Here is a 55851-nt window from a genome sequence, read left to right on the forward strand (position 1 = left end):
GGCCGTCAGGAGGGCGGTGACGCTGAGACCGAGTCTCCAGCGGGTGCGTGACATGGATACTCCGCGGCTCTCACTAGATCGTTCGAGATATCGGACATTGGTCAGCACTTCGAACGGCAAGATAGGGAGGGGGTGAGAGCGCGTCAATGGGTCGCGCAGCAAGTCGTGCGCCGGCCGGTGGGCCGGAGCGGGAAAGCGAGTGGAAATGGGCGAGTTGTGGCCGGTACCCGATGTGCTGGCGTACCTCGCGGGCCGGTGGCGCACCGAGCGGTCGGTGCGGGATCTGGCGAGTGGCGCGGAGGGCCGTTTCGAGGGGACGACGGCGTTCGACGCGCTCGACGGCGGCGGGCTGCTCAGCCGGGAGTCGGGTGCCTTCACCTGGCAGGGCGTGACCCGGCCCGCCGAGCGGACGCTGCGCTACGAGGCGGGGAGCGGGCCGGGCCGGGCCGACGTGCGGTTCGCGGACGGCCGCCCCTTCCACGGCCTGGACCTGACCTCCGGACACCATGTGGCGGACCACCCGTGCGCCGCCGACCTCTACCGCGGCGAGTTCACCGTCCGGGGCCCGAGCCACTGGCGGACCGTGTGGCGGGTGGGCGGCCCGGCCAAGGACCTGCTGCTCACAACGGATTACCTTCGCGATACGCCGGAGGCGTAGCGCCCTGGGTCCGTGCCCCGTCGAAGCGGAGGCTCCAGCGGCCCGCGCGGCCCGTCACGGTGGTCGCCGACAGCGTGCGGACGTCCAGGTTCCAGTACGTCGCGGGCGGCGCCTTCAGCACGTAGACCAGCGCGGCCCGGATCACGGAGGGCTCGGCCACGGCGACGATGCGGTCGCCGTCCTCGCCTGGACGGGTGTCGAGCCAGCCGCCGACCCTGGTGATGAAGCCCAGCAGCGACTCCCCGCCGTGCGGGGTCGACCGCGGATCGGCGAGCCAGGCGTCCACGGCGGCCGGTTCGCGGGCCATGGCCTCACCGAGGGTCAGGCCGCGCCACCGGCCCATGTCGCATTCGCGCAGGGCGAGTTGGACCAGGGGCGCGCAGCCGAGGGCGTCTCCGGTGGCGCGGCTGCGGGGGGTGGGTGAGCAGTAGCGCAACTCGGCGGCGGCGAGCGGCAGCAGGTCGCCCGCGGCGCGCAGTACCTCGTCCCATCCGGCCTGGTCCAGCGGCCGGTCGTCGTCGAAGCGCTCCGCGAGCAGCGGTGAGCTGCGCGCAGCCGCGACGAACGTGACCCGAAGCGCCATGCGGTGATGGTGGAGCGCAAAGGTATCCAGGTCAAGGGGTGTTACCTGTGGGCTACCCACGGTGCGCCCCGGCTCACCGACCGAAGGCGGGCGCGGGGCGGGGCGTCAGCCGCCCCACACCTCCAGGCAGGCGGTGCGCAGACGTCGTACGCCTTCGGTGATCTCCCCGACGCCCGCGACCGCCGCGAAGCTCAGCCGGAAATGGGCGGCGGGGGGTTCGGCGCTGAAGTAGGGACGGCCCGGGGTGATGGCGACGCCGGCGCGCAGGGCGGCCGCGGTCAGGGCGACCTCGTCGGCGCCCTCCGGCAGGCGCGGCCACAGGTGATAGCCGCCGGAGGGGATGTGGGCCAGGGAGATCTCGGGGAGCCGCAGCCGCAGCGCGGACGTCATCGCGTCCCGGCGTGCCTTCAACTCGGCTGATACCGCGCGCAGATGGCGCGGCCAGGCGGGCGAGCCGACGAGTTCCAGCGCCGCCTCCTGGAGGGGCCGGGGCACGAAGAAGGTGTCGACGACCTGGATGGCCCGCAGGCGCTCGAGCACCGGCCCGCGCGCGGCCAGCGCACTCACCCGGAAGCTGGGCGAGGTGGCCTTGGTCAGCGAGCAGACGTGGACGACGACGCCGTCCGGGTCGTCGGCGGCGAGCGGCGCCGGCAGCGGGCCCGCGTCCTCGTGCACGAGCCGCCGCACGAAGTCGTCCTCCACGACGAAGGCACCGGCCGCCCGGGCGATGCGCAGCACCTCGCCGCGCCGCTCGGGGGCGAGCACGGCACCGGTCGGGTTCTGGAAGAGGGGCTGGCAGACGAAGACGCGGGCGCCGGTCGCCCGGAAGGCGTCGGCGAGCAGGGCGGGCCGTACGCCGTCGGCGTCCACGGGGACGGGCACCGGGCGCAGGCCGGCCGCCCGCGCGATGGCCAGCATGCCGGGGTAGGTCGGGGACTCGACGAGGACCGGGGTACCGGGCGGGGCGAGGGCGCGCAGGGCGGTGGTCAGCGCGGACTGGCCGCCCGCCGTGATCAGTACCTCCGCCGCCGTGATGGCGCCGCCGATGCCGCGCGCGAACCACTCCCGCAGTTCCGGCAGCCCCTCCATCGGCGGCCGCCCCCACGCACCGGGGCGCCGCCCGGCGCGGGCCAGGGCCGCCGCCATCGCCCGCTCCGGCTGCAACGACGTGTGCAGGTAGCCGCCGTTGAACTCCACGACCCCGGGCGGCGGCGCGGCCAGCGAGACCAGCACCCCGGAGGCGTCCACCGAGCGCGGTACGAGATCGGCGGCGCCGTCGGCACTGAGCGCGACCTCCTGCCAGGAGGTGTCCCCGGCGGACGCGGCCGAGGGGCGGGGCCGGGCACGGAAGGCGCCGGCGCCGGGCCGGGTGACCACCAGCCCCTCGGCGGCGAGCTGCGCCAGGGCGCGGGAGACGGTCACCGGGCTCACCCGGAACCGGTCGACGAGGGCCCGGCTGGACGGGAGCTTTCCGCCGGGAGAGTAGCGGTCGAGCTCCCGCCGCAACACACTCACCAGTTCAGCGACGCTGCTACGCTCATGCATGAGAGCACAGAGTAGCGCTACCGCACCCTCGGGGATAGCAGTCGGCGAAGCCGGCCCGGCCACGGGCGGCAGGTCCTTCGGCACCCTTCAGGCCGCCCTCGGTGTCGTCGCCTTCTCCCTCACCTTCCCCGCCACCGCCTGGGGCCTGGAGGGCTTCGGCCCCTGGTCCCTGATCGCCGTGCGCAGCATCCTGGCCGCCGTGATCGCGGGGGCCTGTCTGCTGGTGGTGGGGGTGGCGCCGCCCGAGCGGCGGCACTGGGCGGGCCTCGCGGTGGTCGGTGCCGGCGTGGTGCTGGGCTTCCCCCTGCTGACCACGCTGGCGCTGCAGACGTCGACCACCGCGCACGCCGCCGTCGTGGTCGGCCTGCTCCCGCTGACCACCGCGCTGCTGTCGGCCCTGCGCATCGGCACCCGCCCCTCGCGCACCTTCTGGATCGCGGCCCTGGCGGGTGCGGCGGCCGTGATCGCGTTCACGGTGCAGCAGAGCGGCGGCGCCCTGACCTCGGCGGACGCCTACCTCTTCGCGGCACTGCTGGTGTGCGCGGCCGGCTACACGGAGGGCGGCCGGCTGGCCCGGGTGATGCCGGGCTGGCAGGTCATCGGCTGGGCGCTGGTGCTGTGCCTGCCGCTGACGGTGCCGATGGCCGCCGTGGCGCTGTCCTTCGAGCCGGTGCACCTGACCGGGCACAGTGTGACCGGGCTGCTATGGGTGGCGGTCGGTTCGCAGTTCCTCGGCCTGGTCGTCTGGTACCGGGGCATGGCCGCCATCGGCATCCCCAAGGCCAGCCAGTTGCAGCTGGCGCAGCCGCTGCTCACACTGGTGTGGTCGGTACTTCTCCTGGGCGAGCACCTGACGGTGGCCGCTCCGCTGACGGCCGCGGCGGTACTGGTGTGCATCGCGGTCACCCAGCGGGCCCGGGGTTGAGCGGCGGCACACAGGTGAGGAGGCCCCACGGATGCACGCAGCCAAGGGCGACCAGCTGGTCCAGCACGGACGGGTGGTCGGTGAACACGACAAGGTCGCGGAGATCGTCGAAGTCATGGGTGAGCGGGGCACTCCCCCGTACCGGGTCCGGTTCGAGGACGGGCACGAAGCTGTGTGCTCGCCCGGCCCCGACTCGGAGATCCGGCACGGTCGGACGCGGCGGTAGTCCGGTGGCCGTCGCCCCATGAGGGAGCGGTTCAGCGCGGGACGGTGGCCGGCTGCGAGTAGTGGTCGGCGGCCACCCGCGCCATCGCGCCGCCGGGGTCCTCGGCGACGTCCTTCGCGGAGAAGAAGACGTGTCCGCGGACCTCGGGGTGGCGCGCGGCCAGCGTGAGGTGGCGGGACAGCTCGGCGGGGTCCTGCCAGGCGGCGGGCTGCGCCGGGTCCCCCGCCTTGTACAGCGCCTCCCCCACGTACAGGTGGGTGCGGCTGCCCCTGGCCACCTCGGCCCACCAGGGCAGCAGCTTCGCGTAGTCGGCGGCCTCCAGGCCGATGTTCCAGTACAGCTGGGGCACGACGTAGTCGAGCCAGCCCTCGCGCACCCACTTGCGGGTGTCCGCGTACAGGTCGTCGTACGTCTGCACGCCCGCCCGGGTGTCCGAGCCGCGCTCGTCGGTGGCCGCGTTGCGCCACACACCGAACGGGCTGACGCCGAACCGGGCGGCCGGCCGGACCTTCTTGACGCGCTCCGCGGTCTCGCGCACCAGCCGGTCGACGTTGTCCCGCCGCCAGGCGGCCTTCGTGGCGAAGCCGGTGCCGAACGTGCCGTAGGTGCCGCCGTCGTCGAAGCTCCGGCCCGCCACCGGATAGGGGTAGAAGTAGTCGTCGAAGTGGACCCCGTCCACCGCGTACTTCGCGACCGCGTCCATCATCGCGTCCTGCACGAAGGCCCGGACCTCGGGCAGCCCGGGGTTGTAGTAGAGCTGCCCGCCGTACGGCACCACCCAGCCGGGGTTCTTGCGCGCCGGGTGCGAGGAGACCAGGCGGGCCGGGTCGTCGTGCGCGGCGACGCGGTACGGGTTGAACCAGGCGTGCAGCTCCAGGCCGCGGGCGTGGGCCTCCTTCACCGCCGTGCCCAGCGGGTCCCAGCCCGGGTCGCGGCCCTGACTGCCGGACAGGTACTGCGACCACGGCTCGTACGCCGAGGGCCACAGCGCGTCGGCCGACGGCCGCACCTGGAGGAACACCGTGTTGAGGCGGTGCCGGACCGCGTTGTCGAGGTGCTCGATCAGCTCCGCGCGCTGCTCGGACGCCCGCAGCCCCGCGCGGGTGGGCCAGTCGCGGTTGGCCACGGTGGCCAGCCACATGCCCCGCATCCCGGCGGCGGCACTGCGCGCGGGCGGCGGCTTCGCGGGTCCTGGGGCCGCCGACGCCCGGGGCGCCGTCGTGAACGCCGACAACGCCGCCACCGTGAAGGCACGGCGCGAGACACGGCCCATGGGAAGTCCTCCTGAACGCTGCGGATCCGCACGGTCACGGATCGTGTACGGGCCCACAGCATGCCCGACCCGGGGGACGGATCCGTGACCATTCGGAGGTAACGTGCTCGATCGGAGCAGACGCCGGGGACCCCGGCGCACCTGCCGCAAGCCGTGAAGTCAGCGAAAGGGACGATGTGACCGGCATCTCGGGAGATATCGCACGCGTCGGCGTGGTGGGCTGCGGTCAGATGGGGGCGGGCATCGCCGAGGTGTGCGCCCGCTCCGGTCTGGAGGTGATGGTCGCCGAGACCACGGGCGAGGCTCTGGAGATCGGCCGTACCCGGCTGTACAACTCGCTGACCAAGGCCGCCGAGCGCGGCAAGATCACCGAGGAGGAGCGGGACGCGACGCAGGCGCGCCTCAGCTTCACCACCGACCTCGGCGAGTTCGCCGACCGTGATCTGGTGATCGAGGCCGTCGTCGAGAACGAGCAGGTCAAGACCGAGATCTTCCAGGTGCTCGACCAGGTCGTGACCCGCCCGGACGCGATCCTGGCCTCCAACACCTCCTCGATCCCGCTGGTGAAGCTGGCGGTCGCCACCTCGCGGCCCGACCACGTCATCGGCGTCCACTTCTTCAACCCGGCCCCGGTGCAGCAGCTGGTCGAGCTGATCCCGGCGCTCACCACCTCCGAGGGCACGCTCAGCCGGGCGCAGCTGTTCACCGAGAAGGTGCTCGGCAAGCACGCCATCCGCGCCCAGGACCGCTCCGGCTTCGTGGTGAACGCGCTGCTGATCCCCTACCTGCTCTCCGCGATCCGGATGTTCGAGTCGGGCATCGCCAGCCGCGAGGACATCGACAACGGCATGGAGATGGGCTGCGCCCACCCGATGGGGCCGCTGAAGCTGACCGACCTGATCGGCCTGGACACGGTCGCCTCGGTGGCGTACTCGATGTACGAGGAGTACAAGGAACCGCTGTACGCCGCTCCCCCGCTGCTCCAGCGCATGGTCGACGCGGGCCGCCTGGGCCGCAAGAGCGGCTCGGGGTTCTACTCCTACGGCTGATCACGCCCGAGCCTGAGGTGGTGCAGCAGGAGGAGCGCGGCCGCCATGTTGGCGGCCGGGACCTCCCCGCGGGCGACGAGGTCGGGGACGAGTTTGAGGGGGACCCATTCCCTGCGGTCCGACTCGAAGTCGTCCACGGGGTGTCCGACGTAGGTGCCCTCGTCGCTCCAGTAGACGTGGTGCCGGGCGTCGGTGAGTCCGTTGGACGGCTCGACGCTCATGAGGTGGTGCAGGGGTCCGGGCCGCCAGCCGGTCTCCTCCTCCAGCTCCCTGGCGGCCGCCACCGCGACGTCCTCGCCGTCCTCGACGACGCCGGCCGCGAGTTCCCAGCCCCAGCTGTCGGTGATGAAACGGTGCCGCCACAGCAGGAGGACCTCGCCCGCCTCGTTGACGACCGTGGCCACGGCCACGGGGCGCATGCGTATCAGGAAGTGGTCGAGATGTCGGCCGTCCGGTAGCTCGACATCGGCGAGATTGACGCTGAACCAGCGATTTGAGTACACATTTTGTTCGCTCTGTTTCGTCCACTGCACGGTTCTGCCACCTTCCTTGAGTAGGTGGCAATATCGCAGCAGCGACGTCCCGGCAGCAGGCGCACGGCGGCCGCTCACGGTGCAGTGGTGGGCGCGGGGCTCAGAGGGACGGGCGGGTCACAGTGGTACGCGCAGGGCCCCGTCGATGAGTTCGGCGGCCTCGGCCGTGCCCGCACACCCGTTGCTCACCAGGTGCTCGCGCACCGCGCGCAGTCTGTCGCGCAGGCGCTGGGACTCCATGCCCCGGGCCTGCTCGGCCATCCGCACGGCGGTGGCCACCGCCTTGTCGGCATGGCCCTGGCGCAGTTCGATCGTGCTGAGCATGGCGAGTCGGTGCACGCGGCCCCGGTCGTGCGCCGGGTTGTCGACGGCCGCGGCGGCGTGCTCCCCGGCCGCCGCGAGTTCACCGAGGCTGAGCAGGGCTTCGGCGACCTGGACGTTGACCAGGCCGGGCTGGACATAGCCGGTCTCGTCGGGCTCGTACCCGCGCCGGATCCGCTCGGCGGCCTGCTCCGCCCGCCGGATGCAGGACAGGGCGCCGGTGCCGTCACCGAGGTGCGCGTACGCCTTGGCCTGCATCGCGTACAGGTCGGAGGCGAGCGCCGGGGTGATGTGCCGTCCCGCGGCGCGCAGCGCGGCCTCGGCGAAGGCGACGGCCTGCCGGTACTCCCGCATGAACAGTGCCTGGTTGACCAGCAGCGCGATGACGTAGGCGCCGAGCCCCCGGTCGCCGCTGGCCTTCGCGAGCCGGAGCGCCTGGTGGAAGTAGCGCTGTGCGAGGCCGTGCGCGTCGGAGTCGTAGGCGCAGATCCCGGCGACGGCCACCAGGCCCCCGGTGGCCCGGTGCAGCTGCCGTCCGGTGGCATCGGTGTAGCTGCCGCGCAGCATCGGGGCGGCCTCGGAGTTGAGGAAGCCGACGATGCGGGCGCGGGTCGCCATGCCGCCGGCCTTGCGGTACATCTGCTCGTAGTGGGCGCGCGCGCAGCGGATCATCTCCAGGTCCGCCGCGGTGACCCGGTGCCGGCCGCCGCGGGAGACGTCCACGTCCTCGGGCGGGTTCTCCCACTCCCACACCGGCATCACGGCGGGCGTGCCGGTGAGCGCGGGGGCGCCGAGGATGTGCGGGCGCTGCTGCTGGTCGGAGCGCCACAGGGCGGTCGCCCGCTCCACGAACCCGGACAGCGAGCCGGTGTGCGGTGCGGCGGGTTCGCCGGGCACGCCGAGGCCGATGTCGTCGAGGGTGACGGGGCGGTGCAGCCGGGACGCGAGGACCTCGCAGATCAGGTCGGGCACCTGGCCGCGTGGCCGCTGCCCCTTCAACCACCGCGCGACGGCGGTGTGTTCGTACCTCAGTGCGAGCCCACGGGCCCGCCCCGCCTGGTTGACGTGCGCCGCCAGTCCCGCGTGCGAGATCCCGGCCTCGTCCAGGATCGCGTCGAGCAGGGTGTTGGGCTGCATGGGTGCCCCCCGGTGAATCGGTGCCGACAGCGTAGTGTGTCGGCCTTCACACGGGGTGTGAACGGAGTACGCGCATCCGCAGCGTGTGCGCACTGTCGCGGAGAGTTCCGGACCGGTTGACTGAGCTGCCTCGAAAGAGGCCGGCCGGGCCGCCGGCTCCCCCTCGTACAGTGCGGCGGCCCGTGTTCACACCGTCCGCCCAGCTGCCTGCCCGACACTCCGTGGCGGGCGGACGGTCGCCGGCCGGGCGATGACGTACCCAGGGGCGCGGTGAACTGCGCGACCAGCCACCAACTGTCCGCGGCCGCCGATCGGCACAAGCCCCACGCCCCTGGGCGAACCGTCAGCTCCGGAGCGCCGCTCCCACCCGCTCGCCCGCGAGGGCGACCGCGGCGTCGCGGGCGGCCGACGCCTCGTCGACCGTCAGCGTCCGGTCCCCCGCGCGAAAGCGCAGCGCGTACGCCAGGGACCTGCGCCCCTCACCGAGCTGCTCGGCGTTGTCGTAGACGTCGAACAGCCGGATGGACTCCAGCAGTTCACCCGCGCCCTCGCGCAGCGCGGCCTCGACGTCGGCCGCCGGGACGAACGCGTCGACCACCAGGGCGACATCCTGCGTGGCGACCGGGAACGTGGAGATGCCCGGCGCCTGCGGGGTGTCGTCGCCGACCCGCTCCACGGCGTCGAGGTCCAGCTCCATCGCGCAGGTGCGCGCGGGCAGACCCAGCGTCTTCAGGACCCGCGGGTGCAGCTCACCCGCGTGCCCGACGACCTTGTCCTCGCCGTCCACGGTGACCGTCAGCTCGGCGCAGCGGCCCGGGTGCCAGGGGCCGTACTGGCCCTTGCGGGTGGCCAGTTCGGCACCGGCCTCGCGGGCGACGGTCCGGGCGGCCTCGACCGCGTCGGCCCAGTCGCCCGGACGGCCCTTGCCCCACCAGCCGGCCTGCTCGCGGGCGCCGGCCAGGACCACCGCGACGTGCCGGGGCTGGTCGGGCAGCGCGGCGTCCAGCGCGGCGAGGTCGTCCGCGTCGGGACGCCGGTCCACGGGCAGGTTCGCGGCGACCCGCTGCTCGTCACGCGGGAGGAAGACCAGGCCGGTCTCGAAGAGCGCCAGGTCGTGCGCGCCCCGGCCGTCGTTGCGGCGCAGCGCACCGAGCAGCCCCGGCAGCAGCGAGGTCCGCAGCGCGGGCTCCTCGTCGCTGAGCGGGTTGACCAGCTTGACGACACGGCGGGCCGGGTCGTCGGCGTCGAGACCGAGCTGGTCGAAGACCTGCTCGCCGACGAACGGGTAGTTCAGCGCCTCGACGTAACCGGCCCCGGCCAGTGCCCGGCCGACCCGGCGGTGCAGCCGCTGGCGGGGGGTCAGGCCGCGGCCCGCCGGGGGGCGGGGCAGCGTGGAGGGCAGGTTCTCGTAGCCCTCCAGGCGGATGACCTCTTCGGCCAGGTCGTTCGGGTCGGTGAGGTCGGGCCGCCAGGACGGCACGGTGACGAGCAGTTCGTCCTGGCCGTAGACGTCGCAGCCGACCTCCTGGAGGCGGCGTACCACGGTCTCGCGGCCGTAGGCGACGCCCGCGACCTTGTCCGGGTGGTCGGCCGGGACGCTGATCGTGTGCGGTGCGGACGGGGCGCTGATCTCGGTGACGCCGGCCTCGGCGGTGCCGCCCGCGAGCAGCACGAGCAGGTCGACGGTCCGCTGCGCGGCAGCGGCGGCGGCCTGCGGGTCGACGCCGCGCTCGAAGCGGCGGGAGGCCTCCGAGGACAGCTTGTGGCGGCGGGCGGTGCGCGCGATGGCCACCTGGTTGAAGTGGGCGGCCTCGATCACCACGTCGGTGGTCGCGGTCCCCCCGTTCTCGGCGGCACCGTGATCCGCGATCTCGGTGTTCGCGCCGCCCATGACGCCGGCGAGCCCGATCGGGCCCCGGTCGTCCGTGATGACCAGGTCCTCGGCGTGCAGCTTGCGCTCGGTCCCGTCGAGGGTGACGATCTTCTCGCCCTCCTCGGCCCGGCGCACGCCGATGGTGCCCTGGACCAGTCCGCGGTCGTAGGCGTGCAGCGGCTGGCCCAGCTCCATCATCACGTAGTTGGTGACGTCGACGGCGAGCGAGATCGAGCGCATGCCGACCTTCTGGAGCCGGCGCTGGAGCCAGATCGGGGAGCGCGCCTCGGCGCTGAGGCCGGTCACCGTGCGGGCGGTGAAGCGGTCGCAGCCGGTGGGGTCGGCGATCTTCACCGGGTAGCCGTACGCGTTCGGGCCCGGCACGTCGAGCAGGGCCGGGTCGCGCAGCGGCAGGCCGTAGGCGATGGCGGCCTCGCGGGCGACGCCGCGGATGGACAGGCAGTCGCCGCGGTTGGCGGTGACGGCGATGTCCAGGACCTCGTCGACCAGCTCGAGCAGCTCGATGGCGTCCTTGCCGACCTCGGTCTCCGGCGGCAGCACGATGATGCCGTGCGTGCCGTCGTCGCCCATGCCCAGCTCGTCGCCGGAGCAGATCATGCCGTGGGACGTCTTGCCGTAGGTCTTGCGGGCGCTGATCGAGAAGCCGCCGGGCAGGGTGGCGCCGGGGAGGACCACGACGACCTTGTCGCCGACGGCGAAGTTCCGGGCGCCGCAGACGATCTCCTGCGGCTCACCCGTGCCGTTGGCCTGTCCGACGTCGACGGTGCAGAAGCGGATCGGCTTCTTGAAGCCCTCCAGTTCCTCGATGGTCAGCACCCGGCCGACGACGAGGGGGCCCTTGAGGTCGGCGCCCAGGTGCTCGACGGTCTCGACCTCGAGTCCTGCCGAAATCAGCTTGGCCTGCACGTCGCGGCCGGTCTCGGTGGCCGGCAGGTCGACGTACTCCCGCAGCCAGGAAAGCGGGACCCGCATCAGATCTCCATCCCGAACGGCCGGGTGAACCGGACGTCACCCTCGACCATGTCTCGCATGTCCTCGACGTTGTGGCGGAACATCAGCATCCGCTCGATGCCGAACCCGAAGGCGAAGCCGCTGTACTTCTCCGGGTCGATGCCGCAGGCGGTCAGCACCCGCGGGTTGACCATGCCGCAGCCGCCCAGCTCGATCCAGCCCTCGCTGGAGCAGGTGCGACAGGGGCGGTCGGGGTTGCCGACGGACGCGCCCTTGCAGACGTAGCAGAGCATGTCCATCTCGGCGGACGGCTCGGTGAAGGGGAAGAAGTTCGGCCGCAGCCGGGTCTTCATCTCCGCGCCGAACAGCGACTGGACCATGTGGTCCAGGGTGCCCTTGAGGTCGGCCATGGTCAGGCCCTCGTCCACGGCGAGCAGCTCGACCTGGTGGAAGACGGGGGTGTGCGTGGCGTCCAGCTCGTCGGTGCGGTACACCCGGCCGGGGCAGATCACGTAGACCGGCAGCTCGCGGGAGAGCGCGGAGCGGATCTGCACGGGCGAGGTGTGGGTGCGCAGCACGACGCCCGACTCGGTGCCGCCCTTCGGGCCCTCTACGAAGAAGGTGTCGGCCTCGCCGCGGGCGGGGTGGTCCGGGCCGATGTTGAGGGCGTCGAAGTTGAACCACTCCGCCTCGGCCTCGGGGCCCTCGGCGACCTCGTAGCCCATGGCCACGAAGATGTCCTCGATGCGCTCGGAGAGCGTGGTGAGGGGGTGGCGGGCGCCGGCCGGTACGCGGTCGTAGGGCAGTGTGACGTCCACGGCCTCCTCGACCAGGACGCGCGCGTCGCGCTCGGCCTCCAGCTCCTCCTGTCGGGCGGCCAGCGCCTTGTTCACCGCGCCGCGGGCCATGCCGACGCGCTTGCCGGCCTCGGCCTTGGCCTGCGGGGGCAGGGCGCCGATCTCGCGGTTGGCCAGCGCCAACGGGGAGGTGCCGCCGGTGTGGGCGACCTTGGCCTCCTGGAGCCCGTCGAGGGAGTCCGCGGCGGCGAAGGCGGCGAGCGCCTCGTCCCGCATGCGCTCGATCTCTTCCGGTTTCAACGCCTCGACCTCGACAGGGTCGTACGACTTATTCGGTGCCGACATCTCTTCCCGTGCTTCCGATTGTCCCCCAGCTATCGCTGGGAGGTGCCCCATGCTGATGGTCCCCGTCACCGGCTCGTGGACGAAGCGTCCGTGCGACGCGGCGCCTCCGTGACGAATCGTCTCCGTCTGGGCGTCTTCGTCTGGGCGTCTTCGTCTGCGGGACACAAAGGTGCCAGAGGCCGAGTCTAACGGGGTGGAGGAAGGTGAATGCGCCCGCGGTGCTCAGGCCAGGTAGGCCGGGGCCGCCACGGGCAACGTAAATCGGAACTCGGCGCCGCCGCCGGGGGCGCGGCCGACCGTGATGGTGCCGCCGTGGGCCTCGACGATGCCCTTGACGATGTAGAGCCCGAGGCCGGTGCCACCGCGCTTGCTGCCCCGCCAGAAGCGGGTGAAGACGCGGTTCATGGACTCCTCCGGGATGCCGGCCCCTTCGTCGCTCACCGTGACCGACGTGGCTGTGTCCTCCCCTTCGCGGGGGGACGCCGCGGGCGTGACGTCAATGGTGACGGTTCCCTCGCCGTGCCGCACGGCATTTTCCAGCAGGTTGCTCAGCACCTGGTCGACCTTGTCGGGGTCGGCCCACAGATCGGGCAGCGGCTGGGCGATGCGGAGCAGGAAACGGTCGGCCTCCTGGCCGGCGGCGACGTAGGCCTGGATGTGGCGGCCGACGGCGGCGCCGATGTCGACGGGCTGGCGGCGCACCTCCAGGCGGCCCGAGTCGATCCGGGAGATGTCCAGCAGCTCGGCGATGAGGCGGGTGACCCGGTCGGCGTCCGCGTCGACCGTCTCCAGCATCAGCCGCTTCTGGTCGTCGGTGAACCGCTCCCACTTGGCCAGCAGCGTGGCCGTGAAGCCCTTGACGGAGGTGAGGGGCGAGCGCAGTTCGTGCGCGACGGTGGCGATCAGCTCGGCGTGGCTGCGCTCGGTACGGCGGCGGGCCTCGGTGTCGCGCAGGGTGACGACGACGCGGTGGACGGGGCCGGTGGGCCGCGTACGGACGTAGCGGGCGGCGACGAGGACCTCCCGGCCGCCGGGGAGCAGGAGGTTGCGCTCGGGCTGGCCGACGCGGATGGCGAGCCCGCCGTACGGATCGGTCAGCTGCCACCAGCGCCGGCTCTCCAGGTCCTCCAGGGGCAGGGCCTGCTCCAGGGGCTGTCCGAGGGCCTGGGCGGCGGGGGTCGCGGTGATGCGGGCCGCGGCGGCGTTGAAGCAGACGACGCGTCCGTGCTCGTCCGCGACGACCAGGCCGTCGGGCAGCTGGTCCGGGTCGATGCCGAGGTCGGCGAGATCGCCGGGCGTGCGGGGCGCGGGCGGTCGCGGCGTCTGACGCGCACCCGGTGCGCTGCTCGTGCCGACGCTCATCCCCGTACCCCACCTCTCAACCGCGCAGGGGCCTTGAGCTGGTCACCCTACTAGGCCTCGGTGACGCAGCGGCACCCTCCGGCGGCGCGCTGTGCACGCGCCGACGCGTAGAGACATACGGCGGCGGCGGTCGCGAGGTTCAGACTCTCGGCCTTCCCGTGGATGGGGACGCGCACAACGGCGTCGGTGAGGGTGCGGGTCTCCTGCGGGAGCCCCCACGCCTCGTTGCCGAACACCCAGGCGGTGGGGCCGCCCATGGTGCCGGCGTCCAGCTCGGCGTCCAGGTCGTCCTGGCCCGCGCCGTCGGCGGCGAGCACCCGGACACCGGCGTCCCGCAGTCCGGAGACGGCCCGTTCCACGGGTACGCCGACGGCGACCGGCAGGTGGAACAGGGAACCGACGGAGGCGCGCACGGCCTTGGGGTTGTACAGGTCGACGGAGGCGTCGGTGAGCACCACCGCCTCGGCGCCGGCGGCGTCGGCGCAGCGCAGCACGGTCCCGGCGTTGCCGGGGTCCCGGACGTGGGCGAGGACGGCGACGAGCTTGGGCCGGGCGGCGAGGATCTCCTCGAACGGCGTGTCCAGGAACCGGCAGACCCCGACCAGTCCCTGCGGGGTGACGGTGGTGGAGATGTCCTCGATCACCGAGTCGGCGGCGAGGTGCACCCGGGCGCCGACGTCACAGGCGGCCCCGACGATGTCGGCGTACCGCTCCGCGGCCTCGACGGTGGCGAACAACTCGACCAGCGTCTCCCCGAACCCCGCCGCCTCCCGCACGGCCTGCGGCCCCTCGGCCAGGAACAGCCGCTCCTTCCCCCGGAAGTTCCGCTTCCCCAGCCGCCGCGCGGCGGCGACACGGGGAGAACGGGGGGAGATCAGCTCGGGGCTGGCAGGACGCACTCTTTCTCACCTTCACATCTGAATCGTCGTGGACTGCAACGCGCCCCAAAGGGGCGCGGGGCTGCATCTATGTGCGGCTCCGCCGCGTGGGCGCGACCAGCCACAAGGAGCCCGCAGCCGAGACCGGACCGGTCGGGCGGCAACCGAAGGGACCCGCAGGCTCACAGCCTGCGGGTCCCTTCAACTACGGCTCGAGCCGGCGCAGCGTCACGCCGCCTTCGGCGCGTTCACATCGCTCGGCAGTGCCTTCTGCGCGACCTCGACGAGCGCGGCGAACGCGTTCGGGTCGTTGACGGCCAGCTCGGCGAGGATCTTGCGGTCGACCTCGACGTTGGCGGCCTTCAGGCCCTGGATGAAGCGGTTGTACGTGATGCCGTTGGCGCGGGCAGCGGCGTTGATGCGCTGGATCCACAGCTGGCGGAAGTCACCCTTGCGCTTCTTGCGGTCGTTGTAGTTGTAGACCAGCGAGTGGGTGACCTGCTCCTTGGCCTTGCGGTACAGGCGCGAACGCTGACCGCGGTAGCCGGAGGCCTGCTCGAGGATCGCCCGGCGCTTCTTGTGGGCGTTGACTGCCCGCTTGACGCGTGCCACTTTTAACTCCTTGTAGCGGGGCCGCGGTGGTCCTCACGCGGCCCGGTATCGATTGGGTCCCGGTCCTGCCGTACGACGCTCAGTGGCGCCCGTACGTCACTTGCCGAGAAGCTTCTTGATCTTCTTGGCGTCGCCCGGGGCCATCTCGGCGTTGCCGGTGAGGCGACGCGTCAGGCGCGACGACTTGTGCTCGAGCAGGTGGCGCTTGCCGGCGCGCTCACGGAGCACCTTGCCGGAGCCGGTGACCTTGAAGCGCTTGCTGGCACCGCTGTGCGACTTGTTCTTCGGCATAGCGCCGTTCTCTCCTCGTCGGTGGCGCTCCGGTGCCCGGTCGTGAAACCGGGCACGGTTGGAGCGTCGAACTGGTATCGGTTTGTGTCCTGGGGACTTGCGTCCCCCGGGGTCACGCGTCGGCGGGAGCCTCGGCCTGAGCCTCGGCGACCTCTTCGTCGGACTCCGCGGCGTTCTGCGACTTGCCGGGGTTGGCCTTCGCGTCCGCCTTGCGGGCTTCCTGCGCCTGGCGGGCCTCGGCCATCGCCTCGGTCTTCTTCTTGTGCGGACCGAGGACCATGATCATGTTCCGGCCGTCCTGCTTCGGATTCGACTCGATGAAGCCGAGGTCCTGGACGTCCTCCGCGAGACGCTGCAGCAGTCGGTAGCCGAGCTCCGGCCGGGACTGCTCGCGACCACGGAACATGATCGTGATCTTGACCTTGTCGCCCTGCTTGAGGAACCGGACGACGTGACCCTTCTTGGTGTCATAGTCGTGCGGGTCGATCTTCGGCCGGAGCTTCATCTCCTTGATGACCGTGTGCGCCTGGTTCTTGCGCGCCTCACGGGCCTTCATGGCCGACTCGTACTTGAACTTCCCGTAGTCCATGAGCTTGCACACGGGCGGACGGGCGTTCGCCGCGACCTCGACGAGATCGAGGTCGTACTCCTGCGCAAGCTCCAGGGCCTTGGCAAGCGGGACAATCCCGACCTGCTCGCCGCTGGGACCGACAAGTCGCACCTCGGGAACGCGAATCCGGTCGTTGATGCGGGGCTCGGCGCTGATGGATCCTCCTCGGTAGCACCACGCGACGGTCTGGCGGACAGCCGCGTAACGTCTGTGTTCGATAGACCTAACCGCGCCGGCGCATGAAAAATGCCCCGGACGATCACAGGCGGGGCTCCTCGAACTACTACCGGAGCACCGCCGCGATGGCCGCGGGGCGCGATTCGGGCTGGTCGCCGCCGCTGGGACGGGACCGCCTGACCGGTGACCCGCCGTCCGGAGGACGGCCAGGTGGGAGTTCGAAAGCCTCCACTTGTGGGCCGGATCCGCTGCCGTGGGCGTGCGTGTCCGACCGGTCGTTACACAAGGTTAGCAGCTCGGCAGGGGAAGGGCTAACCGAGACCGAGTGGGGCCGGACCGCCCGCTGCGCCTATCGTGTGCGGCATGAGTGAGACCCCTGCTGAATCCCCGGCGAATCCCGACTTCGACGCCATGACCCGCGACATCGCCGAGGTCCCCGCGGTCGAGGTGATCGTGACGGTCGCCGTCAATCTGATGAGCGCCGCCGCCGTGAAGCTGGGCCTGACCGAGGAGGGCGACGAGCACAAGGACCTGGACGAGGCCCGCAAGCTGGTGCACGCGCTGGCCGGTCTGCTGGACGCGACCGCGACCGAGATCAGCTCGTTCCACGCCGCGCCGCTGCGCGACGGTCTGAAGTCGCTCCAGCTCGCCTTCCGCGAGGCCTCGCTCGTCCCGGACGAGCCGGGCCAGGGCCCGGGCGAGAAGTACACGGGCGCGATCTACGGCTGATCCGGGAGCCGTCCCCGCACGTACAAGGGCTCGCCCGGCGGCGTCGCCCCGGCCGGCAGCAGTGCCAGGTCGAGGCCGCGCACCAGGCGGGCCCTCAGTGTGTCGTCGGCGGCCAGCCGCTCGGCGACGGCGCGGGCGGCCGTCGCCGCGTCGGCCCCCGGGTCGAGGACGAGGGCCAGGGTGCCGTCGGCCCGGCCCGGCCCGAGGTGTCCCCGGAGCACGGCGGGCTCGGCGGCCAGGGCGGTGCGTACGGCCTCGGCGACGGCCGGGTCCGCGAGCGGGTCGGTCGTCGTACGCCCCTCGGCCAGCGCCAGCAGCACCGCTCCGGTCAGCTCGAACGGCACCGGTCCGGCCAGGTCCAGTACGACGGTGTCGGCCTTCTCGTGCGCGGCGGCCTGCAACGCCTGGTGCACGGGTACGGCGACGGGGCGGGCCCCCGGGTCCCAGCGGGCGAGCGACTCGGTGGACGTGAAGGCGGGCAGCGCGGTGCGGTCGCCGGCCTTCAGGGTCGGTACGGCCATGTCACTGCTCTTCTCGCGGCGCAGTCCCTTCTCGTCCTCCTCCACTTCGCCGAGTACGGCGACGACGGGCACGAGCAGCCGGGCGCCCTTGAGCGCCTCCAGCACGGGGGCCACGGCGGTGCGGTCCTGGGCCCAGGCGGCGAGCGCCGCGCTCAGCCCGGGGTCGGCGGAGCCGTCGTCGTCGAAGAAGGCGGAGTCGGGAATGTTCTTGTTCGCCACGGTCCCCGACCCTATCGGGGTGCGGACGCCGCTCCTCACCGGCCTCTCAGGGAGCTCTGACCAGGATTTAACCTCCGTCCAACGCCCCGCACAGCAACCGCCTGAACCATCGCCGCCATGGAGTCCTCCAGAGCCCGGCGGCACCGGCGCGATCAGCGGCGCATCCCGGTGTGGTCCGCCCTGATCGCGTTCGCCGTCGTGGGCGCCACGGCCACCGGCGCCGTGTACTGGCAGGGCCACGCGCGCCCCGGTGCGGGTGGCGCCGTATCGTCGTCGGCCTCGGCACCTTCGGGCGGGGAGGCATCGGTGGAGGCGGAGACGGTCGAGCCGGTGGTGGACCGTGACGAGCGGCTGACGGCGGCCATGGCCTCGGTGGACGTGGCGGACGGCGCCGAGGTCTCGTTGGCGGTACTCGATCCCGACTCCGGCGAGAGCGCCTCGTACGGCACGGGCGCCTTCGACACGGCGAGCATCGTCAAGGTCGACATCCTGGCGGCGCTGCTGCTCGGGGCGCAGGACGCGGGGCGTTCGCTGACCGCCGAGGAGAAGACGTACGCCGTCGCGATGATCGAGAACAGCGACAACGACTCGGCGTCGGCGCTGTGGCGGGCGATCGGGACGGCCGACGGGCTCGACGCCGCGAACGAACGCTTCGGGCTGACGGGAACCGCGGGCGGCGACGGCCCGCTGTGGGGGCTGACCCAGACCACGGCCGCCGACCAGGTCGCGCTGCTGCGGCAGGTGTTCGTGGCGGACGACTCGGAGCTGAGCGAGGCCTCGCGGGCGTATGTGCGGGGCCTGATGGGGCGGATCGCCGACGATCAGCGGTGGGGTGTGTCGGCGGCGGCCGACGGGACCGGCGGTACGGCGTGGGCGCTGAAGAACGGCTGGCTGCGGCGCAGCACCACCGGACTGTGGGTCGTCAACAGCATCGGGCGGGTGGAGTCCGGCGGCCACGGCTACCTGGTGGCGGTGGTGTCGCGGGGCAGCGGCACGCAGGCGGAGGGCGTCGCGCTGACCGAGGCGGCTGCGCGGGCGGCGGTGGCCGTGTTCAAGGACGAGGGGCACGCCTCCGAGGAGGGCTGAGGGGGCCGCGATCACCGACGGAGGCGACGGGCGCGATCACCGACAGGGGCGACGGGTGCGATGGGGCGAGCGGAGTCAGAAGTCTTCGTGGCGTTCGCGGCGGCCCCGCCACAGGACCACGGCCGCGACCACCAGGACGCCGCCCGCGCCGCCGGCCAGCGGAGCCGCCCAGGCCGAGGTCGCGTCCTCGGACGCGGGGGCGTCCGGTCCTGAGCCGAAGTACTCGTCGCCGTACGCCGCCGCGTTCAGGCCCTCCGGCTTCAGCCGTCCGGCCGCCTCGATGGCTGCCGCGGGGTCGACGAAGCCGAAGCCGCGGGAGTCGTCGCGGCCCTCGGCGGGGGCGTTGCGCGCGGAGTCCTCCAGCAGGGCCTTGACCTGGGCCGGGGTGAGGTCCGGGTGGGCGGCCTTCACGAGGGCCGCGGCCCCGGAGACGAAGGCGGAGGCGGCGCTGGTGCCCCAGCCCTCGTAGTAGCGGTGGTCGGGGTCGGCGATGATCACGTCGACGCCGGGGGCGCTGACCGTGGCGTACCAGCGGCGGGTGGAGAAGGAGGCGCGGGTGCCGTAGCGGTCGACGGCGGTCGCGGCGATGACGCCCGGGTAGGCGGCCGGGTAGGAGATGTGGTCGCCCTTCTCGCCGCCGTTGCCGGCCGAGGCGACGACGACCACGCCCTTCTTCAGGGCGTACTGGATCGCCTCGTCCTCGGCGGGTTCGGGGTGGGCGGAGGCCGAGTCGTCGCCGAGGGAGAGGTTGATGATGTCGGCGCCGTGGTCGGTGGCCCAGCGGATGCCCTCGGCCAGGGCGTTGCCGCGGGTCTTGCGGGCCTTGGCGCGGGAGGGGTCGCCGTCCTCCAGGATCACGCGCAGGGGCAGGATCCTCGCCTCCGGGGCGATGCCCATGACGCCGTCGGTGTCGCCTGCGCCGTGTCCGTGACCGGCGATGATCCCGGCCATGGCGGTGCCGTGCCGGGCCCACGCGCGGTCGCCCTCGCTCGCGCCGAAGCCGACCAGGTCCTTGCCGGTGAGGACGTTGCCGGCCAGGTCCGGGTGGTCGGCCTCGACGCCGGTGTCCAGGACGGCGACGGTGACGCCGGCGCCCTTGGTGGTGCGCCACGCGTCCTCGGTGTGCATGGCGTCCAGGGCCCACTGCTGGGCGCGGATGCCGTCGGCGTGCGCGGCGGGTGCCGGGACGAGGACGAGGGCGGCGGCGAGGAACAGGCTCAGGGTGCCGCCTGCCCGGCGGGTGCGGTGGGCGTTCACGAGGGGTGCTCCGTGGCCGGGCCGACGTTCTTGCGCAGGGCGCGTTCGACGCGGTCGGCGAGGCCCTGCGCCTCGTGGCCGAGGCCGGCCTGGGCGGGGGCCGACGTGGCGCCGGACTCGGTGGCCTCCTCGGCCGGCTCGGGCTCGTCGACGGTGCGGCCGTCGGCCCAGCCGGAGACGGCGTAGACGACGACGGGGGCGTCGGTGAGCACGGAGACGGTCCACGAGGCCCGCTGCCGTGCGCCGAAGTCAGCGGCGACGGTGTCCTTGGCCGCGTACGGCAGTGGCATGAGGTCGGCCCGGCGGCCCAGGCCCTCCTTCTCGAAGCGGCCCGCCAGCGCGGTCATGGCGGCGGCGTCGGCCTTGGTGAAGAGCAGGCCGACGGTGGTGACGTGGCTCTGGGTGGCGTCGGTGTACGTGGCGCGGAGCAGGCGCGAGCAGCCGACCGGGTCGAGCACCTTGGCCAGCAGCCGGTCGAAGGCGCCGGCGCATTCGCCGTCCGGGGCGACGGCGACCCGCGTCCAGGTGCGGTCGGCTCCGCCGGGTCCCGCACCCTTGCCCTCGACGGTGGGCGGGAACAGCTGGTCCACGGGCACGCTGTGCCACAGGTCCCCGGCCTCGGTGAACGCGCTGCGAGCGCCCTCGTCCCCGGAGTCCCCGGCGAGCCAGCTGCCGGTGACGGCTCCGGTGAGGAGTCCCACCCCGAGCACGAGGCAGACGGCCGCGGCGACGGCCCGGGGCCGCGGACGCCCGCCGAGCCGGCGCGGCCGGGCAGACCCGTCGTATCCCTCGGGCTCCCCGAACGAGACCCGGGGCCGCCCCTCGCCGGGGGGTGCCGGGGTGTTCCAGGAGAAGGCGGGGTCGGGGCCGGCGGCGGCCGCGGAGCGCTCCGCCGGGCCGGGGGACGGAGTGGCTGCCGGTCGTGGCGTGCGGAGTTCCGTCCGAGATCCCGCTGCCGTTTCCGCGGCGAGTGCGGCCTCCGGCGCCGGTTGCGGTGCCGGTTCCGGTTCCGCCGGGATCGGGCGCAGGCGGGTGGTGGTCTCCGTCGGGGTCTCCGCGGGAACGCCGGCGCGGTGGGGCGGCGTCTGCGGCCTCCCGCTTCCGCCCGGGGCCTCACGGCCGACGGTCGGCGAGGTGTCGGGGAATCGGGCGGAGGCACGGGGCGGCGGGGCCGCGTCGTCGGTGGACCCCGAGTCGCCGAGCCGGAAGCGCGGGTTGCGGGGCCGGGCTCCGGAGTCGTCGGCGCGGTCCTCCCGACGGTTGTCCGAGGAGGCGGGCACGTCCACGCGCCCCTCGCCCGTCGCCGTACGGCGGCCCGTGGCGCCCTCGCGGAAGGGCGCGTCGGCGCGTCCCCGGAACTCCGCGTACGGAACGTCCGGGTCACCCGCACGCCCGTCCGGCGCCTCTGCCGGCCGGGGCGGGACACCGGGCCGGGGCGGGGTGCCGGTACCCGACGGCACCTCCGGGCGGGCCGGGGTCACCGGACGGGGCGTGTCGCCGGGCCCCGGCGCGGACTCTGGACCACGCGGGGCCGCCGGACGGGGAGCGCCACCGGAGCCGGTCACGGAGTCCGTGCCCCGTGCAGACTCCGGGCGGAGCGGGGTACCGGTACCCGGCGGGTTCTCCGGGCGAGGCGGCGGTGTCGCCGAACGGGGCGGTATCGCGGGAGCGGGAAAACCATCGGCACCCCACGCGGACTCCGGCCGAGACAGAGGCCCCGGACCGAACGGAGCGCCCGGGAGCGACGCGGTCTCCGGGGGCGGCGCGGTCTCCGGACGGGGCGGCGCCACCGGGCCGGGAAACCCGCCGGCGCCCGGCGCGGACCCCGTGCGGGGCGGGGTACCTGGCCGAGGCGGGGTCGTCGGGCGGGGCGGTGTCTCCGGGCGGGGAGAGGGAGCCGTACCCGGCGTGGATGCCGGGCGGGGAGAGGGAGCCGTACCCGGTGTGGACTCCGGGCGGGGAGAGGGTGCCGTACCCGGCGTGGACTCCGGGCTGGGTGGGGTGTCCGGGCGGGGTGGGGTCTCGGGGTGCGGGGGGAGGGAGGCGCGGCGCGCTTCCGTGCTCATGCACCCCCCGTTTCCTCGGGCCCGGCCCGTTTCTCCGACGCGGGCCGGTGATGTGGTCCCCTGCCCCGGCCCGGCGCGGAACGATCCGTCCCGGGCACGCATACCCGCGCGGGAGGACCGCCATCCCGGCGCGGGCTCCGGGCCCTGCCGCCGGGGTCGGGCCCGCCGTGCGTGCGCGTCACTCTACGGCGTGACCCCGCCCGAGGGGGAACCAGTCCGCGCGCGCGTGGCATTGGCCCGGAACGTCCCCCTACCCTGCGGTAATCCTGTCTGGCAGGCTGCGTCCATGACTGCGCGCGCCGCCGACCGGGCCCGTTACGACGGGGCCACCGCCCATCTGGACGCCCCCGTGGCGATCGTGGACCTGGAGGCCTTCGACGCCAACGCGGACGACCTGGTCCGCCGGGCCGGCGGCAAGCCGATCCGGGTCGCCAGCAAGTCCGTACGCTGCCGTGCGCTGCTGGAACGGGCTCTGGCACGGGACGGTTTCGCGGGCGTCATGTCCTTCACGCTGGCCGAGTCGCTGTGGCTGGCGCGCTCCGGTTTCGAGGACGTGCTGCTCGCCTATCCGTCGGCCGACCGCGCCGGGTACGCCGAGCTGACCGCCGACCCCAAGCTCGCCTCCGCCGTGACCGTGATGATCGACGACCCGGCGCAGCTGAGCCTCATCGACGCGGCCCGCGACGGCGGCCGGGAAGTCGTGCGGGTCTGCCTGGAGTTGGACACCTCGCTCAGGCTGCTCGGCGGACGGGTGCGGGTCGGCGCCCGTCGCTCCCCGCTGCACTCCCCCGCCGAGGTCGCCGACCTGGCCCGGGCGGTGGCGCGACGGCCGGGGTTCGAGGTCGTCGGCATCATGGCGTACGAGGGCCATGTCGCCGGGGTCGGGGACGCGGTGGCCGGCCGGCCGGTGCGGTCGCGGGCGGTGCGGCTGATGCAGGCCGCCGCCCGCCGGGAACTCGCCGAGCGGCGGGCCGCGGTCGTGCGGGCGGTCCGGGCCGTGGTGCCCGGCCTGGAGTTCGTCAACGGCGGTGGGACGGGCAGTGTGCAGCACACCGCCGCCGAGGACGCGGTCACCGAGATCGCCGCCGGGTCCGGGCTGTACGTACCGCGGCTCTTCGACAACTACACGTCGTTCAGCGGCCGTCCGGCGGCGCTGTTCGCGCAGCCCGTGGTACGGCGGCCGGGAGTCGGCGTCGTGACCGTGCTCGGCGGCGGCTACCCGGCCTCGGGCGCGGCAGGCGCCGACCGGCTGCCGGTGCCGTATCTGCCCGAAGGGCTGCGCTACGACCCCCAGGAGGGCCCCGGCGAGGTCCAGACGCCGCTGCTGGGCTCGCCCGCCGACGACCTGCTCATCGGCGACAAGGTGTGGTTCCGGCACGCCAAGGCCGGTGAGCTGTGCGAGCGCTTCGACGCGCTGCACCTGGTGGAGGGGGACGCGGTGACAGCGACGGTGCCGACCTACCGGGGCGAGGGGCACACCTTCCTGTAGCTCGGGCCCTCGGCTCGGGCCCGTGGCTCAGCTCGTCGGGCCGATGCCGCTGCCCACGCCGCCGCCCGTGGCCGCGTCGCCGACGGGCCGGATGCCCTTGGTGATCCGGTCCATGTCGGCGAGCGGCGGTCCGTCCTCGCCCGCGTCGAAGACGTAGCGGACGAGGATCGGGGACTCGGTGCCGACGGTGGAGGGGAACACCAGCGACTGCACGTAGCCGCCGGGCCCCTCGGCGGTCGTCACCCGCCAGCGCACGTAGTACCCGGCGCGTCCGGCGACCGCGACGGGACCGGACGCCACCTCCTTGTGGGACTCGATGCCGCCGAAGGGCTTGTTGCCGATCAGGTCGCGGTCGTAGGCGTCGTCGGCCGCGTCCTCGATGTCCTGGCGGGCGAGGGTCTTCGGGGAGGACTCGGCGTTCGCCGTGACGGTGCGGGAGACGACGAGGCCGTGCCGGCACACGCTGCCGTCGGCGGGGCAGTCGTAGGTGCCGTCCGTGGTCATCATGACGTCGTCCTCGGCGACGTGCTTGGGCAGGACCCAGCCGTCCGGCAGCGGGAAGGTGATGCCGTTCAGCTGGTCCTCGACCACGGCCGGATCGTCGGCGGAGGGTTCGGAGGGGCTCGGTGAGGGGGAGGGCGGGTCGCTCACCGGGGCGGGGTCGGTGGCGGTCGCCGTGACCGGCGGAGCCTGGGCCCCGGGGTCGCCGCCTTCGTCCTCGCCCAGGACGAACACGCCGGTGACGACGGCGGCGACCAGCACGGCCCCGGCGGCGGTGAGGGCGACGGCCTTCCCGCGCCCGCCGACACCCGGTCCGCCGCCACCGGGTCCGCCGCCCGTGGACAGCGGCACGGTCGACGGCTGCGACGGCTGGCCCGGCTGCACCTGATGGGCCTGCTGCTGCCACGGCTGCGGGACCTGGCCCACGGCCGGGCCGTACCCGGCGGTCTCGAGGGCGCGCCGGTGCTCCGTCCAGGCCGTGCCGTCCCACCACCGCTCCTGGTGCGGGGCCGACGGGTCGCGGTACCAGCCGGGCGGTGGCGTCATGCTCATCCCGGCACCTTAAAACGCCGCACGCGGCCGGCTACAGCGGTGTGACGTACGCCCCGGAGATCCCGCCGTCCACCAGGAAGTCGGTGGCGTTGACGAAGGAGGAGTCGTCGCTGGCCAGGAAGGCGACGGCGGCGGCGATCTCCGCGGCCTCGGCGAAGCGTCCGAGGGGGATGTGGACGAGGCGGCGCGCGGCCCGTTCCGGGTCCTTGGCGAACAGTTCCCGCAGGAGCGGGGTGTTGACCGGGCCGGGGCACAGCGCGTTGACGCGGATGCCCTCCCGGGCGAACTGCACGCCCAGCTCCCGGGACATGGCGAGGACGCCGCCCTTGGAGGCGGTGTACGAGATCTGCGAGGTGGCCGCGCCCATCCGGGCCACGAAGGACGCGGTGTTGATGATGGACCCCCGGCCCTGGCGCCGCATGTAGGGGATGGCGGCCTTGCAGCACAGGTAGACGGAGGTGAGGTTGACCTCCTGGACGCGCTTCCACGCCTCCAGGCCCGTCTCCAGGATGGAGTCGTCGTCGGGCGGCGAGATGCCGGCGTTGTTGAAGGCGACGTCGACGCTGCCGTAGGTGTCGTACGCCGCCCGGAACAGCGATTCGACCTGCTCGGGGTCGGTGACGTCGGCCTTGACGAAGGTCCCGCCGCTCTCCTCGGCCGCCGCCTTGCCCCGGGCCTCGTCCACGTCCGCGCAGACGACGTGGGCGCCCTCCGAGGCCAGGCGTCGTGCGGTGGCGAGGCCGATGCCGCTGCCCGCTCCGGTGACGACGGCGGTGCGGCCGACCAGACGGCGGCAGATGATGTCCTCGGTCATGGGTGGCTAGGCCTCCGTGCTCGGCGAGACGTTGCTGTCATGGCTGATGAAGACGTTCTTGGTCTCGGTGAAGGCGGTCAGCGCGTCCGGGCCGAGTTCGCGGCCGAGGCCGGACTGCTTGAACCCGCCGAACGGTGTCCAGTAGCGGACGCTGGCGTGGGAGTTGACGGACAGGTTCCCGGCGCGCACCGCGCCCGACACGCGCAGGGCGCGGCCCACGTCCCGGGTCCACAGCGAGCCGGACAGGCCGTAGTCGGTGGCGTTGGCCAGGCGGATCGCGTCGGCCTCGTCCTCGAAGGGCAGGACGACGGCGACGGGCCCGAAGACCTCCTCGACGGCCACGCGCGCGTGCGCGTCGACGCCGGTGAGGACGGTCGGCGGGTACCAGTAGCCGGGGCCGCCCTCGGGGGCCTTGCCGCGGATGCCGTCGGCGCCGGCGGGGACGTAGGAGCGGACGCGGTCCAGTTGGGCGCGGGAGATGAGGGGGCCCATCTCGGTGCTCTCGTCGGCCGGGTCGCCGACGCGGACGGACTCGATCGCGGGGGCGAGGAGGGCGAGGAAGCGGTCGTACACCGTGCGCTGCACGAGGATGCGGGTGCGGGCGCAGCAGTCCTGGCCGGAGTTGTCGAGGAAGGACATGGGTGTGGCGGCCGCGGCGGCCTCGATGTCGGCGTCGGCGAAGACGATGTTGGGGCTCTTGCCGCCGAGTTCGAGGGTGACGGGCTTGAGGAGCGCGGCGCCCTTGGCGGCGACCCGCCGGCCCACCTTCGCCGACCCCGTGAACACGATCTTCGCCACGCCCGGGTGCTCGACCAGCGCGTCGCCCGTGACGGGCCCGTGTCCCGGCAGCACCTGGAAGAGGCCTTCGGGAAGCCCGGCGGACAGGGCGAGTTCGGCCAGCCGCAGCGCGGTCAGCGGGGTCGTCTCGGCGGGCTTGAGGAGGACCGCGTTGCCCGCGGCCAGGGCGGGTGCGGTGCCCCAGGCGGCGATCGGCATCGGGAAGTTCCAGGGGGCGATGACACCGACGACGCCGAGCGGTTCGAGGATCGTGACGTCCAGGCCGCCGGGCACCGGGATCTGGCGTCCGGTGAGCCGCTCCACTCCCCCGGCGGCGTAGTCGAGCAGGTCGCGGACGTTGCCGGCCTCCCAGCGGGCGTTGCCGATGGTGTGACCGGCCTCGCGGACCTCGAGCCGGGCCAGTTCCTCCAGGTGTTCGTCGACGGCGCCGGCGAAACGGCGCAGCAGCCGGGCCCGGTCGCCGGGGGCGAGGGCGGCCCAGGTGGTCTGCGCCCGCGCGGCCCGTGCGACGGCGGCGTCGACGTCGGCCGCGGAGGCGGCGGGGACGGTGGCGAGGACCTCTTCGGTGGCGGGGTTCAGTACCCGTAGCTCGTCGGGCGGTTCGGCGGAGACGTCGGACAAGGCGAACAGGTCGGACAACGGTGCCTCACATGCGTTCGAAGGAGCGGCGCAGCTCCCAGTCCGTGACGGCGGCGTCGAAGGCGTCCAGTTCGACCCGCGCCATGTTGCGGTAGTGGGCGACGACCTCGTCCCCGAAGGCGGCCTTGGCGAGGGCGCTGTTCTCCCACAGCTCAGCGGCCTCGCGCAGGGTGGTGGGGACGTGGGCGAAGTCGGCGGTGTAGGCGTTGCCCGGGCACGGTTCGGGCAGTTCCAGGCGCTGCTCGACGCCGTGCAGTCCAGCCGCGACCATGCCGGCCACCGCGAGGTACGGGTTGACGTCGCCGCCGGGGAGCCGGTTCTCGAAGCGCAGGGAACGGCCGTGGCCGACCACGCGCAGGGCGCAGGTGCGGTTGTCGTGTCCCCAGGCGACCGCGGTCGGGGCGAAGGAGCCGGGCTGGAAGCGCTTGTAGGAGTTGATGTGCGGCGCGTAGAGGAGGGAGAACTCGCGCAGCGCCACGAGCTGCCCGGCGAGGAAGTGACGCATGACCTCGGACATGCCGCGCTCTCCGTCGCCGGCCATGACGCTGTCGCCGTCGGCGTCGGCGAGGGAGAGGTGGATGTGGCAGGAGTTGCCCTCCAGCTCGTTGTACTTGGCCATGAAGGTGAGGGACATGCCCTCCTGGGCGGCGATCTCCTTGGCGCCGGTCTTGTAGACCGCGTGCTGGTCACAGGTGACCAGGGCCTCGTCGTAGCGGAAGGCGATCTCGTGCTGGCCGGGGTTGCACTCGCCCTTGGCGGACTCGACGGTGAGGCCGGCGCCGGCCATCTCGTTGCGGATGCGGCGCAGCAGGGGTTCGACGCGGCCGGTGCCGAGCACGGAGTAGTCGACGTTGTACTGGTTGGCCGGGGTCAGGCCGCGGTAGTTCGCGTCCCAGGCGTGTTCGTAGGTGTCCCGGAAGACGATGAACTCCAGCTCGGTGCCGACCTGCGCGGTGTACCCGAGCCCGGCGAGCCGCTCCAGCTGGCGGCGCAGGATCTGGCGGGGCGCGGCGAGCACCGGTGAGCCGTCCTCCCAGGCGAGGTCGGCGACGACCATGGCGGTGCCCTCGTTCCAGGGCAGTCGGCGCAGGGTCGCCGGGTCGGTGTGCATGGCGAAGTCGCCGTAGCCGCGGTCCCAGGAGGACATCGCGTAGCCGTCGACGGTGTTCATGTCTGCGTCGACGGCGAGGAGGTAGTTGCAGCCCTCGGTGCCGTGTGCCAGGACCTCGTCGAGGAAGAAGCGCGCGGCGAACCGCTTGCCCTGGAGGCGCCCCTGCATGTCGGGGAAGGCCAGGACGACGGTGTCGATGTCACCGGCGGCGACGAGGGCGTGCAGTTCCTCGACCCCGAGCGGGGGTGTGCGGTCTGCCACGGGGAGAGCCTCCTTCTGGCCGGGAGCCATAAGGTATGGCCGGGAACCTTTGCTTGGGAAGGGGGCGCGGCCGCGTGCGGGAGGAATCCGGCGGGAGTGTGACGGACCGGCTGGCGCCGGTGCTGCGACCGGTGCGGGCCGGCAACGGTTTCGAGGAGGCGCTGGAGCAGATCCTCCAGGTCGTCAGGCTGGGCCTGGTGTCGGGGGGCGAGCGGCTGCCGGCCGAGCGGGAGCTGGCGGAGCGGCTGGGGATCAGCCGGGTGACGCTGCGCGAGGTACTGCGGGTGCTCCAGGACCAGGGGCTGGTCCGGGCGCGACGCGGCCGGTACGGCGGAACGTTCGTGCTGCCCCGCGCGGACGCGGGCGGCGAGGACGAGCTGCGGCGCCGGGTGGCCGGGGTCGACATCGAGGACGTGCTGCGCTTCCGGGAGGTGCTGGAGGTGGGCGCGGCCGGGCTGTGCGCGGCGCACGGGCTGACGGACGTGGAGGCGGCCCGCTTGCGCGAGGCGCTGGCCGGCACGCGGGACGCGCCGCTGCCGGAGTACCGGCGGCTGGACACGAGGCTGCACCTCACGCTGGCGGAGCTGTGCGGCTCATCGGCCCTCGCGGCGCAGTACGTGGCCGTCCGCGCCACCCTCAACGACCTGCTGGACTGCATTCCGCTGCTGGTGCGCAACCTGGAGCACTCCCAGCGCCAGCACGCCGCGCTGGTGGAGGCGGTGCTCGACGGGGACGCGGACGGGGCGCGGGAGATCACGCGGGAACACTGCGCGGGGACGGCGGCGCTGCTGCGCGGGTTCCTGGCGTGAACGTCTCACGGGCGGGCTGCCGTGAGCGTCGTAGGGAAAGGTATGAGACCGGTCCTTTACGAGAACGAAGGATGGGCGGATGGCAGACGGCGGATGGAGGACGGATGGCGGACAGGCCGCTGATCGGCGTCAGCACGTATCTGGAGTCCGGGGCGCGCTGGGGTGTGTGGGAGCTGGAGGCGGCGCTGTTGCCGGCCGGGTATCCGCGGCTGGTGCAGCGGGCAGGCGGGCTGGCCGCGATGCTCCCGCCGGACGCGCCGGAGCACGCCGCCGCGACCGTCGCCCGCCTCGACGGGCTGGTGATCGCGGGCGGCCCGGACGTGGAGCCGGTCCGGTACGGCGCCGAGCCGGATCCGCGCACCGGCCCGCCCGCCCGGGCCCGGGACACGTGGGAACTGGCCCTCGTCGAGGCGGCCCTGGCCGCGCGCGTCCCGCTGCTGGGCATCTGCCGCGGCATGCAGCTGCTCAACGTCGCCCTGGGCGGCACGCTCGTCCAGCACATCGAGGGCCACGCCGAGGTGGTGGGCGTGTTCGGCGGCCACCCGGTCCGGCCGGTACCGGGGACGCTGTACGCCGCTGCCGTGCCGGAGGAGTCGTTCGTGCCGACGTACCACCACCAGGCGGTGGACAGGCTCGGCCGGGGCCTGGTCGCCTCGGCCCACGCGGCGGACGGCACCGTGGAGGCCCTGGAACTGCCGTCCGGCCCCGGCTGGGTCCTCGGCGTGCAGTGGCATCCGGAGATGGGCCAGGACGTACGGGTGATGCGGGCCCTGGTGGACGCGGCACGACCGAGCTGACCCCACCGGACACGTCCCACCAACCCACCCCACCCGCAGACAAGCCCCTCACGACGCGACACGCCACCCCCACCGGGCCGCCCCCGGCCCAGCCGACAACAGCCGCGCCGACCGCGCCGGGCCGGGCCGTCGGACACGGCCCGCCGAGCCACCACCCGAGCCACCCCGCAGACAAGCCCCTCACCACGCGACACGCCCCCGCCGACTCGCCGACCCCTGCCCAGCCGACAACAGCCGCGCCGACCGGGCCGGGCCGTCGGACACGGCCCACCAACCCACCCCACCCGCAGACAAGCCCCTCACGACGCGACACGCCACCCCCACCACGCCGACCCCGGCCCAGCCGACGACAGTCCGCCGGCCGGGCCCATCGGACACGGCCCGCCAAACCACACCGCCCCCCCACCCCGCAAACCCCTCACGTCGGAACACGCCCCGTCTCGGCCCGCCTACGCCCTGGTCAGGGACAGCAGCTGGCGGGCCGGGCCCGTGGGGCGGTGGCCGGTGGGCCAGACCGCTTTCAGGTCGCGGGCCAGGACGACGTCGGCCACGGGGACGCTCACCAGGCGTCGGGTGGTCAGTTCCTCGCCGACGGCGAGTTCGCTGAGGACGGAGGGGCCGGCGCCGCCCACCGCGGCCGCCTTGACCGCCGTGGTCGAGGACAACTCGATCAGGGGGCGGGCCAGGCCGCCCAGCGCCGCGTCCAGGACCTGACGGGTGCCCGAGCCCTTCTCCCGCAGGATCAACGGGGTCGCCGCCAGCTCGGCCGCGGCCAGGGGGCGCCTGCGGCGGGCCCAGGGGTGGCCCGGCGCGGTGACGACGACGAGCCGGTCGTGGGCGATGACCGCGGAGTCGAGGCCCGCCGGCACGCTGACCCCCTCCACGAAGCCGAGGTCCGCCTCGCCGGCCAGCAGGCGCTCCGCGACCGCCGCCGAGTTCCCGGCGAGCAACGACACCGCCGTGTCCGGCAACTGCGTGCGCAGCGCGACCAGCCAGCCCGGCAGCAGGTACTCGGCGATCGTCATGCTCGCCGCCACCCTCAGCCGCGAGTCCCGCCGGTCCCGCAGCGCCTGCGCGCCCGCGTCGAAGGCCTCGGCGGCCTCCACGATCCGTCGCGCCCAGTCCGTGACCAGGGCCCCCGCGTCGGTGAGGCGGGAGCCGCGCGGTGAGCGGTCCACCAGGGCGACGCCCAGCTGGCGTTCCATCGAGCGGACACGGCTGCTGGCGGCCGGCTGGCTGATGCCCAGCTCGCGCGCCGCCCCGCCGAGGCTGCCCAGCCGAGCCACCGCCAGCAGCAGCTCCATCGCCCCCAGGTCCGGCACCCGGTGCGCCAAAGACCCCGCCACCTGCCGCTCCCGAGCGTCGCGCCCGCCCTCCGTGCCGCCGCCGGTGCCACCGCCGGTGCCGGTGCCGCCGCCCGTGCCACTGCTCGTACCGCTGCCCATAACCCCAGCTTATGCCCTCATAGAGACATGGTCCCTGGTCAGGGAGTTCGGCCGCCGGGACGGTGGAGGCATGGTCACCGCAGCCCAGCCCCGCTCCCCCGCCGTCGGCCCGGCCGCCCGGCGCCTCCCGGCCGTCCGTCACCTCGGGCCCAACTGGTACGCCTGCGTCATGGGCACCGCCATCGTGGGCAGCGCCGGAGCCGCGCTGCCGGGGCGCATACCCGGGCTGCGCACCGCGGGCACCGCGTTCTGGGCCCTGTCCCTGGTCCTCCTCGCGGCGCTCCTCGTGGCCCGCTCCCTGCACTGGCTCCACCACCGCGACCAGGCCCGCGCCCACCTCCTCGATCCGGCGGCCGCGCCGTTCTACGGCTGCCTGTCGATGGCCCTGCTGGCCGTCGGCGGCGGCGCCGTGACCGTCGGCCGGGACTGGATCGGCGTCTCGGCCGCGGTCGCCCTGGACACCGTGCTGTTCACCGCCGGTACGGCCGTCGGACTCGCGGCGGCGGTCGCCGTGCCGTACCTGATGGCCGTACGCCACCGGATCGAGCCGGGGCAGGCCAGTCCGGTGTGGCTGCTGCCACTGGTGGCGCCGATGGTGTCGGCGGCCGTGGGACCGCTGCTGGTGCCGCACCTCCCGCCGGGGCAGCCCCGCCAGACGCTGCTGCTCGCCTGTGTCGCGATGTTCGGGGTGAGTCTGTTCGCGACGCTGGTGACGCTTCCGGTGATCTTCGGCCGGCTGCTCACCGGCGGCCCGCTGCCGCCGGCGCTGACCCCGTCGCTGTTCCTGGTGCTGGGCCCGCTCGGGCAGTCGACGACCGCGGTGGGGAAGTTCGCGGACGTGGCGCCGGGGGTCCTGCCGGGGCCGTACGCCGAGGGCTTCGAGGTCTTCGCCGTGCTGTACGGCGTGCCCGTGACGGGCTTCGCACTGATGTGGCTGGCGCTCGCCGCCGCGCACGTCGTACGGGCCCGCCGGGAGGGCATGGGCTTCTCGATGACGTGGTGGTCGTTCACCTTCCCGGTGGGCACCTGTGTCACCGGCTCCGAGGCGCTGGCCAGGCACACGGGGCTCGCGGTGTACGACGGGCTCAGCGTCGCCCTGTACGCCCTCCTGGTCGCCGCCTGGGCCGTCGCCGCCGCGCACACCGCGCGGGCCCTGCTCAGCGGCGCGCTGCTCGCAGCGCCGCGGCCAGTGCCCGGGGCGCCTCGGCCAGCGACGGCCCGTACCACGTGAGGTGGCGCCCGTCGACGAGGGCGCAGGGCAGGCCGGGGAAGGCCTCCGGGCCGTCGTCGGCGGTGAAGCGGTACGGCTCGTCCGGCAGGACCACGACGTCCGGGCGGGCCGCCCGCAGTTCGTCCACCGGGACCTTGGGGTAGCGCTCGGCGTGAGTCGCGTACAGGTGGTCGACACCGAGCCGGGACAGGACGTCACCGGCGAAGGTGTCGCGGCCCAGCACCATCCAGGGCCTGCGCCAGATCGGCACCACGGCCCTGCGGCGGCGCTCCGGGGGCGGGGACGGCAGGTCCGCCCAGGCCGCCTCCGACTCGTCCAGCCACCGGGGCCGGGACGGCGCGCCACAGGCGGTGAGCACCCGGTCCAGTTCGGTGAAGGCCTGCGGCAGCGTGCGCACCTCGGTGACCAGCACCTCGACGCCCGCGGCGCGCAGGGCGTCCAGGTCGGGGGCGCGGTTCTCCTCCTCGTTGGCGACCACCAGGTCGGGGGCCAGGGCGAGGATCCGCTCGGTCTTCGGGTTCTTGGTGCCGCCGACGCGTACGACGTCGAGCCCGGCCGGGTGCGTGCACCAGTCGGTGGCGCCGGCCAGGGCACCGGGGACGGTGAGCGCCACCGCCTCGGTCAGCGACGGCACCAGGGAGACCACCCTCACGGGCACGTCCTCACCGGCGGGGTCCTTCCCGGACCGCCTCGATGTGCTCGGCGACGGCGACGACGACCAGCCGAGTGTCGGGCACCGTGGCCCGCCAGCGATGCCGCACCCCGCCGGTGAGGTAGAGCGTGTCACCGCGTCCGAGGCGGTAGGCGCGGCCCTCGGCCTCGATCTCCACGGCACCCTCGGTGACGAACATCAACTGGTCGTTGCGGTACTGCAGTTCGCGGCCCGCGTCGTGGTCGCCGGTGAATTCGGAGGCGTGCATCTGGTGGTGGCCGCGCACCAGGGAACGCACCCTGGGGGCCAGCGCGGGGTCGGGGTCCTCGGCACGGACCACGTCGACGCTGCACGCGGGGTCGGCGGCGGCGAGCAGCTCCACGGCGGTGGTGCGCAGGGCGTCGGCCACCTTCTCCAGGGAACTCTGGCTGGGCCGCGCCCGGTCGTTCTCGATCTGGCTCAGGAAGGGCACGGACAGGCCGCTGCGCTCGGACACCACGGCGAGGGTGAGTTCGAGGGCCCGGCGCCGGCGCCGTACGGCCGCGCCCACCCGAAGATGCTGATCTTTGTGGTCGCCCATCGCTCCGGCTCCCTCCTTCACTCGTCGTCGTACTGTCGTCTGTCGTCTTCGTACCGCCGTCGTGCCCCGTTCGGGGCGCCGTCCTCCTGATGAGTTCTCTGCACCCTACGCATGTTCGGCAAACCGTTTCATGCGGCCGTCACATCGATGTCACGGTGCGGTGGCCGCGACCTCACAGTTCTCGCCACCGGCGGGCGGGTCCTTCAGCCGTGCCGGAGGCCTTACCGGTTCAAGGCGTGGGCGGTCCTCCGTGTTCCCGCCAGCCGCTCCCGCCCGCCGCAGCGATGCTCAGGCGGGGGGTTGGCGCTCCGTGGTTGGCCGAATCCTTACCGTGTCCGGTGCCGAGACGACCCGAGGGGTGGGCCCGGCGGCGCGCCGTCGGGAGGCGCCGCCGGGCCCACCCCTCGGGGTGGCCGGTACGGCGGTGCCGCACCGGTCCCATGCGTGTCGTGCTACTGCGGGGTCATCCGGCCGACCATGTCCGGGTGCTCCTCCAGCCAGGCCGCGACGGCATCCTCCTCGTGGCCCTGACCGCGGTCCTTGATCTCGGCCTCGAGGCTGCCCAGCTCGTCCTCGCTCATGTGGAAGTTCTTGATCCACTTGGTGAGCTGCGGGTACTGCTCGGGGAACTTCTTGTTGGAGATGGTGCGGATCGTGTTGCCCTCGCCGAAGGCCTTCTTGGGGTCCTTCAGCTTGGTCAGCTCGTAGTCGCTGTAGGCCCAGTGCGGCGACCACAGGGTGACCGCGACCGGCTCCTTCTTGGCGAGAGCGCGCTTGAGCTCGGCCAGCATGGCGGGCGTGGAGCCGTCGACGACCTCGTACTCGTCCTCCAGGCCGTAGCCCGGCACGACCTCGTTCTTCAGCAGCTGCATCTCACCGGTGCCGGGCTCGATGCCGATGATCTTCCCGTCGAAGAGGTCGCCCTTGCCCTTGAGGTCCGCGAGGGACTTGACGTCCTTCACGTACGAGGGGACCGCGATCTCCAGGGAGGTCGGTTCGTACCAGGTGCCCAGATCGGTGAGGTTGTCCTTGTTCTTCTTCCAGTAGTTGCTCTGGGCGAAGGGCAGCCAGGCGTCGAAGTTGAGGTCCAGGTCACCCGAGGCCAGACCGGTGTAGACGGGGCCGACGTCCATCTGCTTCAGGTTCATCTTGTAGCCGCGACGCTCCAGGACGTTCTTCCACAGGTAGGTGACGGCGACGTCCTCCTCCCAGGGGAACCAGGCCACGTCGAGGGCCCGCTCGGCCTCGGGGGGTGTGGCGCCCGCGCCGCCCTCGACCGGGGCGATCTTGTCGACGACGCCCGGGTTGGCCTTGAGCCAGGTGCGCACGGCCTCCTGCTGCTTGCCCTTGCCGGACTTGTTGATCTCGGCCTCGAGGCTGGTGAGCTGCTTCTCGGTCATCGAGAAGTTCTTGAGCCACTTGGAGACGACCGGGTTGTCGTCCGTGAAGCCCTTGCGGGACAGCGTGTGCACGCCGTCGCCCTTGCCCCAGGCGCCCTTGGGGTCCTTGAGCTTCTTCAGCTCGTAGTCGTTGTACGCCCAGTGCGGCGACCAGAGCGTGACGACGACCGGTTCCTCGTTGGCGATCTTGCGCTTCAGCTCCGCCAGCATCGCCGGGGTGGAGCTGTCGACGACCTTGTACTCCTTGTCGAGGCCGTACTCCTTGAGGACCTTGGTCTTCAGCAGGCTCATCTCACCGGCGCTGGGCTCGATGCCGGTGATCTTGCCGTCGAAGAGGTCGGCCTTGCCCTTGAGGTCGGCCAGGGAGTTGACGTCCTTCATGTACGCGGGGACGGTCAGCTCCAGTGACGTCTCGTCGTACCAGGAGCCGAGGTCCTCGAGCTGCTTGCCGTACTTCTTCCAGTACTGCTCGTGGGTCGTCGGCAGCCAGGAGTCGGTCTCGAAGTCGATGTCGCCCTGTGCGAGGGAGGTGTACAGCGGCCCGGCCTCGAACTGCTTGGCCTGGACGTCGAAGCCGCGCTGCTCGAGGACCTCCTTCCACAGGAAGGTGGAGGCGACGCCCTCGTCCCAGGGGATGTAGCCGATGCTGACCTTCTTGCCCTGGCCGACGTTCGAGCCGTCGGCGACGCTCTCGGAGTCGTCGGAGCCGCCGAACAGGCCCATGCCGCCGGCCACGAGGCCCAGGATCACGACGCCGATCACGGCGACCTGCGGGCGCGGCCGGTAGGACCAGATCTTCAGGCCGCCCATGCTGCGGGCCTTGGCCGCGGCGCGGCGGCCGAGCGGCGAGACCTGGGTGCCCAGCGCGCTGGTCATGCGGTCCAGGTAGATCGCGAGGATCACGATGGCCACACCGGACTCGGAACCGAGACCGACGTTGAGCTGGCCGATGGCCTCGTTGACGTCGCCGCCGAGGCCGCCGGTGCCGACCATGCCGGCGATCGCGGCCATGGACAGGCCGAGCATGATGACCTGGTTGACGCCCGCCATCACCGTCGGCAGGGCCAGCGGGAGCTGGACGCGCAGCAGGGTGTTGCGGGGGGTGGTGCCGAAGGCATCGGCGGCCTCGACCAGTTCCTTGTCGACCTGGCGGATGCCCAGTTCGGTCATGCGCACGCCGGGGGCGAGCGCGAAGATCAGGGTGGCGACGATGCCCGCGGAGGCGCCGGTTCCGAAGAACAGGATCGCCGGGATGAGGTAGATCATCGCGGGCAGCGTCTGCATGAAGTCCAGCACGGGCCGCACGATGCCGCTGACCCGGTCGGAGCGGGCCGCCCAGATGCCCACGGGCACCGCGACGACCAGCGCGATGATGGTGGCCACCAGCACCAGCGCCAGGGTGATCATCGCGTTCTCCCACAGCTCCATGGAGACGATGAACGCGAATCCGAGGAACGTGAGGACACCGGCGACGGTGCCGCGCAGCCAGAAGGCGATGACCGCGAAGATGCCGACGAGGAGCAGCGGTTCGGGCGCCTGGAGGACGGCGTTGATGCCGTCGTAGGTGCCGGTGAAGACGGTCTTGAGGAAGTCGAAGAGCCACGCGACGTGTTCGAGCAGCCAGTCGACGGTGCTGTTGACCCAGTCGCCGAGCGGGATCCTAGGCACGGGCCATCACCTTCTCGGGGCCCTTGTCACGCGGGTTGTCGCACGTGCCGGGTTCGGCCTGCTCGTCGCCCAGGAAGCCGATGAGGCGGCGGGGCGGGACGACTCCGACGAGGTTGCCGTCGCCGTCGACGACCGCGACGGCGTGCGGCACGCGGGCGCTGATCGCGCACAGGTCGGTGAACGACGTCTCGGGCTTCGCCGTCTCGCACTCGCAGTCGGCCTCGTCGCCGCGGACGTCGGACTCCATGACGGCGCCGGCGGTCAGGACGCGGGAGCGGTCGACGTCCTGGGTGAAGGAGGCGACGTAGTCGTTGGCGGGACGTATGAGGATGTCCTGCGCGGTGCCTATCTGCACGATCCGGCCGTCGCGCATCATGGCGATGCGGTCGCCCAGGCGCATGGCCTCGTTGAGGTCGTGGGTGATGAAGACGATGGTCTTCTTCAGGGACTTCTGCAGTTCGAGCAGCTGGTCCTGCATGTCCCGCCGGATCAGCGGGTCGAGGGCGCTGAAGGACTCGTCCATCAGCAGCAGGTCGGCGTCCGTGGCGAGCGCGCGGGCCAGGCCCACGCGCTGCTGCATGCCGCCGGACAGCTCGTCCGGCCAGGACTTCTCCCAGCCGGCCAGGCCGCACAGGGCGAGCGCCTCGTCGGCGCGGCGTTCGCGCTCGGCGCGGGGCACGCCCTGCACTTCGAGACCGTAGGCAGCGTTGTCACGGACGCTGCGGTGCGGGAAGAGCGCGAAGTGCTGGAAGACCATGCTGATCTGCCTGGAGCGGACCTCGCGCAGTCCGCGGTCGCCGAGTTCCGTCAGGTCCTGGCCACCGAAGCGGACGTGCCCGGCGGTCGGCTCCAGCAGACCGTTGAGCATGCGCAGCAGCGTGGACTTGCCGGACCCGGACAGTCCCATGACCACGAAGATCTCGCCGGGCTCCACGGTGAAGGACGCGTCGATGACGGCGGCCGTGGTGCCGTCGGCGTGCAGTTCCTTCCGAACGTCACCCTGGCGCAGTCGTTCGACTGCCTGGTCCGGTTTCCTGCCGAAGACCTTGTACAGGTTTTCGGCCTCTAGTCTGGCTGACACGCTTACCTCTTGAATCGGGGGCAGGGGCACGGGCGCGAAGGCTCGTCGAGGCGAGGACTCGTTGATACGAAGACTCGCTAACAGTTGAATGCATCAACCAGCTTCGACCCGGCTGCGCGCCTGCCCCGATCCTTATGTGCCAAACATTTGAGTGACCCAGTTCACACGTCCTCACTCACTCGTCCACACGACCTGCGGCATGATGCGAGGCGTGACCGGACGACTGATGCTTCTCGACACCGCCTCCCTCTACTTCCGCGCCTACTTCGGCGTGCCGGACTCGGTGCGGGCGCCCGACGGCACGCCGGTGAACGCCGTGCGCGGGCTCCTCGACTTCATCGACCGCCTGGTGAAGGACCACCGGCCCGACCACCTGGTCGCCTGCATGGACGCCGACTGGCGGCCGCAGTGGCGGGTGGAGCTGATCCCCTCCTACAAGGCGCACCGCGTGGCCGAGGAGCGCCCGGCGGGCCCCGACGAGGAGGAGGTGCCCGACACGCTGTCACCGCAGGTGCCGGTCATCGAGGCCGTCCTCGACGCGCTCGGCATCGCCCGTGTCGGTGTGGCCGGGTACGAGGCGGACGACGTCATCGGCACGTACACCGCGCGTGCCACGGGCCCGGTCGACATCGTCACCGGCGACCGGGACCTCTACCAGCTCGTCGACGACGCCCGGGGCGTGCGCGTGCTCTACCCGGTCAAGGGCGTCGGCACGCTCAACCTCACCGACGAGGCCGCGCTGCGCGAGAAGTACGGCGTCGACGGCCGCGGCTACGCCGACCTGGCGCTGCTGCGGGGCGACCCGAGCGACGGCCTGCCCGGCGTGGCCGGCATCGGCGAGAAGACGGCGGCCAAGCTGCTCGCCGAGTTCGGGGACCTGGCCGGGATCCAGGCCGCCGTCGACGACCCGAAGGCGAAGCTCACCCCCTCGCAGCGCAAGCGGCTGACCGAGGCACAGCCGTATCTCGCGGTCGCCCCGAAGGTCGTCCGGGTGGCCGACGACGTCCCGCTGCCGGACGTCGGCACCGCGCTGCCGCACGGTCCGCGCGACGCCGCGGCGCTGGACGCACTGGCGGCCCGCTGGGGTCTGGGCGGCTCGCTGCAACGGCTGCTGACCACGCTCACCGCCTGAGCCGTACCGCTCGGCGCCCGTTCCGTGAGCCACAAGCAGGCCCGGGATGCTAGCTTAGGTAAACCTAACCCGAGGGAACGCACGCAGGGAGCAGGGAGGCCGTCATGGCAGACCGTCCGGCACGCAAGCCGCGCAAGCCGCACACCGCACAGGTCGTCCGCACCGAGCGGCTGACCCCGCACATGCAGCGCGTGGTGCTCGGCGGCGAGGGACTCTCCGCCTTCTCCGCGGACACCTGCACCGACCACTACGTGAAGCTGCTGTTCCCCGCCGGGGGCGCGACGTATCCGGAGCCCTTCGACATGGAGCGGATCCGCGAGGAGTTCCCGCGCGAGCAGTGGCCGGTGACCCGCACGTACACCGTGCGCCACTGGGACGCCGAGCACCTGGAGATGACGCTGGACTTCGTCATCCACGGCGACGAGGGTCTTGCCGGGCCCTGGGCGAAGCGCGTACGGCCCGGCGAGAGTGTCCACTTCATGGGCCCGGGCGGCGCCTACGCTCCCGACACCGACGCCGACTGGCACCTGCTCGCCGGCGACGAGAGCGCGCTGCCCGCGATCGCCCGGTCGCTGGAGGCGCTGCCCGACGGCACCCGGGCGTTCGCCTTCATCGAGATCGACGGCTCCGAGGAGGAGCAGAAGATCGACTCCGACGTGGAGGTCGTCTGGCTGCACCGCGGCGACCGGCCGGTGGGCCGGGCGCTGGTCGAGGCCGTACGCGCACTGGACTTCCCCGAGGGACGGGTGCACGCGTTCGTCCACGGCGAGGCGGCCTGCGTGAAGGAACTGCGCCGGTACCTGCGGGTGGAGCGCGAGATCTCCCGCGAGGACCTGTCCATCTCCGGCTACTGGCGGCTCGGCCACAACGAGGACGGCTGGCAGGCGTCGAAGCGGGAGTGGAACGCCCGCATCGAGGCCGAGCAGGAGGGCACGACGGCCGCGTAACGGCCACGGTGGCCCGGCCGGTCCGCGCGGCGGCCTCAGTCGCCGCGCACGCGCGCGTGCAGGTGCATGTCGTGCCACCCGTCGGGATGCAGCACGGCGCGACGCTTGGTGCCCTCCAGGGCGAAGCCGGTCTTCCCCGCCACCCTGCACGAGGCCTCGTTCGTCACCGCGTGCAGGAGTTCCAGGCGCTGGAAGCCGATCTCGTCCAGGGCCCAGTGGGCGAGCGCCCGCGTGGCCCGCGCGGCGACGCCCCGGCCGCGGGCCGCCGCCGTGGTCCAGTACGCGACCTCGGCGACCCCCTCGTCGAGCACGACCTCCCGCAGGGCCACCCGGCCGAGCAGCCGGTCGTCGGCCGCGTCGGCGACCGCCCACTGGAGGCTCCGCTCCTGCTCCCAGGCCCGCTGCCACTCGGCGATCCAGCCGCGCACCTCCTCCTCGGAGTCGGCGGCGCGTGCGTGCCACTGGTGCATCACCGGATCCTGGAAGGCCAGGTGGACGGCGGGCGCGTCCCCGAGGTCCCACGGGCGCAGCAGCAGCCCGTCACCGGTGGGCAGGGTGGGCTGCGGGGTACGGGAGAGGGAGCCTTCGGCGATGACCGGGCGGATCAGATAGGGCATGGGCCGCATCCTGCCAACGGTCCCGGTCCGCGGCCCAGTGGTTTTCCGGGCCGGCCCGGCCCGCGGCCCGCCGTCGCGACGTACCGCCTCGTACGCTGGCAGGTGATGAGACGCCGCACGCCTCCCCCGCCCTCGCCCCTGCCGCAGCGCGACGGCATCGACGCGGTGCGGGTGCGGCTGCCCCCGCCGGGGCCGTGGTCCACCGTGCGCGAGCACCTGACGGAGCGGCTGTCCGGTGCGGGCGCCGGCGCGGTCGATTCCATGTTCGACGCCGGGCTGTTCGTCGGCGCGGACGGGCGGCCCGTGCCGGGCGACGCGCCGTACGAGCCGGGCATGTTCGTGTGGTTCCACCGCGAGCAGCGCGCCGAGGTCGCGGTGCCCTTCGAGCTGGAGATCGTGTACCGCGACGAGCACGTCGTCGTCGCGGACAAACCACACTTCCTGGCCACCACCCCGCGCGGCGGCCACGTCACCCAGACCGCGCTGGCACGGCTGCGCCGGGAGCTGGACATCCCGGCGCTCGGCGCCGCGCACCGCCTCGACCGGCTCACCGCCGGACTGGTGCTGTTCACCGTGCGCCCCGGGGAACGCGGCGCGTACCAGGGCCTGTTCGGCGACCGACGGGTGCACAAGGTGTACGAGGCCGTCGCCCCGTACGATCCCGCGCTCGCCCTTCCCCGGACGGTCCGCAGCCGGATCCTCAAGGAGCGCGGGGTGCTCGCCGCCCGCGAGGTGGACGGCGAGCCCAACGCCGTGACCCGCGTCGAACTGCTCGAACACCGCGCGGACCGCGGGCTCGGCCGGTACCGGCTGGTGCCCGGGACCGGACAGACCCACCAGCTGCGCGTGCACCTGAGCGCCCTCGGTGTGCCGATCCTCGGCGACCCCCTCTACCCCGAGGTGGCGGCCCCCGTGCCGGCCGGCGACTTCCGGCGCCCGCTGCAACTGCTCGCGCGGGAGCTGGGGTTCACCGATCCGGTCACGGGGCGCGAGCACCGCTTCCGCAGCGCACGGTCCCTGGGCGCCTGGACGGCGTACGAGGAGTGGGCCGGCGGTCAGTAGCCGCGCCACCAGAGCAGGAAGCGCTGCCAGGCACCGCGGGGGCGGGGACGCTCCGGTCCCGGCGCCTGCTGCGGCCGCGCGGCCGCCACCGACACGGGCTCCGGCGGCCGGGGCGGCAGGGGCGGCTGCGTCTGCCGCTCCTCCGGCTTCGGGATGCCGACGTGCCAGGCGGTGCGCCGCGGCGGTTCGGAGGTGTGGCTCGGCTGCTGCCGGATGTCCTGCTGTGCCCTGGGCTCGAACCGCACCGGCAGCTCCACCAGGTGCCGGGACGCGATCGACGACCGCCACCGCAGCTCGTCCTCGTCGCAGTCGAGCCGGACGTCGGGCAGCCGCATCAGCAGCGCGTCGATGCCGGCGTCGGCGATGGCCCGCCCGATGTCCTGCCCGGGGCACTCGTGCGGGCCGCCGCCGAAGGCGAGGTGGGAGCGGTTGCCCTGCATGCTCGCGTCCAGGTCGGGGCGGATGCGCGGATCGACGTTGCCCGGTGCGATGCCGAGCAGCAGGCCGTCGCCCGCCCGGATGCGCTGACCGCCGAGTTCCGTCTCCTGCTTGGCGAAGTAGGCGAAGACGGAGCTGAACGGCGGCTCGTCCCACAGGGACTGCTCGACCGCCTCGGGCACCGTCATCTGGCCGCCGCTGAGCTGGGCGCGGAAGCCCGGATCGGTGAGCACCACGCGCAGCACGTTGCCGATGAGGTTGACGGTGGCCTCGTAGGCGGCCAGGAGGACCACCCGCAGGTGCTCCCTGACCTCGTCGTCGGTGAGCCCGGCCGGGTGGGTGACGAGGTGGCCGGCGATGTCCTCCTGCGGGTTGGCCCGGCGTGCGGTGGTGAGCCGTCCCAGGGCCTCCATGACGTAGGCGTGGCTGGCGATCGCCGTCTCGGTGCCCTTGAGCGTGTCGCGGGCCGCCTCCACCATCCGGTCGCTGTACTCCTCCGGCATGCCGAGGAGATGGCACATCACGCCCATCGGCAGGTGCTCGGAGAACTGGCCGACGAGGTCGGCGCGGCCCTCCTCGCAGAACCGGTTGACGATGCGCTGGGTGTACCGCTTGATGTGGCGGCGCAGTTCCCGGAAGTCGAGGTCGGACATGGCACTGGTGACGGCGCCGCGCAGCCGCTTGTGCTCGTCGCCCTCGGCGTGCGAGCAGATGGGCTGCCAGGCGATGTGCGGCATCAGGGGGTGGTCGGGCTTGACCATGCCCTCGTTGAGCGGGGTCCAGATCCGGCTGTCGCGGCAGAACTGGGCGGGGGTGCTCACCATGTGCAGGTTCTCGGCGTGCCCGAGGACCACCCACATCGGTACGTCGTCGTGGAGCAGCGCCGGTGCCACCGGCCCGTGCTGCTCACGCAGCTTCTCGTACAGCTCCTCCAGGTCGTCCGCCTCGTGCAGCCGGTGCAGTCCGCCCGGCCCGAGGCCGTGCGCGGGGCAGCCGGGCGGTGGTTCGAGCAGGGGTTCGCCCGTTCCGGTCGGGGCATGGCGTTCAGGCGTCACAGTCTCGCTCCGCAGACAAAGTGGGGGTCGGGTCAAGAGGTCGGTCGGACGCGCGTGCTCAGGTGAGCGCGCCCTTCATGGCGAGGGAGTGCAGCAGGCGCATCAGGGTCATCAGGACGTCCCGGCTGGAGGCCCGGCGCCGCACGTCGCAGTCGAGGATGGGGATCTCCTCGGGCAGGTCGAGCGCGGTCCGCAGCTCCGCGACGGGGTAACGGGGCGCGTCGGGGAAGGTGTTGACGGCCACCACGAAGGGCACGCCGCGCTCCTCCAGGCGCCCCATGACGTCGAAGCTGACCTCCAGCCGGCGCGTGTCGACCAGGACGACCGCGCCGAGGGCGCCCTCGAACAGGCCGTTCCACAGGAACCAGAAACGCTCCTGGCCGGGTGTGCCGAACAGGTACAGCACCAGTTGGTCGGTGATGCTGATGCGGCCGAAGTCCATGGCGACGGTGGTGGCCGTCTTGGAGGCGGAACCGAAGTTGTCGTCGACCCCGATGCCGGCCTGGGTCATGGTCTCCTCGGTGGTCAGCGGTCTGATCTCGCTGACGGAGCCGACCATGGTGGTCTTGCCGACCCCGAAGCCGCCCACGATGACGATTTTCACGGCCGCCTCGGCCGTGTGCGGCAGCCGGTCCTCGGTGCGCGGGCCCGGGATCGTGTCAGAGCTTTTGAAGTCCATGCATCACCGCTTCGAGGAGGTTTCGGTCGGCGACCTTCTGGCGGACGATCGGGGCGCGGGCCTGCACCAGTTCCGTCGCCAGCAGGTCGGTGAGCAGCACGGTCACCACACTGAACGGCAGGCTCAGGTAGGCCGACAGCTCGGCTACGGACAGGGGCGCGGCGCACAGCCGCAGCAGCGCCGCCTGTTCCGGTGTGGCGGACACCGGGGGGTCGGCGCGGGCCACGATCAGGGTGACGAGGTCGATGTCGGCGCGCTCGCCGCCCCCCTCGCCGCCGATGACGAAGAGCCGCTCGGGGTTGCGAAGCTCGCCTTCCTTGGCGGGCGGGCCGGAAGGGTGTGACGCGGGGGGCCGTTCCTGCCCGGGAGTTCGCCTCTGGCGCCTGGGAGGAGTCATACGGTCTGCCCGTTGCGCCGTGCGGGACTGGTCAGGTGGGGGCCGATGCGGGCGACCAGGTCGGCCATGCTCAGGCCCATCCGGCCGGGTTCGCAGCGGACGTCGGAGAGCACGGCGAGATAGGCGTTGGGGCCGGCCGCCATCAGGTAGAAGTAGCCGCCGTTCATCTCGATGAGCACCATCTTCATGTCGCCGTCGCTGGTGGGGATCTCCTGGCTGACGGCCCCCGCCAGGCTCTGCAGGCCCGCGCAGGCCGCGGCGACCCGGTCGGCGGCGTCCGGGTCCCCGGAGTAGCGGGCGATGCGCAGGCCGTCGGCGGAGAGCACCACGATCATCTCGATGCCCGGGACGCCGTCGTAGAGATCCCTGAGCATCCAGTCGAACTTGCCTTGCTGCTCGATCACTTGAGGTTCCCCTCGTCGTCTGCCGGGGCGTGGGCCGGCTCGCTGCTGCTGGACTGCTGGTGGGCCTGGGTGGTGCCCGGGTGCTGCTTGAGGCCCTCCCAGAAGGCCCCGATGAAGTGCCCCGGCGGGAGCCCCTGGTCCTTCTCCTGCTCGGGCTCCGGCTCCGCGGGCGCCGGGATGCCGTTGCGGGCGCGCTCGGCGGCCCGGCGGGCCTCGCGTTCGGCGTCCTCCCGCTCCCAGACGGCCTGTTCGGCCAGGCGCTGGCTGAGTGGCATCTTGACCCGGCTGCGACGCTGCGGGAGGCCGCCCGCCGTCCACTCGGTCACCTCGGGAACGTCGTCCTCCAGCGGGACCGTGGCCGGGATGCGGGGGCTGGTGGGACGGCGCTTCTTGGGCTTGCGCTGCGGTCCGGGCAGGGCGTCCGGGCCCGGGGTGGGAATCGAGGTGGCGCCGATGCCGTGGGCGAGTCCGACGCCGGGCTCGGTGGTCATCATCTTGCTCGGCACGATGAGGATGGCGCGGACCCCGCCGTACGCGGAGGCGCGCAGCGAGACGTCCATGCCGTACTGCGTGCAGAGCCGTCCCACGACCGACAGGCCGAGGCGCGGATGGTGGGCGAGGTCCTGGACGTCGGTGCCGCGCTTGGCGTGCTCCAGCAGGCCCTCGATGCGGGCGCGGGACTCCTCGCTGAGGCTGACGCCGGCGTCCTCGATCTCGATGCACACGCCGCTCTGCACCTCGGTCGCGGTGACGTGCACCTTGGACCCCGGGGGCGAGTAGCGGGTGGCGTTGTCGAGCAGCTCCGCGGCGGCGTGGATGACCTGCTCGACCGAGGTGCCCTTGATGTTGACCTTGGCGATGGAGGCCAGGTTGATCCTGCGGTACTCCAGGATCCGGGACATGGCGCCGCGCAACACGCTGTAGAGGGCGACGGGCTCGGGCCACTGGCGTCCGGGCCGGCCGCCGCCGATCACGGAGATCGAGTCGGCCAGGCGGCCGATCAGCGCGGTGCCGTGGTCGATGCGCAGAAGGTCGTCGAAGACCTCGGGGTTGCGCCCGTGGTCCTCCTCCATCTCGCGGAGTTCCTTGTTCTGCTGGTGGACGATCGCCTGGACGCGGCGCGCGATGTCGACGAAGGAGCGCTCGGCGGACTCGCGCATGGAGTCCTGGTGGTCGACGATCTCGCAGACCATGCGGGTCAGCTTGCGCTGGGGCTCGCCGAGTTCGGTGTAGGAGGGGTCCACCTCGGCGAGGCGGGTCATCACCTCGCGGGGGGTACTGCCCGAGCGCATGAAGTCCAGGACGTTCGGGATGACTTCGCCGCCGAGGCGGACCATCTCCTCGTGGTGACTCGCGGCCCGGTGTTCCAGATACGCGCTGTGACGGGCGTGCTCGGCGCGCAGGTCCCGCAGCGCACGGCCGCGGCGTACCGCTTCGGCGGCCGCGGTGATCACCAGGAGGGTGGCGACGGCGCCGCACAGGCCGACGGCGAGCCGGGCCGGTTCCGTCACCAGGGCGACGGCGGCCCCGGTGGCCGCGGCCATCAGTATGGCCGGCAGCAACAGCGTTCGCGCGTAGGGAAGTTCACGGCGACCTGGAGGGGAATCAACACTCACCATGTAGGCCCTCTGAAAACGAATCGGCTGGGATGGGGGAGCTTGCGGCGGGGTATGTCTGGGAGTTGTCGGGATCTTCGGCGCATTGGGAACAAGCGCGCGATTACACCTCAACTCGGTGCGCTGCGGGCGAGCTTAGTCCGAGCGGATCATCGCTGTGTCATATTCAGCAAGCACCTGAAACGGGCATGGGGACTGGAGTAGGGTCGGGCCCATTTGCACGCCAGGGAGCCATTCGAACACATGGAGTAACGGCGCACGGGCGCGCGAAGATCACTCACCGTAATGAGGGAAAGGGGCACCGAAGGGGCCCGGGACGCGCAAGGGCCCGGAACCGCGCAGGGGCCCGGCGGGATGTCCCGCCGGGCCCCTGTGGCGTCGGAGTCAGCCCACGGACGAGTAGGCGACCACTCCCCGCAGCAGTTCGTCGACCGCCTTGCGCGCGTTCTTGGGGACGGTGGAGCCCTCCCCGGGCGCGGCGGCCGAGATCTGGCCGAGGACGTCGATGACCTGCTTGCACCAGCGCACGAAGTCGCCGGCCGGCATCTCCACCTCGCGCAGCACCTCGTCGAGGCCCTTGCCGGACGCCCACATGTACGCCGCCCAGGCGAAGCCGAGGTCGGGCTCGCGCTGGCCGACGCCCTCGGTCTGGCTGATCCGGAAGTCCTCCTCCAGGGCGTCCAGGCGGCCCCAGATGCGGACCGTCTCGGCGAGGGCGGCCTTGGCCGGCCCCGAGGGCACCTTCGGCGCCATCGCGTCGTCGGCCACCCGGGACTCGAAGACCAGGGCCGAGACACAGGCGGCCAGCTCGGCCGGGGACAGGCCCTCCCAGACGCCCTCGCGCAGGCACTCGCTGGCGAGCAGGTCCAACTCGCCGTAGAGCCGGGCGAGGCGCTTGCCGTGCTCGGTGACCTCGTCGCCGCGCAGGTAGTCCAACTCCGTCAGCAGCGCGACGATCCGGTCGAAGGTACGGGCGATGGTGTTCGTCCGGCCCTCGATGCGGCGCTCCAGCTGCGAGGTGTCGCGCATCAGCCGGTGATAGCGCTCGGCCCAGCGGGCATGGTCCTCACGGTCGTCGCAGCCGTGGCAGGGGTGGGCACGGATCTCCTTGCGCAGCCGGGCGATCTCCCGGTCGTCGGCCGCCTGTGACCGCTTCTTGCGGGCACGGTCGGGCGGGATGTGCCCGGCCTTGGTGCGCAGCGCGGAGGCGAGGTCCCGCCGGGACTGCGGCGAGCGCGGGTTGAAGGACTTCGGGATCCGCATCCGGTCCAGCGCCTCGACGGGCACCGGGAAGTCGATCGACGCCAGCCGCTTGACCTGGCGTTCGGCGGTCAGCACCAGCGGACGGGGCCCGTCGTGGTGCTCGAAACCGCGGTGCCCGTTGGACCGCCCGGCGGGCAGGCCGGGGTCCAGCACCAGGGCGAGTCCGGCGAACTTGCCCGTCGGCACGTGGATGACGTCGCCCGGCTTCAGCTTCTCCAGCGCCACGGCGGCCTCGGCACGCCGCTGGTTGGCGCCCTGGCGGGCCAGCTCGTTCTCCCGGTCCTTCAGTTCGCGGCGCAGGCGCGCGTACTCGTCGAAGTCGCCGAGGTGACAGGTCATGGAGGCCTTGTAGCCCTCAAGACCCTCCTCGTTGCGCTGCACCTGCCGGGAGATCCCGACGACCGACTTGTCGGCCTGGAACTGCGCGAAGGACGTCTCCAGCAGCTCCCGCGAGCGGTGCCGGCCGAACTGGTCGACCAGGTTGACCGCCATGTTGTACGACGGCTTGAAGCTGGAGCGCAGCGGGTACGTGCGGGTGCCGGCCAGCCCCGCCAGGTGATCGGGGTTCATGCCGCGCTGCCACAGCACCACGGCGTGGCCCTCGACGTCGATGCCACGACGGCCGGCCCGGCCGGTGAGCTGGGTGAACTCGCCGGGGGTGATGTCTGCGTGCTGCTCGCCGTTCCACTTGACGAGCTTCTCCAGCACGACCGAGCGGGCGGGCATGTTGATGCCGAGGGCGAGGGTCTCGGTCGCGAAGACGGCCTTGACCAGTCCGCGGACGAACAGCTCCTCGACGACCTCCTTGAACGTCGGCAGCATGCCCGCGTGGTGGGCGGCGATGCCGCGCTCCAGGCCCTCCAGCCACTCGTAGTAGCCCAGGACGTGCAGGTCCTCGGTGGGGATGGAGGCGGTGCGCTCCTCGACGAGCGCGCGCACCCGCTCCCGGGCGTCCTCGTCGTTGAGCCTGAGACCGGCGTACAGGCACTGCTGGACGGCGGCCTCGCAGGCGGCGCGGCTGAAGATGAAGGTGATCGCGGGCAGCAGGCCCTCGGAGTCGAGCCGCTCGATGACCTCGGGCCGGCTCGGCGTCCAGACGCGGGAGCGCTGTCTGCGCTCGCGCTCCCGGTCGGCCTCCTTCATGGCCCGGCCACGCCTGCGGTCCTGGTAGGACGGGCGGCTCGCCTCCAGGCGTGCCATCCGGGTGAGGTCGGGGTTGACGGCCTTCTTGTGGCCCTCGCCCTCCTCGAACAGGTCGTACATCCGGCGCCCGGCCAGCACGTGCTGGAACAGCGGCACGGGCCGGTGCTCGGAGACGATCACCTGGGTGTCGCCGCGCACGGTGTCGAGCCAGTCGCCGAACTCCTCCGCGTTCGACACGGTCGCCGACAGTGACACCAGGGTCACCGACTCGGGGAGGTGGATGATCACCTCCTCCCACACCGCGCCGCGGAACCGGTCGGAGAGGTAGTGCACCTCGTCCATGACCACGTATCCGAGGCCGAGGAGGGTCTGCGAGCCCGCGTACAGCATGTTCCGCAGGACCTCGGTGGTCATCACGACCACCGGGGCGTCGGAGTTCACGCTGTTGTCGCCGGTGAGCAGGCCCACCTTGTCCGTGCCGTAGCGGCGGCACAGGTCGGCGTACTTCTGGTTCGACAGGGCCTTGATCGGCGTCGTGTAGAAGCACTTCTTGCCCTGCTGGAGGGCGAGGTGGACGGCGAACTCGCCGACGATGGTCTTGCCGGAACCGGTGGGTGCGGCCACCAGCACGCCCTTGCCCGTCTCGAGCGCCTGACAGGCCTCGATCTGGAAGGGGTCGAGGCCGAAGTCGTACATCTCGCGGAAGGAGGCGAGCGCGGTGGCCTGCTCGGCAGCGCGGCGGCGTGCTGCCGCGTACCGCTCGGCCGGTGAGAGATCCTCTGTCATCGTGCTTTCGAGCGTACCGGGCCGCACTGACAACAGGACGATCATTATCGGGATCGGCCGTGTGGGGGTTCCGTGGGGGGCGGCCGCGTCCGGCGTCACCGCCCCGGCGGCGGTCGAGTCAGGTCAGGTCAGGTCACGTCGTCGAAGCCGTTGACGCGGTCCTTCGTGGCCTGCTCGGGCAGGGCGCGGGCGGTGGTCACTGCCTCGACCTCGCCGATGTCCTCGGGGGTGAGGTCCAGCTCGGACGCCTCGTCGTCGTCGGGCTCCAGGGCCTCGCGGCGCGACTTCCGGCGGTCGTGCAGCAGCGAGATGGTGACCGCGGCGAAGTACAGGACCCAGATCGGCCCGGCCAGGATGATCATGGTCAGGGGGTCCGTGCTCGGCGTGGCGATGGCCGCGAACAGCGTGATGCCCATGATCATCGCGCGCCACCAGCCGAGCATGCGCTTGCCGGACAGCACTCCCGTGAGGTTGAGCATCACCAGCAGCAGGGGCAGCTCGAAGGAGAGACCGAAGACGATCACCATGCGGGTGACGAGATCGAGCAGGTCGTCCAGCGGCAGCAGGTTGTCGACGTCGCTCGGCGTGAAGTCGATCAGCACCTTCGCGGAGGTGGGCAGCACCGCGTAGGCGAAGTAGGCACCGACGAGGAACAGCGGGGCGCCACTGGCGACGAACGCGTAGGCGTACTTCTTCTCGTTGCGGTGCAGTCCCGGGGCGACGAACGCCCACAGCTGGTAGAGCCAGACCGGCGAGGCCAGCACCACGCCCGCCGTCAGGGACACCTTCAGCGCCAGGGTGAAGGGACCGAGCAGGCCGTTGATGGTGATCTGCGCGCACGGCTCCGAGCCGGCCTTCGACTGGGCCAGCTCCTCGAACGACTTCTCACAGCCGATCGAATCGAGGATCGGATCGGTGAGGACGTTGATGATCTCTCGATAGAAGAAGGCGGCGGCCACGGTGACGACGACGATGGCCAGCAGCGCCTTCGCGAGCCGGTTGCGGAGCTCACGAAGGTGCTCCGCGAGAGGCATCCGCCCCTCCGGGTCCTTCTCCTTGTTGCGGGCAGACTTCAGCAACCCACGTTCCCATCTCGTGCGGCGGGCCGGAGGTCACCGGCCCTGCGTCAGCGCTTGGTCGTGTCCGTCGGCTCGGTGACCGGCCGGGAGCTGGTCACGTCGCCGGGGGCGGCCTGGATGGTGCGCTGCGCCGCGGACTGCTCTGGGTTCGGCGGGTCGGCGGGGGCCTCGTCGTCGGACTTGGCCTCGCTCTTCATCGCCTTGGCCTCGCTCTTGAGGATGCGCGCCGACTTGCCGAGCGACCGCGCCATGTCCGGAAGCTTCTTCGCGCCGAACAGCAGGATGATGACGACGAGGATGAGAATGATCTCGGGCGCGCCGAGCCTTCCGAACATAAGTCTTTACCTTCTCACCGAGGCGGCTGGGTGGGGGTGCTGTCCGACCGGCCGGACATACGTCCGATCGATCGTCTTGTGCAGCGATCGTAACGCTCAGGGGTGAACGTGAGGCAATCCCCGTGCGTACTCCCGTCCGCGACCGGGCCTCGTTTTCCTGGCCGCGACCAGCAGCGTACCGTCCGGGACGGGTGAGGTGACAGGGCGAAGTGTCCCAAAACGTAACTCACACCGGCCCGCCGGGGCACCGAAGCGGCCCCGCGGCGGGATTCAGTCGTTCACAAGGAGTCCACGGCGCGGGCGGCGCTCTCGCTCGCGCGCTCGAGATCCTCCGCGGCCCGGCTGATCCGGTGGGCGGAATCCGTCACCTGCCGGCCCAGGCGCTGCGCCTCCACGAACACCTTCACGGCGAGCACCGCGAGAACGGCAAGGCCCAGGAAACCCACGGCAACGGCGAACATCGGCCAGAACATGACGTCGACCCTAGACCGTGGAGTGCAGCCGCAGGGTCCTGACCCCGCCGCCGGTGAGCAGCTCCACGACCCGCTCCCCCGCCGGCTTGCGGACGGCCGACCCGCACTCGGGGCAGGTGAACGAGTAGAAGGTGGTGCGGCTCGTGGCGCCGATGGCCAGGCGCAGGGCGCTCGCGGCGAGCTCGAAGCGGCCGCGGCAGTCCGGGCAGCCCGCCTTGAACACGACCGGCGACACGCGTCTCATACCGGCGAACGCGGACGCCGCCGTCATGCCCGGCACGCCAGGCCCGGGTCCCCGCCCTGGCCCTGATCCCGGGCCTGGCCCCAGGGACTCGCTCACAGTCCTCGCTCCTGCCTGTCGTGCCGCCCCTCGACGGTCTCGGTCCCGCCGCCCGCCCCGGCCGCCTCGATCCCGTCGTACGCCGAGAGCGCCTCGCGGGCGGCCTGCCGGGCGCTGTCGGCGAGCACGGACGGGGAGACGATCCGGCCGTCGCGCCCGAGCCGCAGCGCCAGCCGCCGCAGCGAGGCCGGATCGGGGGTGCGCAGAGTGATACGCAGGCCCCCGTCGGGAAGTTCATCCGCGCTGTCGTGCGGGTAGTACTCGGCCACCCAGCGCCCGCCGGGGCCGACCTCCACGACGACCTCGGGGTCCTCGGCCGCGGGCTGCACCAGCCCCTCCGACAGGTCCCGCAGCTCCACCTCGGGCGGCGCGGAGGGCTCGTCCAGGATGCGGATCTCGGCGACCCGGTCGAGCCGGAAGGTGCGCCGGGCCTCGGAGCGGCGGCACCAGGCCTCCACGTAGGTGTGCCCGACGCTGACGAGCCGGATGGGGTCGATCTCGCGCTCGGTGACCTCGTCGCGGGCCGGCGAGTAGTAGCGGATCCACAGCCGGCGGCGCTCCGAGATGGCCCGGTCCACGTCGGCGAAGACGCCGCCCTCGGACTCGAAGGTGACGGACAGGCGCGAGCTGGCACCCGCGGCCTCGCCGGCCGAGGTCTCGACCTTGGCGGTCGCCCGCAGCAGCGCCTGCCGGTCGCTCTCGCGCAGCCCAGGCAGGGTCGCCACGGCCCGCGCGGCGACGAGCAGCGCGGTGGCCTCGTCGGCGGCCAGCCGCAGCGGCTCGGCGGCGTCCGCGCCGAGGGCGGCGGGGTTGTGCCACCAGATGCGCTCGCCGTCGGTGTCGATGTCGAGCAGATCGCCGCCGCGGAAGCTGGTGCCGCACATCGGCAGCACGTCGAGATCGGAGACCAGCTCGTCCTCGGTGATGCCGAAGGCGCGCGCGACGTCCTCCACCCGGGCCCCGGGACGCTCGCGCAGATACGTCACCAGGGACAGCATCCGTCGGGTCTGGTCGATGGCGTTCACTGGCCTGACCGGTTTGCCTGCCACTGTGTAGTCCGCTCCCCCTCAGCCCTTGGCGACGGCACGCAGCCGGTCCACCACGTCCGCACGCAACTCCGCGGGCTCCAGCACCACCACGTCCGGCCCGAACTCCACCAGCCAGGCGTCCAGGCCGTGCCCGTACGGAATCTCCAACTCTGCCCAGCCGTCTCCCAGTTCCCGGACCTCGGTGGCCTTCGCCCGCAGGGGGTACCCCGCGTCCGTGCGCAGCCGGATCAGCGCGGAGCGGTCGGCGGTCTCCCCCGCCCAGCTCGCGACCGTCTCCCGGACGGTGACGACGTCGGGCACGGGGGCGGTGAACCGCGCGCCCCGCGAGCGCACCCTGCCGGTGATCCGCGACAGCCGGAACACCCGCTCGGCACCGCGGTCGCGGTCGAACCCGGCCAGGTACCAGTGGCCGCGCCAGCACTCCAGCGCCCAGGGCTCCACATGCCGGGGCTCGGGCTGGGCGGCATTGGCCTTGCGGTAGTCGAAGAGGACCGGGCGACGGTCGCGGCAGGCCAGCATCAGCGGCTCGAAGGCCGCCTCGTGCACCGGGATGCGGGGCTCCAGCGCGCTGTGCGCCTCGTACGGGTCGACGTCCTCGGGCAGCCCGGCCGCGCGCAGCTTCTGCAGCGCGCCGCTCGCGGCACCGGCGAGGCGGGCCTGCTGCCACACCTTGGCGGCGAGCCCGAGCGCGGCGGCCTCCTCGGCGTCCAGGGTGATGGGCGGCAGCCGGTTGCTGTCGCGGCGGGCCAGGTAGCCGATCTCGCCGTCGAGGCTCTCGACGGTCTCGATGACGAGCCCGAGTTCCCTGAGGTCGTCCTTGTCCCGCTCGAACATGCGGTTGAAGGAGTCGTCGGAGCCCGCTTCGAGGTAGGCCTCGACGGACTCGCGCAGCTCGCGCTTGCTGAGTGGCCGCCGCGTCCCGAGCAGACACAGCGCCAGGTTCATCAGCCGCTCGGCCTTGGCAATGGCCATCGACGCCCTTCTCCCTATGGTGCTTACGACGGATGACCGTACCGCCCCGGGGTGGCGCGGCAAAAGCCGAGGGCCCATGCCCGGACAGGCATGGACCCCGGATGACCGGCTCTGATCACTGTCCGTTCGGACCTGGATCAGACTCCGAGCAGATCGACCACGAAGATCAGCGTCTCGCCGGGCTTGATCGCCGGGGTCGGGCTCTGGTTTCCGTAGGCGAGGTGGGCGGGGACGGTCAGCTGGCGCCGGCCGCCGACCTTCATGCCCTGCACGCCGCGGTCCCAGCCCGCGATGACGCGGCCGCCGCCGAGCGGGAAGCGGAACGGCGCCCCGCGGTTCCAGCTGGCGTCGAACTCCTCGCCCGTGCTGAAGGCCACGCCCACGTAGTGGACGGTCACGGTCTGACCGGCCTCGGCAACCGGGCCGTCGCCCTCCCAGATGTCCTTGATCTCGAGGTCCGCCGGGGGCTCGCCGCCCGGGAAGTCGACCTCGGGCTTGTCGATGCTCACGTGTTCAGCTCCTGCTTGTCTGCGGAAAGGCAACGGCCCAAGTCTTACATCCTCCAGGGCGTCACATCTTCGCGAGGATGTCGACGGAGAAGACGAGTGTGGAGTCCTTCTTGATGCCGCTGCCCTCCGGCGGGCTGTCGCCGTAGCCCAGGTCCGGCGGAATGACGATGAGGACGCGGCTGCCGACCTTCTTGCCCGTCAGGCCCTGCGCCCAGCCCTTGACGACCTGCTGGAGCGAGAACGAGGTCAGCTGCTTCCTGCCGTACGTGGAGTCGAACTCCTTGCCGCCGTCCCACAACACACCCTTGTACTGCACGAGCACGCTGTCCTGGGCGCCGACCTCGGCGCCGTCGCCCTCCAGGACGTACTCCGCCACGAGCTTCTTCGGCGCGTCGGCCTTCGGCACCTCGATGGAGGGGGCCTTGCCGTCGGTGTTGGTGCCGACCTTCGGCAGGGCGGCGTCGTCCTGGGGGACTTCCTTGCCCTTGGCGGAACTCTTGGCGTTGAAGGTGTCCTGGACGTCGACCACGAACACCAGCGTGTCGGAGCCCTTGATGCCCGCCTGCTCATTGCCCTGCTCGCCGTACCCCCAGGTCGGCGGCACGGAGAACTGGACGCGGCTGCCGGTCTTCTTGCCGGTGAGCGCGTACCGCCAGCCGTCGATGATGCTGCCCTGGGCGAGCTGGATGACGAGAGGCGTCTTGCGATCGTAGGAGTTGTCGAAGACCTTCGCGCTCTGCCACACCTGACCGAGGTAGTTCGCCGACACGAAGTCGTTCTCCGCGACGGCCTTGCCGCCGCCCGCGATCACCGTCTTGACCGCGAGATCCTTGGAGGGCTCGCCACTGCCCTTGGCCACGGTCGGCTTCTCGTCGAACTTGGTCCCCGCGGTGATCGCCGGCAGCGGGCCGTCGACGATCTTCGGCGGAGGCGGTGCGGAGGTGGCCGACGCCTCGGGTGACGCGCTGTCACTCGCGTTGCTCGATGAGCCGGAGTCGTCGTCGTCACCGCATGCGGCGAGCGTGACCAGTCCCGCGGGGACGGCGATGAGGAGTGAGCGTCGGCGCACGGTGGGGGCCTCGTATCGGTCTCGGTCGGTGTTCCTGGATGGCGTGCGCGCAACTCTACGGCGTGAGAAGGGCACCGTACGGATAACGTACGGTGCCCGTGTGGCGTTCCGCCCCTTCGTGCGGAGACGCGTGTCTCACCCCGTGCGGGTCACATTCCGGCGATCAGCTTCTCCACCCGGTCGTCCACCGAGCGGAACGGGTCCTTGCACAACACGGTGCGCTGCGCCTGGTCGTTGAGCTTGAGGTGGACCCAGTCGACGGTGAAGTCCCGGCGCTGCTCCTGGGCCCGCCGGATGAAGTCGCCGCGCAGCCGGGCCCGAGTGGTCTGCGGCGGAACGGACTTGCCCTCGAAGATCTTCAGGTCGTTGGCGACCCGGGCCGCCTGGCCCTTCTTCTCGAGCAGGTAGTACAGACCACGACGACGGTGGATGTCGTGGTAGGCGAGGTCTATCTGCGCGACCCTGGGATGCGACATGGTCATGTTGTGCTTGGCCCGGTACCGCTCGATGAGCTTGTACTTCATGACCCAGTCGATCTCGGTGTCGATGCGGTCGAGGTCCTCGGCCTCGATGGCGTCCAGCGTGCGGCCCCACAGCTCCAGCACGCGCTCGA

The 55851-nt window shown here is 72.5% G+C and carries 54 protein-coding genes (2 of these 54 only partly in view); 13 read left to right on the forward strand and 41 right to left on the reverse strand.

What is annotated here, in order from left to right; translation table 11 throughout:
- A protein-coding gene (locus tag ACGH7X_RS07890; RefSeq protein ID WP_399882976.1) for an alpha-L-arabinofuranosidase C-terminal domain-containing protein crosses the window boundary here: on the reverse strand, positions 1 to 54 show its 5' portion. 2421 nt of this gene lie to the left of the window's left edge; the window shows 54 of its 2475 coding nt (coding positions 1-54); its start codon is at positions 52 to 54; its stop codon lies off the left edge, out of view.
- 151 nt (positions 55 to 205) lie between these two features.
- Here ACGH7X_RS07890 and ACGH7X_RS07895 point away from each other — a divergent pair, with 151 nt between their 5' ends.
- Entirely contained in the window at positions 206 to 658 is a 453-nt protein-coding gene (locus ACGH7X_RS07895) for a DUF6314 family protein (protein ID WP_399882978.1), read from the forward strand.
- Here the strand turns inward: ACGH7X_RS07895 and ACGH7X_RS07900 are convergent.
- Positions 621 to 1241 carry a histidine phosphatase family protein gene (locus ACGH7X_RS07900; RefSeq protein ID WP_399882980.1) on the reverse strand — a complete coding sequence of 207 codons (621 nt, stop codon included), beginning with the start codon at positions 1239 to 1241 and terminating at the stop codon, positions 621 to 623. The two genes, ACGH7X_RS07895 and ACGH7X_RS07900, sit on opposite strands and share 38 nt — an antisense overlap.
- 105 nt (positions 1242 to 1346) lie before the next feature.
- Positions 1347 to 2786 (reverse strand): PLP-dependent aminotransferase family protein, encoded by a 1440-nt coding sequence (locus ACGH7X_RS07905; RefSeq protein ID WP_399882982.1) that lies wholly within the window; start codon positions 2784 to 2786, stop codon positions 1347 to 1349.
- Between ACGH7X_RS07905 and ACGH7X_RS07910 the strand changes: the two genes are divergently transcribed.
- Together ACGH7X_RS07910 and ACGH7X_RS07915 are read left to right on the forward strand one after the other, a co-directional pair.
- Complete coding sequence (locus ACGH7X_RS07910; protein ID WP_399882984.1) at positions 2785 to 3711, forward strand: DMT family transporter; 927 nt, start codon at positions 2785 to 2787, stop codon at positions 3709 to 3711. The two genes, ACGH7X_RS07905 and ACGH7X_RS07910, sit on opposite strands and share 2 nt — an antisense overlap.
- A 31-nt stretch (positions 3712 to 3742) precedes the next feature.
- Positions 3743 to 3937: a DUF1918 domain-containing protein gene (locus ACGH7X_RS07915; protein ID WP_399882986.1), complete on the forward strand. Its 195-nt coding sequence runs from the start codon at positions 3743 to 3745 to the stop codon at positions 3935 to 3937.
- Between the two features lie 31 nt (positions 3938 to 3968).
- Here ACGH7X_RS07915 and ACGH7X_RS07920 read toward each other — a convergent pair whose 3' ends face one another.
- On the reverse strand, positions 3969 to 5210 hold the full coding sequence (locus tag ACGH7X_RS07920; protein ID WP_399882988.1) for a glycoside hydrolase family 10 protein: 1242 nt from the start codon (positions 5208 to 5210) through the stop codon (positions 3969 to 3971).
- 176 nt (positions 5211 to 5386) lie between these two features.
- Between ACGH7X_RS07920 and ACGH7X_RS07925 the strand changes: the two genes are divergently transcribed.
- Complete coding sequence (locus tag ACGH7X_RS07925) at positions 5387 to 6259, forward strand: 3-hydroxybutyryl-CoA dehydrogenase (protein ID WP_399882990.1); 873 nt, start codon at positions 5387 to 5389, stop codon at positions 6257 to 6259.
- Here the strand turns inward: ACGH7X_RS07925 and ACGH7X_RS07930 are convergent.
- The 9 genes from ACGH7X_RS07930 to infC form a co-directional block, all read right to left on the reverse strand.
- The gene (locus ACGH7X_RS07930) at positions 6250 to 6792 is read right to left on the reverse strand and encodes an NUDIX hydrolase (protein ID WP_399882992.1); all 543 of its coding nucleotides are present in this window, start codon (positions 6790 to 6792) and stop codon (positions 6250 to 6252) included. The genes ACGH7X_RS07925 and ACGH7X_RS07930 overlap by 10 nt on opposite strands.
- 117 nt (positions 6793 to 6909) lie before the next feature.
- Positions 6910 to 8250, reverse strand: a complete 1341-nt coding sequence (locus ACGH7X_RS07935; RefSeq protein WP_399882993.1) for a transcriptional regulator — start codon at positions 8248 to 8250, stop codon at positions 6910 to 6912.
- Positions 8251 to 8593: 343 nt separating this feature from the next.
- A complete protein-coding gene (pheT, locus tag ACGH7X_RS07940; protein ID WP_399882995.1) occupies positions 8594 to 11116 on the reverse strand; it encodes a phenylalanine--tRNA ligase subunit beta in 2523 nt (840 codons plus the stop codon).
- Complete coding sequence (pheS, locus tag ACGH7X_RS07945) at positions 11116 to 12237, reverse strand: phenylalanine--tRNA ligase subunit alpha (protein WP_399882997.1); 1122 nt, start codon at positions 12235 to 12237, stop codon at positions 11116 to 11118. The genes pheT and pheS overlap by 1 nt, the downstream gene beginning before the upstream one ends.
- 222 nt (positions 12238 to 12459) lie before the next feature.
- A complete protein-coding gene (locus ACGH7X_RS07950) occupies positions 12460 to 13599 on the reverse strand; it encodes an ATP-binding protein (protein WP_399882999.1) in 1140 nt (379 codons plus the stop codon).
- A 50-nt stretch (positions 13600 to 13649) separates the two neighbouring features.
- On the reverse strand, positions 13650 to 14498 hold the full coding sequence (locus tag ACGH7X_RS07955; protein WP_399883001.1) for a TrmH family RNA methyltransferase: 849 nt from the start codon (positions 14496 to 14498) through the stop codon (positions 13650 to 13652).
- A 207-nt stretch (positions 14499 to 14705) separates the two neighbouring features.
- Entirely contained in the window at positions 14706 to 15089 is a 384-nt protein-coding gene (rplT, locus tag ACGH7X_RS07960; RefSeq protein WP_003977226.1) for a 50S ribosomal protein L20, read from the reverse strand.
- A 96-nt stretch (positions 15090 to 15185) separates the two neighbouring features.
- Positions 15186 to 15380 (reverse strand): 50S ribosomal protein L35, encoded by a 195-nt coding sequence (gene rpmI, locus ACGH7X_RS07965; RefSeq protein ID WP_007829094.1) that lies wholly within the window; start codon positions 15378 to 15380, stop codon positions 15186 to 15188.
- Between the two features lie 112 nt (positions 15381 to 15492).
- Positions 15493 to 16146, reverse strand: a complete 654-nt coding sequence (gene infC, locus ACGH7X_RS07970; RefSeq protein WP_399896843.1) for a translation initiation factor IF-3 — start codon at positions 16144 to 16146, stop codon at positions 15493 to 15495.
- Between the two features lie 384 nt (positions 16147 to 16530).
- Here infC and ACGH7X_RS07975 point away from each other — a divergent pair, with 384 nt between their 5' ends.
- Entirely contained in the window at positions 16531 to 16896 is a 366-nt protein-coding gene (locus tag ACGH7X_RS07975; protein WP_399883003.1) for a DUF1844 domain-containing protein, read from the forward strand.
- On the opposite strand, the gene ACGH7X_RS07980 is transcribed toward ACGH7X_RS07975, so the two are convergent.
- The gene (locus ACGH7X_RS07980) at positions 16887 to 17636 is read right to left on the reverse strand and encodes an SseB family protein (RefSeq protein WP_399883005.1); all 750 of its coding nucleotides are present in this window, start codon (positions 17634 to 17636) and stop codon (positions 16887 to 16889) included. The two genes, ACGH7X_RS07975 and ACGH7X_RS07980, sit on opposite strands and share 10 nt — an antisense overlap.
- 117 nt (positions 17637 to 17753) lie before the next feature.
- Here ACGH7X_RS07980 and ACGH7X_RS07985 point away from each other — a divergent pair, with 117 nt between their 5' ends.
- Positions 17754 to 18722 (forward strand): serine hydrolase, encoded by a 969-nt coding sequence (locus tag ACGH7X_RS07985; RefSeq protein ID WP_399883007.1) that lies wholly within the window; start codon positions 17754 to 17756, stop codon positions 18720 to 18722.
- Between the two features lie 75 nt (positions 18723 to 18797).
- Here ACGH7X_RS07985 and mycP read toward each other — a convergent pair whose 3' ends face one another.
- Entirely contained in the window at positions 18798 to 19979 is a 1182-nt protein-coding gene (gene mycP, locus ACGH7X_RS07990) for a type VII secretion-associated serine protease mycosin (RefSeq protein WP_399883009.1), read from the reverse strand.
- Positions 19976 to 21460 (reverse strand): hypothetical protein, encoded by a 1485-nt coding sequence (locus ACGH7X_RS07995; RefSeq protein ID WP_399883011.1) that lies wholly within the window; start codon positions 21458 to 21460, stop codon positions 19976 to 19978. Before ACGH7X_RS07995 ends, mycP begins: the two co-directional genes overlap by 4 nt.
- A gap of 871 nt (positions 21461 to 22331) precedes the next feature.
- Here ACGH7X_RS07995 and ACGH7X_RS08000 point away from each other — a divergent pair.
- Positions 22332 to 23534 (forward strand): amino acid deaminase/aldolase, encoded by a 1203-nt coding sequence (locus ACGH7X_RS08000; protein WP_399883013.1) that lies wholly within the window; start codon positions 22332 to 22334, stop codon positions 23532 to 23534.
- A gap of 27 nt (positions 23535 to 23561) precedes the next feature.
- Here the strand turns inward: ACGH7X_RS08000 and ACGH7X_RS08005 are convergent, their stop codons facing one another.
- Genes ACGH7X_RS08005 through glnA4 form a run of 4 tightly spaced genes read right to left on the reverse strand, consistent with a single transcriptional unit; the run spans position 23562 to position 28210 of the window.
- On the reverse strand, positions 23562 to 24581 hold the full coding sequence (locus ACGH7X_RS08005) for a DUF2510 domain-containing protein (protein WP_399896846.1): 1020 nt from the start codon (positions 24579 to 24581) through the stop codon (positions 23562 to 23564).
- Between the two features lie 37 nt (positions 24582 to 24618).
- Complete coding sequence (locus ACGH7X_RS08010; protein WP_399883015.1) at positions 24619 to 25401, reverse strand: 3-oxoacyl-ACP reductase; 783 nt, start codon at positions 25399 to 25401, stop codon at positions 24619 to 24621.
- A gap of 6 nt (positions 25402 to 25407) precedes the next feature.
- Positions 25408 to 26838 carry an aldehyde dehydrogenase family protein gene (locus tag ACGH7X_RS08015; RefSeq protein WP_399883017.1) on the reverse strand — a complete coding sequence of 477 codons (1431 nt, stop codon included), beginning with the start codon at positions 26836 to 26838 and terminating at the stop codon, positions 25408 to 25410.
- Positions 26839 to 26845: 7 nt separating this feature from the next.
- Entirely contained in the window at positions 26846 to 28210 is a 1365-nt protein-coding gene (glnA4, locus tag ACGH7X_RS08020; protein WP_399883019.1) for a gamma-glutamylethanolamide synthetase GlnA4, read from the reverse strand.
- 74 nt (positions 28211 to 28284) lie between these two features.
- On the opposite strand from glnA4, the gene ACGH7X_RS08025 reads away from it, so the two are divergent.
- Together ACGH7X_RS08025 and ACGH7X_RS08030 are read left to right on the forward strand one after the other, a co-directional pair.
- Positions 28285 to 29019 carry a FadR/GntR family transcriptional regulator gene (locus ACGH7X_RS08025; protein WP_399883021.1) on the forward strand — a complete coding sequence of 245 codons (735 nt, stop codon included), beginning with the start codon at positions 28285 to 28287 and terminating at the stop codon, positions 29017 to 29019.
- 104 nt (positions 29020 to 29123) lie between these two features.
- Entirely contained in the window at positions 29124 to 29816 is a 693-nt protein-coding gene (locus tag ACGH7X_RS08030) for a gamma-glutamyl-gamma-aminobutyrate hydrolase family protein (RefSeq protein WP_399883023.1), read from the forward strand.
- 449 nt (positions 29817 to 30265) lie between these two features.
- Here the strand turns inward: ACGH7X_RS08030 and ACGH7X_RS08035 are convergent, their stop codons facing one another.
- Positions 30266 to 31120, reverse strand: coding sequence for a LysR substrate-binding domain-containing protein (locus ACGH7X_RS08035; protein WP_399896849.1), 855 nt, complete (start codon positions 31118 to 31120; stop codon positions 30266 to 30268).
- Positions 31121 to 31331: 211 nt separating this feature from the next.
- Between ACGH7X_RS08035 and ACGH7X_RS08040 the strand changes: the two genes are divergently transcribed.
- Positions 31332 to 32492, forward strand: a complete 1161-nt coding sequence (locus ACGH7X_RS08040) for a TDT family transporter (protein WP_399883025.1) — start codon at positions 31332 to 31334, stop codon at positions 32490 to 32492.
- Here the strand turns inward: ACGH7X_RS08040 and ACGH7X_RS08045 are convergent.
- From ACGH7X_RS08045 to ACGH7X_RS08060, 4 genes are all read right to left on the reverse strand, one after another.
- Positions 32419 to 33144, reverse strand: coding sequence for a helical backbone metal receptor (locus tag ACGH7X_RS08045; protein ID WP_399883027.1), 726 nt, complete (start codon positions 33142 to 33144; stop codon positions 32419 to 32421). The genes ACGH7X_RS08040 and ACGH7X_RS08045 overlap by 74 nt on opposite strands.
- Before the next feature lie 10 nt (positions 33145 to 33154).
- Complete coding sequence (locus tag ACGH7X_RS08050) at positions 33155 to 33724, reverse strand: helix-turn-helix domain-containing protein (RefSeq protein ID WP_399883029.1); 570 nt, start codon at positions 33722 to 33724, stop codon at positions 33155 to 33157.
- Between the two features lie 452 nt (positions 33725 to 34176).
- Complete coding sequence (locus ACGH7X_RS08055; protein ID WP_399883031.1) at positions 34177 to 36792, reverse strand: ABC transporter permease/substrate binding protein; 2616 nt, start codon at positions 36790 to 36792, stop codon at positions 34177 to 34179.
- Positions 36785 to 37873, reverse strand: a complete 1089-nt coding sequence (locus ACGH7X_RS08060) for a glycine betaine/L-proline ABC transporter ATP-binding protein (RefSeq protein ID WP_399883033.1) — start codon at positions 37871 to 37873, stop codon at positions 36785 to 36787. Before ACGH7X_RS08060 ends, ACGH7X_RS08055 begins: the two co-directional genes overlap by 8 nt.
- A gap of 226 nt (positions 37874 to 38099) precedes the next feature.
- On the opposite strand from ACGH7X_RS08060, the gene ACGH7X_RS08065 reads away from it, so the two are divergent.
- Together ACGH7X_RS08065 and ACGH7X_RS08070 are read left to right on the forward strand one after the other, a co-directional pair.
- Positions 38100 to 39005, forward strand: a complete 906-nt coding sequence (locus ACGH7X_RS08065; RefSeq protein WP_399896852.1) for a 5'-3' exonuclease H3TH domain-containing protein — start codon at positions 38100 to 38102, stop codon at positions 39003 to 39005.
- A 104-nt stretch (positions 39006 to 39109) separates the two neighbouring features.
- Positions 39110 to 39952: a siderophore-interacting protein gene (locus ACGH7X_RS08070; protein WP_399883035.1), complete on the forward strand. Its 843-nt coding sequence runs from the start codon at positions 39110 to 39112 to the stop codon at positions 39950 to 39952.
- A gap of 35 nt (positions 39953 to 39987) precedes the next feature.
- On the opposite strand, the gene ACGH7X_RS08075 is transcribed toward ACGH7X_RS08070, so the two are convergent.
- Positions 39988 to 40569, reverse strand: a complete 582-nt coding sequence (locus ACGH7X_RS08075) for a GNAT family N-acetyltransferase (protein WP_399883037.1) — start codon at positions 40567 to 40569, stop codon at positions 39988 to 39990.
- Positions 40570 to 40674: 105 nt separating this feature from the next.
- Here ACGH7X_RS08075 and ACGH7X_RS08080 point away from each other — a divergent pair, with 105 nt between their 5' ends.
- Positions 40675 to 41631: an RluA family pseudouridine synthase gene (locus ACGH7X_RS08080; RefSeq protein ID WP_399883039.1), complete on the forward strand. Its 957-nt coding sequence runs from the start codon at positions 40675 to 40677 to the stop codon at positions 41629 to 41631.
- Here the strand turns inward: ACGH7X_RS08080 and ACGH7X_RS08085 are convergent.
- The 15 genes from ACGH7X_RS08085 to pafA form a co-directional block, all read right to left on the reverse strand.
- Positions 41625 to 43124: a cytochrome P450 gene (locus tag ACGH7X_RS08085; RefSeq protein WP_399883041.1), complete on the reverse strand. Its 1500-nt coding sequence runs from the start codon at positions 43122 to 43124 to the stop codon at positions 41625 to 41627. The genes ACGH7X_RS08080 and ACGH7X_RS08085 overlap by 7 nt on opposite strands.
- Before the next feature lie 58 nt (positions 43125 to 43182).
- Positions 43183 to 43803: a GTP-binding protein gene (locus ACGH7X_RS08090; RefSeq protein WP_399883043.1), complete on the reverse strand. Its 621-nt coding sequence runs from the start codon at positions 43801 to 43803 to the stop codon at positions 43183 to 43185.
- Complete coding sequence (locus ACGH7X_RS08095; protein WP_399883045.1) at positions 43784 to 44200, reverse strand: DUF742 domain-containing protein; 417 nt, start codon at positions 44198 to 44200, stop codon at positions 43784 to 43786. The genes ACGH7X_RS08090 and ACGH7X_RS08095 overlap by 20 nt, the downstream gene beginning before the upstream one ends.
- Positions 44197 to 44574: a roadblock/LC7 domain-containing protein gene (locus ACGH7X_RS08100; RefSeq protein WP_202544993.1), complete on the reverse strand. Its 378-nt coding sequence runs from the start codon at positions 44572 to 44574 to the stop codon at positions 44197 to 44199. The genes ACGH7X_RS08095 and ACGH7X_RS08100 overlap by 4 nt, the downstream gene beginning before the upstream one ends.
- 26 nt (positions 44575 to 44600) lie before the next feature.
- Entirely contained in the window at positions 44601 to 46223 is a 1623-nt protein-coding gene (locus ACGH7X_RS08105; protein WP_399883047.1) for a sensor histidine kinase, read from the reverse strand.
- 381 nt (positions 46224 to 46604) lie between these two features.
- On the reverse strand, positions 46605 to 49457 hold the full coding sequence (locus ACGH7X_RS08110; protein ID WP_399883049.1) for a DEAD/DEAH box helicase: 2853 nt from the start codon (positions 49455 to 49457) through the stop codon (positions 46605 to 46607).
- Positions 49458 to 49540: 83 nt separating this feature from the next.
- Positions 49541 to 50491, reverse strand: a complete 951-nt coding sequence (gene tatC, locus ACGH7X_RS08115; RefSeq protein ID WP_399883051.1) for a twin-arginine translocase subunit TatC — start codon at positions 50489 to 50491, stop codon at positions 49541 to 49543.
- A gap of 47 nt (positions 50492 to 50538) precedes the next feature.
- Positions 50539 to 50826, reverse strand: a complete 288-nt coding sequence (gene tatA, locus ACGH7X_RS08120; protein ID WP_399883053.1) for a Sec-independent protein translocase subunit TatA — start codon at positions 50824 to 50826, stop codon at positions 50539 to 50541.
- Between the two features lie 278 nt (positions 50827 to 51104).
- On the reverse strand, positions 51105 to 51299 hold the full coding sequence (locus tag ACGH7X_RS08125) for a hypothetical protein (protein ID WP_399883055.1): 195 nt from the start codon (positions 51297 to 51299) through the stop codon (positions 51105 to 51107).
- A gap of 10 nt (positions 51300 to 51309) precedes the next feature.
- Positions 51310 to 51639: a hypothetical protein gene (locus tag ACGH7X_RS08130; protein WP_399883057.1), complete on the reverse strand. Its 330-nt coding sequence runs from the start codon at positions 51637 to 51639 to the stop codon at positions 51310 to 51312.
- Positions 51636 to 52688, reverse strand: coding sequence for a helix-turn-helix transcriptional regulator (locus tag ACGH7X_RS08135; RefSeq protein WP_399883059.1), 1053 nt, complete (start codon positions 52686 to 52688; stop codon positions 51636 to 51638). The genes ACGH7X_RS08130 and ACGH7X_RS08135 overlap by 4 nt, the downstream gene beginning before the upstream one ends.
- An 18-nt stretch (positions 52689 to 52706) precedes the next feature.
- The gene (locus ACGH7X_RS08140; RefSeq protein WP_399883061.1) at positions 52707 to 53660 is read right to left on the reverse strand and encodes a helix-turn-helix transcriptional regulator; all 954 of its coding nucleotides are present in this window, start codon (positions 53658 to 53660) and stop codon (positions 52707 to 52709) included.
- A 137-nt stretch (positions 53661 to 53797) separates the two neighbouring features.
- Positions 53798 to 54169: an FKBP-type peptidyl-prolyl cis-trans isomerase gene (locus tag ACGH7X_RS08145; protein WP_399883063.1), complete on the reverse strand. Its 372-nt coding sequence runs from the start codon at positions 54167 to 54169 to the stop codon at positions 53798 to 53800.
- A gap of 61 nt (positions 54170 to 54230) precedes the next feature.
- Positions 54231 to 55238 (reverse strand): FKBP-type peptidyl-prolyl cis-trans isomerase, encoded by a 1008-nt coding sequence (locus ACGH7X_RS08150; RefSeq protein ID WP_399883065.1) that lies wholly within the window; start codon positions 55236 to 55238, stop codon positions 54231 to 54233.
- Between the two features lie 149 nt (positions 55239 to 55387).
- Positions 55388 to 55851: the 3' end of a Pup--protein ligase gene (gene pafA / locus ACGH7X_RS08155; RefSeq protein WP_217170756.1), read on the reverse strand. It continues 898 nt past the right edge of the window; 464 of the gene's 1362 nt are visible here — the last part of the coding sequence; its start codon lies beyond the right edge, outside the window — the gene reads right to left on this strand; the stop codon is at positions 55388 to 55390.

It is taken from the genome of Streptomyces sp. BBFR51 (assembly GCF_044591655.1).
In the GTDB taxonomy this organism is placed as follows: domain Bacteria; phylum Actinomycetota; class Actinomycetes; order Streptomycetales; family Streptomycetaceae; genus Streptomyces.

Coding starts and splice junctions, on each gene's coding strand:
- ACGH7X_RS07895 (WP_399882978.1), top strand. CDS start 206: ATGGGCGAGTTGTGGCCGGTACCCGATGTGCTGGCGTACCTCGCGGGC.
- ACGH7X_RS07900 (WP_399882980.1), bottom strand. CDS start 1,241: ATGGCGCTTCGGGTCACGTTCGTCGCGGCTGCGCGCAGCTCACCGCTG.
- ACGH7X_RS07910 (WP_399882984.1), top strand. CDS start 2,785: ATGAGAGCACAGAGTAGCGCTACCGCACCCTCGGGGATAGCAGTCGGC.
- ACGH7X_RS07905 (WP_399882982.1), bottom strand. CDS start 2,786: ATGCATGAGCGTAGCAGCGTCGCTGAACTGGTGAGTGTGTTGCGGCGG.
- ACGH7X_RS07915 (WP_399882986.1), top strand. CDS start 3,743: ATGCACGCAGCCAAGGGCGACCAGCTGGTCCAGCACGGACGGGTGGTC.
- ACGH7X_RS07920 (WP_399882988.1), bottom strand. CDS start 5,210: ATGGGCCGTGTCTCGCGCCGTGCCTTCACGGTGGCGGCGTTGTCGGCG.
- ACGH7X_RS07935 (WP_399882993.1), bottom strand. CDS start 8,250: ATGCAGCCCAACACCCTGCTCGACGCGATCCTGGACGAGGCCGGGATC.
- pheT (WP_399882995.1), bottom strand. CDS start 11,116: ATGCGGGTCCCGCTTTCCTGGCTGCGGGAGTACGTCGACCTGCCGGCC.
- pheS (WP_399882997.1), bottom strand. CDS start 12,237: ATGTCGGCACCGAATAAGTCGTACGACCCTGTCGAGGTCGAGGCGTTG.
- ACGH7X_RS07950 (WP_399882999.1), bottom strand. CDS start 13,599: ATGAGCGTCGGCACGAGCAGCGCACCGGGTGCGCGTCAGACGCCGCGA.
- rpmI (WP_007829094.1), bottom strand. CDS start 15,380: ATGCCGAAGAACAAGTCGCACAGCGGTGCCAGCAAGCGCTTCAAGGTC.
- ACGH7X_RS07975 (WP_399883003.1), top strand. CDS start 16,531: ATGAGTGAGACCCCTGCTGAATCCCCGGCGAATCCCGACTTCGACGCC.
- ACGH7X_RS07985 (WP_399883007.1), top strand. CDS start 17,754: ATGGAGTCCTCCAGAGCCCGGCGGCACCGGCGCGATCAGCGGCGCATC.
- ACGH7X_RS08000 (WP_399883013.1), top strand. CDS start 22,332: ATGACTGCGCGCGCCGCCGACCGGGCCCGTTACGACGGGGCCACCGCC.
- ACGH7X_RS08005 (WP_399896846.1), bottom strand. CDS start 24,581: ATGACGCCACCGCCCGGCTGGTACCGCGACCCGTCGGCCCCGCACCAG.
- ACGH7X_RS08010 (WP_399883015.1), bottom strand. CDS start 25,401: ATGACCGAGGACATCATCTGCCGCCGTCTGGTCGGCCGCACCGCCGTC.
- ACGH7X_RS08030 (WP_399883023.1), top strand. CDS start 29,124: ATGGCGGACAGGCCGCTGATCGGCGTCAGCACGTATCTGGAGTCCGGG.
- ACGH7X_RS08035 (WP_399896849.1), bottom strand. CDS start 31,120: ATGGAGCTGCTGCTGGCGGTGGCTCGGCTGGGCAGCCTCGGCGGGGCG.
- ACGH7X_RS08040 (WP_399883025.1), top strand. CDS start 31,332: ATGGTCACCGCAGCCCAGCCCCGCTCCCCCGCCGTCGGCCCGGCCGCC.
- ACGH7X_RS08050 (WP_399883029.1), bottom strand. CDS start 33,724: ATGGGCGACCACAAAGATCAGCATCTTCGGGTGGGCGCGGCCGTACGG.
- ACGH7X_RS08065 (WP_399896852.1), top strand. CDS start 38,100: ATGCTTCTCGACACCGCCTCCCTCTACTTCCGCGCCTACTTCGGCGTG.
- ACGH7X_RS08070 (WP_399883035.1), top strand. CDS start 39,110: ATGGCAGACCGTCCGGCACGCAAGCCGCGCAAGCCGCACACCGCACAG.
- ACGH7X_RS08075 (WP_399883037.1), bottom strand. CDS start 40,569: ATGCCCTATCTGATCCGCCCGGTCATCGCCGAAGGCTCCCTCTCCCGT.
- ACGH7X_RS08080 (WP_399883039.1), top strand. CDS start 40,675: ATGAGACGCCGCACGCCTCCCCCGCCCTCGCCCCTGCCGCAGCGCGAC.
- ACGH7X_RS08090 (WP_399883043.1), bottom strand. CDS start 43,803: ATGGACTTCAAAAGCTCTGACACGATCCCGGGCCCGCGCACCGAGGAC.
- ACGH7X_RS08095 (WP_399883045.1), bottom strand. CDS start 44,200: ATGACTCCTCCCAGGCGCCAGAGGCGAACTCCCGGGCAGGAACGGCCC.
- ACGH7X_RS08100 (WP_202544993.1), bottom strand. CDS start 44,574: ATGCTCAGGGATCTCTACGACGGCGTCCCGGGCATCGAGATGATCGTG.
- ACGH7X_RS08105 (WP_399883047.1), bottom strand. CDS start 46,223: ATGGTGAGTGTTGATTCCCCTCCAGGTCGCCGTGAACTTCCCTACGCG.
- ACGH7X_RS08110 (WP_399883049.1), bottom strand. CDS start 49,457: ATGATCGTCCTGTTGTCAGTGCGGCCCGGTACGCTCGAAAGCACGATG.
- tatA (WP_399883053.1), bottom strand. CDS start 50,826: ATGTTCGGAAGGCTCGGCGCGCCCGAGATCATTCTCATCCTCGTCGTC.
- ACGH7X_RS08125 (WP_399883055.1), bottom strand. CDS start 51,299: ATGTTCTGGCCGATGTTCGCCGTTGCCGTGGGTTTCCTGGGCCTTGCC.
- ACGH7X_RS08140 (WP_399883061.1), bottom strand. CDS start 53,660: ATGGCCATTGCCAAGGCCGAGCGGCTGATGAACCTGGCGCTGTGTCTG.